The sequence below is a fragment of the Paracoccus xiamenensis genome, assembly GCF_011308835.1.
In the GTDB taxonomy this organism is placed as follows: domain Bacteria; phylum Pseudomonadota; class Alphaproteobacteria; order Rhodobacterales; family Rhodobacteraceae; genus Paracoccus; species Paracoccus xiamenensis.
This window is the reverse complement of the sequence record NZ_JAAOHY010000013.1, coordinates 1-52,449: the sequence shown is the minus strand read 5'-3', so window position 1 is coordinate 52,449 and position 52,449 is coordinate 1. Positions and strand designations below refer to the sequence as shown.

Here is a 52,449-nt window from a genome sequence, read left to right as displayed (position 1 = left end):
TCTCTCTAAACGATGAACAAATCCGCACCATCAAACAAAGATCGGTGCAACCGTGCGCCATAACGCACCTGTCGCGGGGTAGAGCAGCCCGGTAGCTCGTCAGGCTCATAACCTGAAGGTCGTAGGTTCAAATCCTACCCCCGCAACCAAATTTATGAAATATGTCAAATAGATAAGCCGGTGGTATCGAGATACCACTGGCCTTTCCGCCGTCTACATCAACGCCACATCAACACCAGACACCAAAAACTGCAACAGCACGCATAGAGCGGCAGCCACAGGCGTAAGCGTCCGGCCTGACCGCTCTGCCGCGGTCAGGTAGTGACGGTTAGTGTCCACCAGGGATAGTGGACACTATGGTGCTGGGATGACACGTCGGACGAGGCGGCTCTGGACGGATGAGGAGAAGCGGTCGATCTGCCTGCAGACGATCGCGCCGGGTGTTTCGGTTGCGCAGGTAGCGCGTCGTTACGCGGTGAATGCGAACCTGATCTTCAAATGGCTGCGCGATCCTCGCTATGCGTCGGACCCGGCGTCGGTTCAAGTGCCATCGGAGGAGTCGCGCTTTCTGCCGGTTGAGATCATTGATGCCAGGCCCGCCTCGGACACCCCTGTCGCGCAGAACCGGATCGACATCGAACTGTCGGGCGGCCACCGGATGCGGATCAGCGGGAGTTATGATCCCGATGCCTTGGCACGGCTGATCCGGGGCCTGTCGCCATGATCCCGGTTCCGGCCAATACGCGGGTCTGGCTGGCGGCGGGTGTGACCGATATGCGGAAGGGGTTCCCATCGCTGGCGGCGCAGGCCGAGGCCGTGCTGCAGCAGGATCCGTTCGCCGGACATCTGTTCGTGTTCCGTGGCCGTCGAGGCGATCTGGTGAAGGTGATCTGGTGGGACGGGCAAGGGGCCTGCATGTTCACCAAACGGCTGGAGCGGGGCCGGTTTGTCTGGCCCTCGGCGAAAGAGGGCAAAGTTGCGTTGACACCGGCGCAGCTTGCCATGCTGCTTGAAGGGATCGACTGGCGGACGCCGCAGCGCAGCTGGCAGCCGCTGATGGCGGGATAATCCGCCAATCCGGAACGAGCGGGATTCCCACAAAACCCTTTGCAGGGTAAGCTTTTCCCATGCTGGACGAGCCCGTGACCATCCCCGTCGATCCCGAGGAACTGCGCAGCTTCACGGCGCGGCTTCTGGACGAGGTGAAGGCACAGGCGGTGCTGATCGAGAAGCTGCGGCATCAGTTGGCCGGGCATCGGGCGCAGCGGTTTGGCAGTTCGTCCGAGACCATCGAACAGCTGCAACTGGCGCTGGAAACCAGCGAGATCGCCGCCGCCGCGATGGTGGCACGGATGAAGCTGCCGGATATCGAGGACAAGTCCAAGCCGAAGCGCAAGCCGATCCCGGACCATATCCCCCGGATGGAAGTGGAACTGACCCCGGGTTCTGATGCCTGCGCCGATTGCGGCGGGCATCTGCGCCGGATCGGCGAGGATGTGACCGAAGAACTGGAATACGTCCCCGGCCGCTTCATCGTCAATCGCATCATGCGACCACGCTTTGCCTGCGCTTGCTGCGAACGCTTCACGCAATCGCCGCTGCCCTCGCGCCCCATTGAACGCGGGCGCCCGGGACCCGGGCTGCTGGCCCATGTTCTGGTCAGCAAATATGTGGATCACCTGCCATTATACCGCCAAAGTCAGATCTTCGATCGGGAAGGCATTGATCTGGACCGGTCCACGCTGGCCGATTGGGTCGGCAAGACCACCGCCCTGCTGGAGCCTCTGGCCGATGCCATCGGTCGGTATGTGCTGGCTGGCGGCGCCATATTTGCTGACGATACCCCAGTCCGCATGCTCGCACCCGGCACCGGCAAGACCCGGACAGCGCGCATCTGGACCTATGCTCGTGACGAACGCCCATGGGGCAGCGATATGCCCCCTGCCGCATGGTATCGCTTCTCAGGCGACCGCAAGGGTCAGCATCCCAAAGACCATCTGGCCGGCTATCGGGGCTGGATGCATGCCGATGGCTATGCCGGCTTCGAGGAGCTTTATCGATCTGGCGCTGTCCGCGAGGTCGCCTGCATGGCGCATATCAGACGCAAGTTCGTCGACATCTATCGGTCGCAGGGCTCAGCCGTCGCCGAGGAGGCCATCGCCCGGATTGCCAAACTCTACGCCGTCGAGAAGGAGGCGCGAGGATCGCCGCCAGACCAAAGGGCCGCACTGCGCAAGGCCAATGCCGCCCCGGTCTTCGATGATCTCGAGGTCTGGCTGGCCATGCAAATGACCAGAATATCCGGAAAATCCCCGCTCGCCGCCGCGATCCGCTATGCCCTGACCCGCATGGCACGCCTGCGCCCCTATCTCGACAACGGCATGCTGGAACTGGACAACAATGTAGCCGAACGCGGCATGCGCGCCATCGCGAAGCGTGTTTCATTATGCACTCTCTCTTCAAGTATCTGTAAACATTGGAAGTGTGTCCGTGTCAGCCACGCGACACGGGCGCCCTTTTCGGGCTAATGCAGCTCTGACCGCCTCCGACGCCAGGTCGTCGGCACGGATCTGATACGGCGCACCGGATACGACCTGCACAGCCGGAAGGATGCCGGTCTTGATAAGGCGCCGTATCAGGTGGTTTGTAACGCCTGATGCCTTTGCTGCTTCAGTCATGGTGAGCCATTCGCCATCTTTTTCAGCGGATCGGTAGGCGTGGATCCCGCGAACGCGCCGGACGGATGCGACGCGGTGCGCTGTCCAGGTTTTGCCTTGTCCGGTGGGTAATCCCATCCGATTGAGCGACGCGGCGATATGCTCGTCAGACCAGCGACCAGCCATGCTGCGCATTATTGCCAAGGCATCTTCAGCCGTCGCGCAACCGTGTTCTCCGGTTCGGGGTTTGCGAACGCGCAATTCCGAGTGCTGGCCACCCCGCCAGTGGATCGTGAGGACGACGTCGCGCACCGCATCTTCGACATCGACAATGATATCGGCGATCAACGTGCGTAGCATTTGCTGACGGGCACGCATCGTCACGTTGGGCGCATTCCAGGCTGCAGAAAGGTTTTCCGCCATGTTGGCGAAAGCGGATGGATCAACTTCTATGGTCGATGCGCTGTCGGTCGGCTGGCGTGCTTCAATATCTCGCACGCGGCGCAACGCGATTTCCCAATTCTTCTCCAGCTGGGCGGCGATCAGACGGTTGTCGGGATCGCATGCTGCATAGCGACGCTCAGCGAGACCGGCCTCGTAACGGGCCTGCTGCAGTTCCAGATCAAGGATCTGGCGTTGATCACCCTGTCGTTTCCGATACATCCGCTCCGCCTCGAACGCGGCCTCGATCGCCAAAGGTTCTACCGCGCGCAACAGTTCACGCGCAACAGCCAGATCCACCCGGGGGCCACCGAAGGTCATGCACCGGGGTAGACCCATCATCAGATTGGGCTTGTCGCAGCGATAAACGGGTCGGCTTTGCGGATTGCCGGTATAGGCAACCGAGAGCCGCCGTCCGTACCGGGCACAGGTCATGACGCCTGCAAGCAGCGCCCGGCCGCCCCGGCCCGATTTCACACCGTCGGCGCGGCCGTAGTTGTTCAGCGCCAATTGGTTTTGGTTTCGCTCAAATTCGTCCCAGCCGATATATCCCTCGTGGTGGTCCTTAATAAACACGTCCCAGGTTCCGACCGGCTTGCTGTGACCATAGCTCCGACGGGCGCGCCCATCCACAATGGATGTTCGTTTCTCGCTTTTGCCATAGACATAAACGCCCGCGTAGAAGGGGTTTTTGAGCACAGATATCACGTTGTGATAGCGGATCGGCAGCCATTTGAAGTTGGTCATGCGCCCTTCGTCTGAGGGCCGCGGAAAGTGGATCTGGTCAGCCGTCATCGACAACAATACCTGGCGCGCGCTGCCAAGCTCACTGAAGCGGGTAAAGATGAGCCTGATCACCTCCTGCAACCGCAGATCAGGATCCAGCCCCAGACCCGCCTCACGGTGCCAGATGTAACCGAACGGGACTGACAGGCGCAGCTCGCCACGCCGCGCCTTTGCCTTGGCGGCATCCAGCATCCGCGTCCTGAGCACGCCGAGTTCGAACTCGCTGATGCTGCCTTTCATACCCAGAAGCAGGCGGTCATTCGGCTGGCAGGGATTGTAGATGCCGTCGTGGTCGATGACACGGGCCTCAACGAGCCCGCACAATTCTAGAAGATGGTGCCAGTCCCGGCCATTTCGCGCGAGCCGTGACGCATCCTGGCATAAAACAGCGCCCACCTTCCCCGCGCACAACCAGGCGACCAGACGATCGAAGCCGGGGCGCGCCACCGTTCCGCTCGCGGAGCGACCAAGATCGTCGTCGATAACCTCGACGTCGATGAAACCGTGCTGGCGTGCGATGTCGACGAGGTCATATTGCCGCCGCTGGCTCTCCAGGTTGGTCATGACCTGGGACTGTGTCGATTGGCCCACATAGACGACAGCCTTGCGCTTCAGGAGTTGCGCGGGGATCAGTTCAACGCTGTTCATCGTCAAGCTCCTCCACGATGAGGCCCGCAGCCTGCATCAGAATCTGAGCCAGCGTGATTGTGGCCTTCGCCCGCTCCGCCTCGGTCATCTCGTCCACCTTGCACGGCCCGAACATCAGGCTCATCTGTCTGCCCGAGGTCGGCACAGGCGCGTTGTGCTGCTTCATCGACTTCCTCCCTTGCGATTCCAGTTTTGCGCGGGGAGTGTGCGGGAGCAGCCGTTGGCGTGACTAGTCTCTTGAGTTCAGACAGAGCGGTGAGATCAACCTGTGGCTGGCCAATGCTCATGTCGGCGCAGGCGAGGGGATCCACCATCCAGCCGGGAATCGAGACGACAACGCCAGACGGGCCTTCCACCTTAAGAAATTGCCCGGTCGCGCGCTGCTCTACTCGCCGGATACAGACCTTCAGGCCGAAATAGGGATGCCAACGATAATGGACTTCCCGCTCTTCGTCGACATGGGCAGAATGAACGGGCAATGGCTCTAGGCCGAAAGAACTACCTCTTCGTGGGCTCCGAGGCAGGCGGAAAGGCTGCCGCCATCGCCTACACCCTGATCGAAACGGCCAAGCTGAACGCTGTCGACCCACACCCATGGCTCGCCGACACCCTCGCCCGCATCCCGGACTACAAGATCAACAAGGTCGATGAACTGCTGCCCTGGAAATGGCGCCAGTAGCGGTCAGGCCGGACGGTTACACCGGATCAGCCATTTGGCGGCCACATTCGCGACCAGATGCCGTCCCGGCGCAGCAATGCGTGTTGCAGGGCCGCTGCGATATGCAGGGCAAGGATGGCGATCAGAAGGAAGGCGCAGATGACATGAACGGCCTGCGCCGTTGCTGCAAGGATTTCCGATTTCGGCATCAGCGTGCCCATACCCAAGGCGTCCAGCCCCTCTATCGGAAAGTGGTCGGCACGCACCCGGATATAGCCGCTGACGGGCATCAGAACCAGAAGCGCATAGAGCGCCAGGTGGGTCAGCCCCGCTGCCTGGCTTTGCCAGACGGGCATGTCGTCGGGCAGCGGTGGCGGCTTGTGTCGCCAGCGATAGATCAGCCGCAGGACGATCAGCAGGAACAGGATCACGCCGGTATTCTTGTGAAAGATGAACAGCGTGTCCTGAAGCGGCCGGGGCAGGCCCTGCTGCACCATGATCAGCCCGGCGGGTATCATCAGCAGCACCAGCACGGCGGTGATCCAGTGCAGCCAACGCGCGGGGCTTCGGTATCCTTCGGTGATAAGGGACATTCGGTCCGCCCTCCCGCTTATCATGATACCCCGGTTTCCCCCCAAATCACACAGGGATCCGCACGGCTTGACGCATGGTGGATTTGGCATAACGTCAATCGGATGGGCGATATGGACAGCGATCTGCGGGCAGACGCGCGCGAACCGAGCCGGGGCGTCCGTGCCTCTCAGGTGCAGGCTGGTGTGAACCGGGCCGGAATGGCCGGGATGGCTGCGCTCTTCTGTGGCCTAGTGGTCCTGCAGCCGGATTGGCCTTGGGGCTGGATCGCGCCTCCGGCACTGTATCTGCTGCTGTGGCTGCTGGTCGGTCATCTGAGCCGTGGTCACTATCCCTATGATCGATTTGGCCCTGCCAATACGGTGACATCGATCCGGGCAGCGCTCGTCTGTGCCCTTCTGGGGCCATTGCTGTCCGGGGCGGCGGCAGGCTGGGCCGTCGTTCTGATCGGCACCGTCGCCTTGGCGCTTGATGGGGTCGACGGCCGGCTGGCACGGCAGAGCGGACTTGTGTCGAATTTCGGCGCCCGCTTCGATATGGAAATCGATTCCATCCTTGCGCTGCTTCTGGCAGTTCATGCCTTTATCGGTACGGCTGCCGGGGCCGAAGTCCTTGCGCTTGGCCTGATCCGTTACGTTTTCGTCGCGGCCTCGGTGCTGTGGCCATGGCTGGCTTATCCCCTGCCGCAGCGATGGCGGCGCAAGGCCATATGTGTGGTCCAACTGGCCACGCTGATCATCCTGCAGATACCGAGCGTGCCGGGCGATGCGGCCATCGTCCTGAGCCGCGCGGCCTTTCTGCCGGTGCTGTATTCCTTTGCCGTCGATGTGATCTGGCTGCGGGCGCGGCGGCAATGAACGCAGGTGCGCAACCACGCCCGGCGCTGTTTCAGATCCTGCTGGCGGCTGCTGCGATCTGGCTGGCGCTGGTCCTGCCGGAGAGCCCCGGCGGCCTGAACGCCGCGACACTGCTGGCCTTTCCGTTGGAACTGCTGGCCTTGCTGCTGCTGGCGATGGCAACGGGACGCGGGCCCGCGGGACGGACGGTGCGGCTGATCGCCACGCTGTTTATGACGCTGTTGATCCTGCTGAAACTGGCTGATCTGGCGATGCACGAGGTTCTCGGCCGCACCTTCAATCCCATCGCCGACCTGCCCTTGATCGACGCTTCGGTCCGGGTTGTCGCGGGATCGTTTGGCGTGGCGGCATCGACATTTGCCGTGCTTCTGGCGATGGCGCTGATACTGGGGATCAGTTTCGCGCTGTGGTGGAGTCTTGGCGTCTGGTCCCGGCTGGCCCCGCCCGGCCCGTGGCCCGCCGTCGCGGCACTGGCCGCCATTGCGCTTCTGCCTGCCCAGGCCGCTCCCACGTCGTTTGGCTGGGGACTGCCCGTCGCCACCGACACTACCCGTTTTGTCATCGAACGAACGGCGCTAGCGCGGCGGACGCTGGCCGATCTGCGGCAGTTCCGGCAGGCCGTCTTCAATGATCCCCTGACAGATACTCCGGGCCTGCTGAATGCCGTTGATCGCGACGTGCTGGTGATCTTTTTGGAAAGCTATGGCAGGACCAGCTTTGACACGCCCTTCTACGCCGAAACTCACCTTCCGACCATGCGCCGTGCCGAAGCCGATCTGGCCTATGCGGGGCTTGCCGTGCGGTCGGGCTTTCTGACGTCACCGACGCAAGGCGGGCAAAGCTGGCTGGCGCATGCGAGCTTTGCCAACGGGCTTTGGGCCAATGACCAGTCGCGCTATCTGGCGTCGCTCGCCAGCGGGCGGCAGACGCTGTTTCACCATGCGCAGCGCGCCGGATTTCGGACGGCGGCGGTCATGCCGGCAATCACCCGGCCTTGGCCGGAATCGCGGCGCATGGGCTTTGACCTTGTGCTTGCCGCAGGCGATCTGGGCTATCGTGGCAAGCGTTTCAACTGGGTCACGATGCCCGATCAGTTCACGCTGGCCGCAGGCGACCGGCTGTTGCGCGATGGCACCGATCCGCGCCGCCTGTTCGCGCAGATCGCCCTGATATCCTCGCACGCGCCATGGGTGCCGGTGCCCTCGGTGCTGGAATGGGATGAGTTGGGCGATGGCCGGGTCTTTGACGCCATGGCCGAGGCCGGAGATCCGCCGCGCGTCGTCTGGCGCGACCGTGACCGGGTGCGGCAGCAATATCGTCTGGCCATCGACTATGTGCTGCAGACCGTAGCGGCCTATGCGCTGCTGAATGCCGATGATCCGCCCTTTATGATCGTTCTGGGCGATCATCAGGCCGCCGCCAGCATCGCGCTGGATGAACGACGCGAGGTGCCGATCCATGTTATCGGCCCCGAGGGGATGGTCGGGCGCACCGCGAACTGGGGGCTGACGCAGGGGCTGATCCCGTCAGAGCGGATGGAGCCAATCCCGATGGAGGAGATGCGCGACATGATCCTGCGCACATTCTCGGACCCGGGCGTGGCCGGGCCTCCGGCATGACAACCCGTCGCATTTTGCAGATTAGCGTCGCGATAGGGCTGATGGTGCTGCTCTGGGTCAATCTGGACGTGCCCGAGGCATTGCGGATGCTGTCCCGCGCCCAACCCGGCTCGCTTGGCGCGGCGCTGTTGGCCCTAACGGTGCAGACGCTGCTTTCAGCGTGGCGCTGGCGCCTGACGGCCCGGCAACTGGGCCTGCGGATCGCGCCATCGCAATCGGTTCGGGAATATTATCTGGCGCAGATCGTCAACCAGTCGCTGCCGGGCGGAATGGCTGGCGATGTCGGGCGCGCAGAGAGGCAGGACTGCGCCGCACCAACGAAACCGTGATAATCGAGCGGTTGGCCGGTCAGACCGCAATCATCGCCATTCTGCCGGGCGCGGCTATCGCCGTGACATTGACGCCGGAAGGTCTTGCGCTACCGCCGCCGCTGCTGGCCCTGGTCACGGTCATCGGGCTGGCCGCTGTTGCGACAGCGGCGGCGATCCGGTGGCTTCCGCATCTGCCCGGAGCTGCCGGCCGGCGGCTTATGGCTTTGCGCGCACCGCTGATTCGGGCCATGGCCGCCCCCGTTCTGCCCGCGCAGATCGCGCTCAGCCTTGGGACAGCGACCGCAAATCTGCTGGCCTTCGATTTCTGCACCCGCGCGACCGGAACGCACCTTCCCGTGGGCGCTATCCCGGTGCTTGTGCCGCTGATCCTTGTGACCATGGTGCTGCCCATCTCGGTCAGCGGCTGGGGTCTGCGCGAAGGCGCGGCGGCGGCGTTTTTTCCGCTGGCCGGGGCAAGTGCCACCGCCGGTCTGGCCGCGAGCATCGCCTTTGGCCTGGTCTTCCTGATCAGCACCCTGCCCGGCCTTGCCCTGTTGCTGGCCGCAGGCCGCCCCAATGCGGATGCCGGGCCAAGGCGCGGCTGATACTGACAGTCGTGACGTCGGACCGTTTGGATATGTCGATTATGTGGGGTTTTGCCGCATGACCGGTTGCAGAAACATTTGTATGCTTGCCCCGGCGACATCAGCCACTACTCTGGCCTGAACAACAGGAGAGCCTCGATGACGCTGACGAGTTGGACCAGACGCCGGATGATGGCGACTGGCGGTGCCGGGCTGGCTGCGTTGCCGCTTGGCCTGCGTCCCCTGCGGGTCGCCGCGCAAACCACGGTCAATCTGCAACTGTCCTGGCTGCATTCGGTCCAGTTCGCCGGCAGCTACATCGCGCAAGAACGCGGCTTCTGGCGCGATGCCGGGCTGGAGGTATCGTTGATGCAGGGCGGCCCGAACGCCCCGGTCGAGCCGCCGGTGGTGTCGGGCAATGCGTTGGTCGGCATCTCGGCTGCCGATTACACCGCCGCCGCCGTCGCCGAGGGTGCGCCCTTCAAGATTATCGGGGTTGCGATGCAGAAAAACCCATTCGCCATCGCCTCGCTGCCTGCCAATCCGGTCGCGGTGCCCGCCGATCTGATGGGCAAGCGCATTGGTATGGCACTGGCAAATACCCCTGTTCTGCAGGCGCTGTGCAGCCTGAACGATGTCGATATCGACGCGATCGAGATCGTTCCCACGCAATACTCTGCCCAGCCGCTGATGGCAGCAGAGGTCGACTGCCTGCTCTGCTGGGAAACCGACCTGCCAGTCGCGATGGCCATTCAGGGCATCGAGGCCCGGACCATGCTTATGGCCGATCACGGATATGCGCTGCATTCCCAGACCTACATCGCCACCGAGGACAGCCTGGCCAACCGCCGCGCCGATCTGGTCGCGCTGATGGCGGGCGAGGTCAGGGGCTGGGACGCCTATCGCGCCGATACCGACGCGGCGGTCGCCCTGACGCTGGCGATGTTCCCGGATGCTGGTCTGGATCAGCCGACGCAGAAACTGCAGGCAGAACGGCAGGTGCCGCTGATGTTCTCGGACCTGACGGACCGGAACGGCTTTGGCTCCTGGACCGACGAAGCTGTCGCCGCCAATATCGAAACGCTGGCGCTTCTTGGGCGAGACGTGATGCCCGATCTGTGGGACCGTTCGATCCTAGACGAGGTCCATGGCCGCTGAGCAACCCTTCGGCGACCCGCCGCCGCAGATCACCTGCGCCGGTCTGTCCAAGTCCTTCGCGGGCGGAATGCAGGTGCTGGCCCCGCTTGATCTGACAATTGCCGCTGGCCGGACGACGGCTTTGGTCGGGCCGTCGGGCTGCGGCAAGTCCACTCTTCTGCGCCTGATCGCGGGGCTGGCGGAACCGAGCGCGGGCAGCATCGGTATCGGTGGGGTCTCACCGGCGCAGATGCGGCGCAGCGGCGCGATCTCGATGGCCTTTCAGGATCCTTCGCTGCTGCCCTGGCGGACGGTGCGCAGCAATATCGCACTGGCACAGAAGCTGGTGCGCCAGCCCGCCGATCCGGCTGCGGTGGATCATCTGATTGATCTGGTCGGCCTTACCGGCTTTGGCGATACCCGACCCGCCGCGCTGTCGGGGGGGATGCGCCAGCGTGCCGCCATCGCCCGCGCCCTGATCACCCGGCCCCGCCTGCTGCTGCTGGACGAGCCCTTCGGTGCGGTCGATGAACTGACCCGGCGGCAGCTCGCCCAAGAACTGCCCCGCCTATGGGAGCCGCAGGGCACCACCACCCTGCTGGTCACGCATTCCGTCGATGAGGCCGTGCTGTTGGCCGACCGGGTGCTTGTGCTGTCGCCGCGCCCGGCGCGGGTCGTCGCCGATATCGCGATCACGCTGCCCCGCCCGCGCGAGCCTCTGGTCATTCACCGGGCAGAGTTCCGGGAACTCGCCGCCGAAATATCGGCCGCGCTGGCCGAGGGGGCGGGTCAGCCCCCGTCACAGGCCGCGGAATGACGGGCATTGCCAGTCATACCGTCCGGCCCGGCCATGCGGGACTGACCGCGGCGCTTGGGTTGCTGATCCTGCTGCTGATCTGGGAAACCGGCGCGCGGGCGCTGTCCGACAGCTATATCCTTGCCGCGCCCTCCGAAGTGCTGGTATGGCTGCGCGACAACCGGGGGCTGATGGCCCGCGCCCTGACCCAGACCCTGACCAACGCGGCGATGGGCTTTGCCGCCGGTAATCTGGCGGCCATCGCGCTGGCCGGTGTCGCCTTGGTATGGCCCGGCGCGCAAAGGACGATCATGGGGCTTGCCCTGCTGGTTTTCTGCCTGCCTTTGGTCGCAACGGGGCCGATCCTGCGCGTGCTGCTGGGACCGGGCAACGGGCCGCAGATCTGGCTGGCGGCACTGGCGGTTTATTACACCACGCTTATTCCGTTGCTGGTCGGGCTGCGTGCCGCGCCATCGGTCTGGCTGGATCTGATCCGCAGCTATGGCCGTGGCAGGGGGGCCGAACTGATCTATGTCCGAGCCCGCGCCGCGCTACCCTATCTGTTCGCGGGGCTGCAGATCGCCACGCCGGCGGCGTTTCTGGGCGCAATGGTCGGCGAATTCACCGGGGCCGAGCGTGGCATGGGCGTGCTGACCACCCGCTTTATCCGCGCCATGGATGTGCCGGCGGTCTGGGCTTTGGCCAGCGTCGCCGCCGCCGTCTCGATCCTGGCTTATGCCGCCATCGGCTGGCTGGCCAAGGCCGTCCTGCGGGACAAGCCGCCGATTATCCTTGCGCTGCCCCCGGCGCGCTCTGCCCATGGGACGCGGGATGCCCTGCTGGTCTGCGTTCTGGCCCTGCTGCTGTGGTGGGGGCTGATGCAGGGGTTGGGGCTGAGCCGCTTTTTCGCCAAACGGCCGGGTGACGTGTTCGACGCGCTGTTTCTTGCCCCGGATGCCGCCGAGACGCGGATGGTGCTGCTGGATGCGCTGATCCAGACCATCATCTATGTGGTTCCCGGCTATCTGGCCGGGCTGGCGCTTGGCGCGGGGCTTGCGGTCCTGCTGATCCTTGCGCCCGCGCTTGCCGCCGTGGCGATGCCGGTCGCTGTGGCCTTACGCTCGGTGCCTATCGTGACCACTGCGCCGCTGATCGTGCTGGCCCTTGGGCGGGGAGCGCTTGGCACGACGACCCTTGTCGCGATCATGGTCTTCTTCCCCAGTTTCGTTGCCTGCCTTCACGGGCTGCGGCAAGCGCCAGGACAGATCATGGATGTCTTTGACAGCTATGCCGCCGGCCCGATCAGCCGGCTGATCCATGTCCGTATCCCGGCCATGCTGCCCGCCTTCTTCGCTGCCGCCCGGATGAGCGTTCCCGCCGCGATCCTTGCCGTGACAGTCATCGAATGGCTGGCGACAGGGCGGGGTATCGGCAGCTTGATGGCGCTGTCGGCCTCGCTGTCGGATTACGACATGCTTTGGGCCTCGGTCGTTGCGGTCGCGCTGCTTTCGGTGCTCTGCCATGCCGCCGTGGCCATGCTGGAGCGGCGCGTGCTGCGCGTTTTCGCGGCCGAACAGGCGGTGACATGACCCTGCTGCGCCCTGCCACCTTTGCCATTCCCGGCGATATCACTGCGCTGACGGGCGGCTATATTTACGAACGCCGCCTGCTGGAAGGATTGCGCGATCAGGGCCGCGATGTCCGTCATCTTGAACTGCCCGCCGCGTTTCCCGACCCCAGCCCCGCCGAAATGGCGACGGCGATCCGGCAGTTGCAGGCGGTGCCGCAGAATCGCGTCCTAATCCTTGACGGGCTTGTCTTCGGTGCGATTGATACCGCCGCACTGGCCAGTCTGCGCGCGCCGGTGCTGGCGATGGTGCATCACCCGCTGGCACTGGAGACAGGCCTTGATCCCGTGCGCCGCGACCACCTGTTCCGGACCGAGAGGGACAATCTGCAGCTGAGCCGCCATGTGCTTGTTCCCAGCCCGCATACCCGCGATATCCTGATCCGAGACTATGGCGTCGAGGCGAGCCAGATCAGCATCGCCCGCCCCGGCATAGACCAGCCGACGCTGCCCCCCGTACCTGTCACGCCGCCGCTGATTCTTTCGGTCGGCATCCTGCATCCGCGCAAGGGCCACGACATCCTGATCGACAGTCTGACTCGGATCGCCGATCTGGACTGGCAGGCGGTAATCGTCGGCAGTCCATGGGACCACGACCATGCAAGCGAACTTCACGCCATGGCAAAAGCCAGCGGGCTTGGCAACAGATTGCGGTTGCCGGGCAAAGTATCGGCGGATGTTCTGCAACGGCTGTTCGCGCAGGCCTCTATCTTTGCGCTGGCTACGCGATACGAAGGCTATGGCATCGTCTTCGACGAGGCGCTGAGCCATGGCCTGCCCATGGTCAGCTGCGCGACTGGCGCAGTGCCCGAAACCGTGCCCGCCGAAGCACGGCTGTTGGTGCCGCCCGATGACACCACCAGTTTCGCCGCCGCGCTGCGCGATCTGCTCGAACACCCGGAAAAGCGGGCCCGTCTTGCCAGCGCGTCAGCCGCGCTGGCCACCGCATTGCCGGGCTGGGCCAACACGGCCCAGGCTGCCGGGACGGTGCTGGACGGTCCCTGCTTTGACTGATCGGACCCAGGGCAATGGCGCCGCTTATTCCAGGGCCACATTCCCAATGCTTCCTTGTACATCTCCAGAATCGCCTCTTCCTCGGCGATGTCGTCCTTGTTCCGCTTCTTGAGCACCAGCAGCCGGAATGCTGCGCCGCGGATGAATGGGCGAAAAGCGCGCATAGCCGAAATTGCTGATCGCAAAGCCGCCAATTGCTGCGTATGCCATGCTGCGTCATCGCAAGACCGCCTTCCGCCCATCTCCCTTGGGCGAGAAGGTAGAGCCGACACTTGCCGCCATGCAGATGTCGAGCCGGGAGAGATCGTCGAGAGCGGTCGGGATGACCGGCTGCTAGTCCGCGCCATTCCGGACCGGCAGAATTGCCTCATCTTCGACCCATGCCCGCCAGCCGTCACGAGGCAGCAGGCGCAGCTAGGCGCCATCGGTCTGGAAGGCCAGATTCTGATGCCAGCCGGCCCAGCCGGGCCAGCCACCGGATACCCCGGAGGCTAGGATATAGCGGTCGCGGTCGGTGGGGCTTGCAGGTGCTGCGGTCTGGCTGCGGCTCTTGACTGAAAGCTGGACCAGCCCGTCGAGCAGGCGCAGGGCCTTGTTATGGGCGGCACGTTTCTGCGCCAGCGCCGCCATCAAGTATGGGAGTAGTTCCATAGGCCTTCCGGTGCTGCGGCACCACATAAGCCTGCTTTTCAAATCGTGATTCGCGCCGCATGACGCAGATCTTGCAGCAGCATTGATCTGGCTGACTGCGCCTCTTTGCCGGATAGTCTGAGAATATAGCTTGGATGCCAGCTGATCAGAACAGGACCGCCGTCCATTGCCTGCTCTGACTGGCCGCGACGATTTTGAAGTGGGCCGGGGTTGCCAGTCAGGGCATACGCGGCTGTTGCGCCAAGTGCGAGCGTCAGGCGTGGGGCGACAAACCGACGCTCCAAATCAAGCCACCATCGACAATGCTGAACCTCGCCGCGATTGGGATTCTGGTGCAGACGAAGCTTTCCGCGCGGCTTGAACTTGAAATGCTTGACTGCATTCGTAAGCCAAACAGCGCTAATCTCTGCCTCTTCCATTAACTCGCGCAGCAGCGTGCCTGCGGGTCCGACAAAAGGACGACCCTGCAGGTCTTCCTGATCGCCCGGTTGTTCGCCGACAATCATCAGCGCGGCATTTAAATCGCCTTCGCCCCAGACCGTTTGCGTCGCGGCCTGACATAGATCGCAGCGGGTGCAGGACATTGCCGCATCTCGCGCCTGATCCAGCGTTTCGGGCATATTGGCTACCGGCATGGCGGGCAGCTTGTCCAGAATGCGCGTTGCGCGCTGTGGCGGATCCGTCGGCATGGCGGCGCGCATGGCGGCGACGCGGGCATCGGCTTCGGCCAGCATCTGTGGGATCAGGCGCGTTTCAGGCAGGTTCTTCCAGTATTTGACCGGCATTTCCGATTTCATCGCAGAAATCTTGACCCGCGCCGGATTGAAGATATTGCGGAAGTAAGTCGCCCACAGCGCCTCGCTGGCGTCGTCAGGAAGATCGGGGCGCTGCTGCGGGGCGGGTCCGAAACCAAGCACGCCATCGCGGAAGGTGACGGTCATGTCCGGCGTTGCGATCAGCCAGTCCATATCTGCAAAACGTACCGCGAAGAAGCCTGCGGCACGTTCGGTGATGAAATGCTGCGGTTCGAACCAGGCGGCGAAGCTGCGACGCAATCCTTCGGTCGGCAATTCGCGAAAGCGAACAAAGGCGTGCATCTTGTGAATGTCGCGGCGGACTGATTTTTCCATCCGCCGTAGCCGTTGCGTAAGTGGATCGGCGGGGTTGGACAAGGCGCGGCGGTCGTACTGATGACGCAGCAGCAGTCGGTAAGCAAGTGCCGGGGCCTGCGGATCGGAATGGCACAGGACCGCGCCTGTCAGATCAATTAACGCCTTGCTTGCCGTCACCTCGTAAGCGCCGTCATTTGCCGGTAGCGGATCGAAACCGAAAAGCCCGGTCCCGGCCAGTTCTCGTGTCCACTCTACTTTTTCGGCGAGGATGCGGTGGCTTGCCAATCGCCGCGCGGCATCGCGCCAAGCCGCGTTCGTCGACCGACCGGGCAGATGGACGCGATACATCAGAAAAGCGACAATTGCCGAGGCGCAGCGGCAAATCGCGCCCGCAAATTATCGTTGTCCGTCAAACCACCCGGCGACCAGTCGGGGAGGGCGACGAAGGGCCGTGCTTTCTTCATCACCGCACCGATCCGCAACAGATCGGCATAGCGCACCGCGCCGGACCGGCGCGCGGCGATGATCCGGTCGACGGTCCGCGTGCCAAAGCCGGGAACGCGCAGCAGCATCACGCGCCCGGCGCGATTCACATCGACGGGAAAGCTGGCGCGATGCGCAAGCGCCCATGCCAGTTTCGGATCAATCGCCAGATCAAGGTTGCCATCTTTGCCGCCTGCTGTGATTTCATCCGCCTCGAACCCATAGAACCGCATCAGCCAATCGGCCTGATACAGCCGATGTTCACGCATCAAGGGCGGCCGGATCAGTGGTAGCGCAGCGGAACTGTCGGGGATCGGGCTGAAGGCGGAATAATAGACGCGCCGCAGACGATAGCCCGTATAAAGCCTTGACGCGGTTGCCAGAATGTCCCGGTCGGGACTCGAATCCGCGCCGACGATCATTTGCGTCGACTGACCCGCAGGCGCGAATTTTGCGGGGCGTTTGCCTCCATGGCTGCGGTCACGGCTGGCCTCTTGAGACAGGCGGACGCCTGCCATCGCGGCGCGGATCGTTTCCGGCTTCTTTTGCGGTGCAAGCTGGCGGGTGCTGCTGTCCTTTGGCAGTTCGATATTGATCGACAGGCGGTCGGCATATAGTCCGGCTTCATCGATCAGCTCCTTGCTGGCTTCGGGAATCGTTTTCAGGTGGATATAGCCCTTGAAGCCGTGATCCTGCCGCAGCATCCGGGCGATGCGCACCATGTCGGCCATGGTATCGTCCGGGCTGCGGATGATGCCAGAGCTGAGAAAAAGTCCCTCGATATAGTTGCGTCGATAGAATTCCAGCGTCAGCGTGACGACCTCTTCCGGCGAGAAGCGCGCGCGTTCGACCCTGCTGGAGACGCGGTTGATGCAATAGGCGCAATCGTAGACGCAGAAATTCGTCATCAGGATTTTCAGCAGGCTGATGCAGCGTCCATCCGGCGTATAGGCGTGACAGATGCCCGTCCCACCGGCGCTGCCGATACCACCACTGAGTGCGTCCCGGCGTGTGGTGCCGCTGGACGCGCATGAGGCATCGTATTTTGCCGCATCGGCAAGGATTGCCAGCTTATCCTGAAGGGTTCTGCGCATGGAACAAAAATAGAACAAACGGCGCGGTGCACAAGTTGATTTATTTTTATGGCCGAGCAGGGCAGCTGAAAGGCGCTAGATCCTGCGCATCTCGGCCTGCGCAACTATCGGCCCGGTCGCGACGCCGCCCGGCGCGCCGCCGGCTGGTTCGTCGGTGATCGCCAGCGTTGCGTTCGCGACAAGTATTCTCAGATCTTCCGGGATCGGCATCGCGGCCTGCCCCTGATGTGGCATGACGCCCAGCGAGATGGGTGCACGATCGCCCTGAATCAGCCAAAGCTCGAAATCGCGGCCTTGTGCAGGTGGTTGACCCGCGACGGAGATCCGCATCTCGCCATCGGTTTCATCATAAAGCGCGGTCAGTCGAACGGTGCTGTCGGCTGATACCATATCCGAAACCCAGAGGTTCCGTTCGGTTTCAGGACCTGGCTGCCCAAGCCACAGAAGGGCAAGCAGCGCAATGGAAGCACAGACAGAACCAAGAGAAAGCCATTGCCAGAACCTGACAGAGCCTGCAGGCGCTGTGCGTTCCGGGAATAAGCGCCTTTCCAAATTGTTCCAGACCTTGGCGGGCGGGCTGACCGGTCGGACCTCAGCCGCGATCGGGTCGAAATGCGTCTCCCACCGTGCGACCTCGGCCACCAAAGCCGGCTCATTCAGAATGCGGCGCTGAAACGCCTCACGCTCCGCAAGTGGCAATGTGCCGAGAACGTATTCGCCAGCCGTGGCGATGTCGCGGGGATCAGGTTCCGGGGCGTCATCGGTCATCTGGTCAGACACTCCCTCAGCTTGATCAGGCTGCGCCGAAGCCAGCTTCTGATGGTGTTCAGGGGCGCACCGAAGCGTTCGGCAAGTTCCAGATAGCTTTCGCCTTCAACATAGGCGAGGCGCACGGCCTCGGCGCGGGCAGGTTCAAGCTCGGTCAGACAGGCCTCGATCCGCCGTCCTTCTGACCGCATCAAGGCTTGATCCTCGGGGCCGGGACTGTCATCGGCCAGAAGCTCTGCCACATCAAGATCACCGCCGCCCGGCTTTCGCCGCCGCAAGGTGTCGATGGCAAGGTTGCGCATCATGGCATTCATCCATGCCAGCGGACTTGCCACCTGCGGGGCATATCGATCGGCGTTGTGCCAGATTTTTACGAACACCTCCTGCAAGACATCTTCCGCCTCTGCCCGATCCTTCAGGATACGCAGGCCGATCCCGAAAAGTTGCGGCGAGGCGCGGCGGTAAAGCTGCTGGAACGCCGCCCGGTCCCGCAACGCGACCCGTCCGAGGAGATCAGCAAGCTTTTCCGTTTCCGAGGTCATCAGCAGGTCCGGTTTCGTCAGGGTGAGGATGCAACGTGAGCAAGATCACTGCAAGCGGGAGTCGATTTTCACGAAAGCGTGAGCGGCGCAACAAAGCCCGCTGCCGTTTCGTCCCTTCGTAACCAGACACAGGAGGATGGAATGAATGTCTTGAATTTTGCTGTGACTATCGCGTTTGCTCTGGCAGCCACGGCCACCGTCGCGCAGGATATGCCGGCGACTGTCGCGGATATCGTGATGGCGTCCGAGGACCACACAACCCTGGAACAGGCCGTTGTCGCTGCCGAAATGGGCGAGGCTCTGATGGGCGAAGGCCCGTTCACTGTCTTCGCGCCCACCGATGCGGCCTTCGCGGCCCTGCCAGAGGGCGCGCTGGAAGAAGCGTTGATGCCCGAAAACCGGGACAAGCTGGTCCAGATCCTCGGCTGCCATGTGGTTGAGACGCGGGCGCTGGCTGCCGATGTGGTGCAGATGATTGCGGATGATGGCGGCAGCCATCCGGTGACGACCATGGGCAATTGCAGTTTGAACCTGACGCTGGACGGCGACATGGTGAAGATCAACGACGCCGTGACCGTCACAGCCGCCGATCTGGAGGCTGGCAATGGCGTCGTTCACGTCATCGACGGTGTCCTGCTGCCGGCGATGTAAACGCGCTGCCGAAACAAGCTGATCCGGGCGACAGCCATGCTACGCCCGGATTTTACGTGACTTGCCGAGGGGGTAAAGTTGGAGCGGCTGAAACGTCTGCGCATTGCGATCATTGGCACCGGCATCTCGGGTCTGGGGGCGGCGTGGTTGCTTTATCCGCATCACGACATCACCCTGTTCGAGAAAGAACCGCGGCCGGGCGGCCATGCCCGCACCGTGCGGGCAGAGGGTGTTGATGTCGATACCGGATTCATCGTCTGCAACCGCCGCACCTATCCCTTGTTCATTCCGCTGATGGAAAAGCTTGGCGTTCTGCTGGAGCCGAGCGACATGTCGTTCTCGGCCAGTTTCGAAGGTGGGCGATACGAATACGGCACGTTCTCGACCCGCGCGATGTTCGCGCAGCCAATGTGCCTGATGGATGCCGGGCATTGGCGCCTGATCCGCGATATCCTGCGCTTCTTCCGCCAGGCGCCTGCCCATTCTGCGCATGAGGGCAGCATCGGGGATCTGATAAGCGCGTTGCGTTTGGGAACCGAGTTCCGCGACCGCTTCCTGCTGCCGATCTCGGGTGCGATCTGGTCGACGCCAACCGCCGATATGTTGCGGTTCCCGGCAAGCGCCTTTGTTCGGTTTTTCGACAATCACGGGCTTTTGTCGGTGCGCGGTCAACCGCAATGGCTGACGGTGAAGGGTGGATCCCAGACCTATGTCAACAGGATCCTTGAACAGGTATCGAGCGATGTACGCCTGTCCTGCCCGGTCTATTCGGTTCGGAGAGGGACCGATTTCATCCTGATCGCCAGCCCGCGCGGGGAGGAGCGCTTCGACAGGGTTGTTTTTGCCACCCATGCGCCGCAGGCTTTGGCGATGCTGCGGAATGCCGACAAGGATGAGACCGCGATACTTGGTGCGCTGCGAACGCAGGCGAACCGGATGGTGTTGCATTCCGATCCACGGCTGATGCCGCGACGCCGCGCGGTCTGGGCGTCGTGGAACTATGTCACGCAGGGGACGACGCCGACCACGGATCAGCCGATCAGCCTTTCCTATTGGATGAACCGGTTGCAGAACCTCGAAACGCCGCGCCCGCTGATCGTGACCCTGAACCCCGAGTTCGAGCCGATGCATGTCCATGACGAGGCCAGCTTTGCCCATCCGCAGTTCGACGCGGCTGCCATCGCCGCCCAAGCCCGCCTCGGAGAAATTCAGGGCCGTGGCGGTATTCACTATGCCGGTGCATGGACTCGTTATGGTTTTCACGAGGACGGGTTGCTCTCAGCGCTGCGCGTGGCGCAATCGATGGGTGTCGAATGGCCGCTTGGCCCCGATCCATGGGCCGCGCCGAAGCCGGTGGCCGCGTGATGGCCGATCTGTGGGATGGCGCGTTGATCGACGCCGCGATCTGGCACGCGCGGGCGGGTGATGTGACGCGGCAGTTCCGTTATCGCTCGCTTTACGCGGCGCTGCCGGTTGACTCGCTGGAGGCCGGTCGCCTGCCGTTGCGACCTGACCGACCGGGGCTCTGGCGGTTGCGACGGCTCGATCACGGTGCTCGCGATGGCAGCCCGCTGACCGACTTCATCCAGTCGCAGTTGGCGCCGGTCGATCTGGCACATTGCCGGACCGCCTTGGTCACGATGCCGCGCGGTTTGCTTCACGGGTTCAACCCGGTCAGCTTCTGGCTGGCGCGGGATGATCTCGGCTTGCGGGCGGTGCTGGCCGAGGTGACGAACACCTTCGGCGAAAGCCATCTGTATCTTTGCCGTCATGCGAATAATCGCGTGATCGAACCGGGCGATCGGCTGTCCGGCGAAAAGCTGTTTCACGTCTCGCCCTTCCTGCCGCGCGAGGGACATTATGTCTTTCGCTTCGATGCCGCGCCGGGCCGCTTCGGGGCCTGGGTGGACTGGTTCGGCAAGGATGGCAAACTGTGGCTTCAGACCTCTATGACTGGCAAGGCGCGCGCGCTAACCGCCAAGGCCCTGCGCCGCGCCGCGTTGCGCCATGCATTTCAGCCGCTGCGCGTCACCGCGCTGATCCACTGGCAGGCAGCAAAGCTGTTGTCGCGCGGTGTGCGCTATCGCACCAAACCATCACAGCTTGAGAGACGCCGATCAGAGGCGACGACGGAGAGATCGGATGTTTGAAGATCGCATCAGGCCCGAATTCCTTCGCAGCCTAGACGGTATTCGCTTTGGCCGGTTGCGCCTGACAACCCCCGACGGCGCGACCCGCGTTTTCGCAGGCGATCAGCCCGGACCGGATGCCGCACTGACCATCTTGGACTGGCGCATGGTGCCGGCGCTTGCGGCAAAGGGCGATATCGGCCTGACCGAGGCCTATCGCGACGGCTGGTGCGATACGCCCGATCTGACGGCGCTGCTGACCCTGGGGCTGATGAACGAGGATGCGCTTGACCGCTATATCTATGGCAAGCCCCTGCAGGCTTTGGCGATGCGGCTGCTGTATCTGCTGAACCGCAATACGCGGGCGGGCTCGCGCCGCAATATCTCGGCTCATTACGATCTGGGCAATGACTTCTACGCGCTGTGGCTGGACGAAACGATGACCTATTCCTCGGCTATCTTTGCCGAGGGTGACAATCTGGCGGCGGCGCAGCGCCGAAAATACGACCGCATCATCGAAGGGCTGTCAGGCGGATCGGGTCGTCTGCTTGAGATAGGCTGCGGCTGGGGCGGCTTTGCCGAACGTGCACTGCAGCGTGGCGATTTCGCGCCCAAGGGGCTGACGCTTTCAAGCGAACAGGCAGCATATGCCCGCGCGCGTCTGGGGCAGGGGGCCGAGATCGCGCTTCAGGACTATCGCGAGGAGAAAGACCGCTTTGACCATATTGTGTCCATCGAGATGTTCGAGGCCGTGGGCGAGAGGTTCTGGCCCGTCTATTTCGGCAAGCTGGCCGAGGCGCTGACGCGGCAGGGGCGCGCGATGATCCAGACGATTACCGTCGCCGACCGCTATTTCGACCGCTATCGCAAGGGCGGCGACATGATCCGCAGCTTCATCTTTCCCGGCGGCATGTTGCCTTCACCCACGCAGTTCCGGGCTGGGGCGGAACGCGCCGGGCTGCAGATCGACGACAGCTTCGGCTTTGGTCGCGACTATGCCCGCACGCTGGCGCATTGGCTGGATCGGTTCGATGCGAAACGCCCTGAGGTCCGGTCTATGGGCTTTGACGAGGCTTTCATCCGCGTCTGGCGCTTTTATCTGGCCGCCTGCATTGCGTCCTTCGCCGTTGGCCGGACAGATGTGATGCAATACCGGCTGGCTCATGGCTGACGCCGCGCCGGGCCGCGGCGATCTGGCGGCTTATAGCCTGCTGGCCTTCCCTTTGGCCTTTGGCGGATTGCCGCTTTACATCCATGCGCCCGACTTTTTCGCGACCGAAAGGGGCGTTCCGCTGGCCACGCTTGGGCTGGCGCTGTTCTGGCTGCGACTTTTCGATGCGATGGTGGACCCGGTGGCGGGCTGGGCTGGCGACCGCTGGCCCGATAGAAGGGGCGGGCTGATCATCACAGGCGCGGTTCTGCTGGCCTGCGGGGCCGCAGCACTGTTCGCGCCGCCCGCGCTGCCGGTGCTGATCTGGTTCGCGCTGGCCCTGGCTCTGGCAAGTCTTGGGCACAGCCTGATCTCGGTCAACCTGATGACGCTTGGCGGCCTGTGGCGGCGCGAACCGGACCAGAAATCGCGGATCAGCGCCGCGCGAGAAGGGTTCGGATTGGTCGGCCTTATCCTTGCGGTGGTGCTGCCCTCGGCATTGCAGCAGCTGATCGGGCGTCAGGCGGCGTTGCTGGCCTTGGCCGCGGTGCTGGCGGTTGCGTTGCTGATAGCGCTGCCGATCTTTCGCGGATGGCTGGCCTCGGTTCGATTGCAGATCGCCGTTCCGCCCGATGCGCGGCCGGACTGGCACGCCCTGATGCCCTTCTATGCCGTGGCTGCGCTGGTGCTGCTGTCGGCGGCCTTCCCCGCCGCCCTGATCCTGATGCTGGTGCGCGACCAGTTGGGGGTCGAGGGTTTGGCGGGTGTCTTTCTGCTGACCTATTTCGCCGCCGCCTTGCCCGGCGCGGCCGTGGCAGGCTGGCTGGCCGGTTGTATAGGAGGGGTGCCGGTCTGGACGGCGGCGCTGATCCTGTCGATGGCGGGCTTCGCATTTGCAATGATGCTGGGGCCGGGCGATGTCGCCGCCTTTTTCGTCATCTGTCTTGCCACCGGCTTCTGTTTCGGCGCCGATCTGGTCCTGCCGCCCGCCATCCTTTCCGACCGGATCGAGGCCACCTCGACGCAAGCCGCCGCGACCCGCGCGTATGCCGCGCTTGGCTTTTTGACGAAACTCGCGCTGGCGCTGGCGGGCGCGGTTGCGCTGCCGCTCTTGCAACTGGCGGGCTTTCGTCCGGCACAGGTGAACGACACGCATGCCTTGCAGGCGCTGCTGCTTCTTTACGCCGCGCTGCCGCTGGTTCTGCGTGGGGTCGCAGTCACGGCTTTGATCTTCCTGCACAGAAAGGGCGAGATATGAGCGAACGGATCTGGATCATGGGCGCCTCGGACGGGATCGGCGCGGCGCTTGCTCGCCTGTGGGCGGCGCGCGGTGCAAGTCTGATCCTGTCGGCGAGATCCGAGGACAGACTGGCCGATCTAGCGCAGGAACTGGGCGGGGCAGAGGTCCTGCCTTGCGACGTGACCGACCGCGACAGCCTAGATACGGTCGCGAAAGCGATCATCGATGGCGGCAAGGTGGACCGGGCGATCACGCTGGCCGCGCTTTATGACCCCGGGAAGGTGATGGAACTGGACCCCGATGAGGCGGCACGGATCGTCAACGTGAACCTGACCGGCAGTTTCAACTTCGCCCGTGCTGCAGTGCCGCTGCTGCGTCAGGGCGGGCAGCTTGCCCTGACCGGATCAGTTGCGGGCTATTTTGGTCTTCCGCAGGGCCAGATCTATTCTGCAACCAAAGCGGGTGTTATCAATCTGGCGGAAAGCCTGCGGGCCGAACTTGCCAATGATGTTGATGTCCGCCTGATCAGTCCGGGCTTTGTCGATACGCGGCTGACTCAAAAGAACGATTTCGACATGCCCGCGCTGATGCAACCCGCCGCCGCCGCTGAAGCCATTCTGAACGGCCTCGATAAAGGCGGATTCGAGGTGCATTTCCCGCGACGCGTGACTCTGCCGCTGAAATTTCTGCGTGCTCTGCCCTATGGGCTGGCAATGCGCCTGACGAAGAGGCTTGTAAGATGATGATCAGATACCTGCCGCATCTGACGCTGCTTTTTGCGGTGCTTTTCGCGCTGTCGCCGCTGGCCAGCGACGGTTTTAACGGCTTCACACCCGACCAGTTTCCGGTGGTACAGCACCGCTGGCCAGTGCAGCCCGCCGGATGGGCCTTTTCGATCTGGGGGCTGATCTATCTGTGGCTGATCGCAGGCAGCGTCTGGGGGTTGCTGAAGGCGCCGTATGATCCCGAATGGCAGAGAATGCGTCGCCCGCTTTTGGTCAGCCTGATCGTGGGCACATTCTGGATCGCCGCCGCAAATGCCTCGCCTATTCTGGCGACCGCGATGATCGTCGTCATGGTGGTCGCGGCAATCATAGCCTTTTTGCGTGCGGGCCACGGGCAGCCGTTCTGGCAGGTCGGTCCGGTCGGCCTTTATGCGGGTTGGCTGACCGCAGCGACGGGCGTCGCGATTGCCGTTCTGCTCAGCGGTTATGGCATCATGTCGGCGGGTCCGGCCGCGATGCTGCTGATTGTTGTCGTACTGGCGCTCGCGCTGTGGATGCAGTCGCGAAGGCCGTCCGGCGTCACCTATCCCATCGCGGTTGCCTGGGCGCTGATCGGCATAGTCGCCGCCAATTGGGGCTCCGGACACAGCCATGTGGCGTTTTTGGCGGGGCTGGGCATCGTGGCGCTGGCTGCGCAGTATCTCTTGCTCGGGCGGCTGGCGCGGCCCGGCTGAACCGGCTGGGGTGCGGGGCCTACCATTCGACGCGCTCGCCCTTCCAGTCCCAGAAACTGCCGTTGTCTTCGGGCGTCAGGCGGTCGATCACGGCCAACAGGGCTTCGGCGGATTGCCGGGGCGAGATTGTCGGATGGCGCGCGGCATAGTCGCGGGTCAGCGTTGTCTTGACCGTGCCGGGGTGCAGAGCGACGACGATATGCTTGCTTTCCTTGCGCGCGATTTCTATCGACGCCGTGCGGATGATCTGGTTCTGCGCCGCCTTTGCCGCCCGATAACTGATCCAGCCGCCAAGACTGTTGTCGCCAATGGAACCGACTCGTGCCGATAGCGAAGCAAAAACCGCGCGCGTATCCTCGCGCAACAACGGACTGAAGTAGCGCAGCAACAGCGCCACCCCGGTCGCGTTCAGCGCGAATTGTGCGGCCATGACCTCGGCGTCGATGCTGCGTATGGTCTTTTCCGGTTGCTGTCCGTCGGCCACCAATGCGCCCGTGGCGTTGAAGATGAGGTCAAAGCGCTGATCAGCCATCGCATCGGCGGTCCGCGCCACGCTGGCTTGATCAGTCAGGTCCAGCCCGTCGCGGCGCGACAGGCCGGTCACTTCGGCACCGCGACGCCGCAAGTCGTGGGCAACGGCTGCACCGATCCCGCCACTCTCGCCGATGACAAGCGCCTTCATGTGAGCCAGCGTGTTACCATAACCCCGGACCAAGCCGAGATCCCGGTCAGGAACCCTCCCCAGATCGTATCGGTCACGACCTGTTGCATCGACCAGTCGCGCAGCGTCGCGTAGTTGGTAAACTCATAAGTGCCATAACACATCAGCCCGATCAGCGCCCCTCCGATCAGCGCCTTGCCCGGCCTTCCTTCGGCCAGGGCAGGAGCCGAGACGAAATACAGCACTCCGACAATATATGCCGCGTAGAATGCGGCCGCGGGCATCATACGGAACGGATCGGCAAGAAGATCACCGACGTGACGTTCGAAAATCGGCCGGATGATCTGCGTGATACCGACGATGTCGATGACCAGAAAGATGATCAGGGTCGAGGCATAGAGGATGGCAAGGTGCACCGGGCATTCTCCATATTGGGGCTTCCTCAGATATGACGCGCCACGCGCTCTCAAAGTTGCAGGAAAGCCAGGTGAACAGCAGGCTGAAGACGATCATGAATGCGCGGGTCGATACTGCCGGCAACTTTGGGCGACCGGAATGAGTTATTTGGACTGCATGACAGAAATAGCCTGTGGGCCAAAAAGATATGCAAAGCCTTGCCTTCGAACCGGGTCGAAACTGCTGGCGTGTTGCGACGGCCGATCGGCTGTCTGTCATTGTCGATGGGCAGGACTATTTCCGAATCCTCCGCGAGGTGCTGCTGAAAGCAGAGCGGATGGTCATTCTCGTCGGTTGGGATTTTGACTTCGAGATCGAGATGCTGCCCGGTCAATCTGATGACAACGGCGATGCGCCTGACGGATTTCCGAACGCCATCGGACCGTTCCTCGATGCGTTGGCGGCGCGACGCGAGGGACTGGATATCTATCTGCTGAAATGGAGCGGGGGTGCGCTGATTGCGCCCGGGCGCATCCTTCCGGCATTCAAGATCAAGCTGCTTTCGCCGAAGCAGCTCCACCTGGCCTTTGACGGCCACCATCCCATCGGCGCCTGCCATCATCAGAAAATCGTTGTTGTCGATGACGCGCTGGCATTCTGTGGCGGTATCGACGTTACCGAAGGTCGCTGGGACAATCGGGAGCATGCATCACTTGATCCGCTGCGTCGCTTGAAGAACGGCGAGATCGCTCAGCCATGGCATGACACAACGACGCTGATGTCAGGAGACGCCGCGGCCGCCTTCAGCGAGTTGTGCCGGAACCGATGGGAACGCGCGACAGGCGAGCCGATTGGCGAGGAGTTCGCGAGAGCACAGGATATCTGGCCATCCGAAACCGCACCAGATTTCGAGAATATGGAGGTCGCAATTGCCCGCACAGCGCCCCCCGAAGCCGATCGCCCGGCGGTGACTGAAATCGAGACGCTCTACCTCGACAGCATAAGGGCCGCCCGCGACTGCATCTACCTCGAGTCGCAATATTTCGCCGCCGACAGTATCACCGATGCCGTCCGGGCACGCCTGCGAGAGCCAGACGGACCCGAGATCGTCGTCATCAATCCACACGCAGCGCAGGGGAAAGTCGAGGATGAGGCGATGCATGTCACCCGCAGCCGCATGATCCGCGACCTGGCGCAGAATGATCCTTACAATCGCTTTCTGATCCTGTCGCCGGTCAATGACGCGGGTGAGGATATCTATGTCCATTCCAAGACCAGCATCATCGACGATGTGTTCCTGCGCATTGGCTCAAGCAATATCGACCGCCGCTCGATGGGGTTCGATACCGAAAGCGATGTGGCGCTGATCGCGGAAAAGGACACGGATCGGCGGCGTATCATCGCGATCCGCAATGACCTTTTGGCAGAACATCTTGGGGTCGAGGCAGATCAGGTCGCTGAGGCGATCGACAGGACAGGCAGTATCATCGCGGCTATCGACGCGCTGAACGACAGCGAAAGGCGCGGGTTGCGCCCGATTACGCCACGCAAGGAAACCCTGCTGGGCAAGTTCCTGTCCGACACCCGGCTGTTCGATCCTCGCTATCGTCAAAGCGCGCAAGCCCGCATCGGCATTACATCACGGCATGTGATGTACGGCTCTGCCACCGTGGTTGCCGGCGTGCTGCTGTGGCGGCGCAATCGCAGGGCGCGAAGTCGTGGCAAGCGATAGCCACCTTCAGTGGTAATGGGTTGCAATCCCGCGCGGTTGGCTGGACCAAGGCCGGGAAGCGAAGCTAACGACGGAACGGACGCTCGATGACAGGCAGGTTCAACAGGGGATGGGTGCAGCGACTGCGCGTGCAACTGCGCAAGATGTGGGTGCGGGTTGTCCTTTACAGTCTTGCCGGGGTGCTGCTGGCGCTGCTCGCGCCACTTATCGGGCCGATCCTGCCCTATGTCCCGAAAATCGATCTCGCCTCAGGTTCGGTTGACGCGCTGCTCAATATCATCGCGTCCTCTATGCTGGCGGTCACAACCTTTTCGATGTCGATTCTGGTCGGGGCCTATGGCTCGGCCACCTCAAACGCGACGCCCCGTGCGACCAGGCTGCTGGAGGAGGATCGCACCGCGCAGACGGCGGTTTCGATCTTTATCGGCTCCTTCCTGTTCAGTATTGTCGGGATCATCGGCTTGTCGGCTGGGCTTTACAGCGACAATGCGCGCGTGCTGCTGTTCGTGGCGACACTTGGCGATATCGCATTGATCGCCTGGGCTTTGGTGCGTTGGGTCAACCACCTGAACGATTTTGGCAGGATGAGCGACATCATCGCCCGGATCGAAACAGCGGCGAAACCCGCCGCGCGCCTGTATCGCGATTATCCTGCGCTTGGCGCCGTACCGCGGTCCGATATTCTGTCTGAGGATGCACCGATGGTTATGGCTGACCAGTCCGGTTATGTTCAGTATATCGATATCGAGAAACTGCAAACTCTTGCCGACCATCTGAAGATGAAGGTCGAAATCCGCCGTATGCCCGGCAAATATGTCCACCGCGGAGAGCCATTGCTGCGCCTTAGCGGTCCCGTGGAGGATGAGGCTCTCGCGACATTCCGCGAGGCTTTCTCGCTTGGCGAAGCGCGCAGCTTCGATCAGGATCTTGGCTATGGGTTGATCGTTCTTGGCGAGGTTGCGAGCAAGGCGCTGTCACCCGGCATCAACGACCCCGGCACGGCCATCGAAGTCTTGCGCGCCGGAACGCGTGTGCTTGAAGTTCTGCACGAGGACCCTGATCCAGAGGCCGAAGTAACCTACGGTTCGGTCTATGCGCCGCCGCTGGACATGGCGAACCTTTATTCGGTCTTCTTCTCTCCCATCGCCCGTGACGGGGCCGCTGTGATCGAGGTGCAGGAGGCACTGCAGGATTGCCTGCGCGCCGTTGCGGATTTTGGTGGTGGCGCGGCCGCGCGGGAAGAAGCGAGGCGAGCCCGAAAACGTGCGGAAGCTGTGCTTGAAGCGGATTGGGAGCAGCAGGTTCTGTCCGGCGCGTGACGCAGGTCGCAGCGCCCCAAGGCTAAAGGTCCGCCTGTCATAAGGTTGTTCGTGGTATTCTCGAATGTCCTACATCGGCACCCTTCAGCATGATCATAAAGAAATGAAATTGCTCGTGATTTACTTTATACGGCCGTGCATCAGAGCGATTCTGACGGTGCCAATGCGATGCAACTCACCACCGAAGGCCATATCATGACCAAACCGAACCAGCCCGCCACAGACACCCTGCTGACCGACATCGCCCAGCGCCATTTCCACAGGCTGAAGACGCTGGAGACCCTCAACCGCGACGCGCTGGATTTCCACGATGTCGCAGTCTGGGCGATCCGCAGCGCGCTAGTAGAGGCCCATGCCGCTGGCTTTGCCGCCGCCACGAAATGAACCTGAGTATCGACATGACCCGCAAGCCCGCCCGAACCAATGACGCCGCCGTTGCTGCCTTCATCGCGAAGAAAGCCGAAATCGACGCGATGCTGGCCCGGTTGCAGTCCTTCAGCGACGACCACTTCGGTGCCGACTCGGACCGGCTGAACTGGGGCGACCTCGGCAGCCTCGAGTATCAGGCCCATCTACTGAAGCAGATCATCGATTTTGCCTTTGGCGAGGGCGAACACGCTGCCTGACAGGCTGGCCCGTGCCAACCGCTGAGCCACGCCCCACGCGGGGCCCGGCTCCGTAGAAGCCGACCGCAGCCTGGGGCGGCGATACACGGAGTTAACGATGACCAAACTTACCGACACCCAGACCCTGATCCTGACCCGCGCCAGCGCCCGGCCGGGCAATCTCGCCCTGCCGCTGCCCGAGGGGCTGCGTGGCGCCGCCGCGAAGATGGCTATTGGGCGGATGATCAAGCTCGGCTTCATCGAGGAGGTCGAGGCCAATCTCCGGCGCAATGAGCCGCTCTGGCGTGAAACCGGCGATGGGTATGGCACCACGCTGATCGCCACCGAGGCCGGGCTGGACGCCATCGGCATCGATCCGGTCGTGGCCAAGACCATGGCGGCGCTGCGGGATGCCAAGCCGGAGGTCATCGCCGCTGCCCAGCGCCCCGGCACCAAACAGGCGCAGCTGATCGCCATGCTGCAAGAGCAGGAAGGCGCGACCATCGCTGAGATTGCCGAGGCGACGGGATGGCAGGCGCACTCGATTCGCGGTGCCATTTCCCGTTCGCTGAAGAAGAAACTTGGGCTGAACGTGACCTCCGAAAAACTCGCCGAAAGGGGCAGGGTCTATAAGCTGAGCTCGTCCTGACGAGGTATCGATTCATCCGACTTCCAGCAACTGATGCGCCGGAGTTCGGAGCGCCTCGTCTCAGTCACCGGGCTCGGTCAGCTTGTTGTCGGCGATCCGATAAGCCCAGCGTTCGGCCTGGTCGAGATGGCCCAGCCGGATCAACGGCACCTCGGCAAGCCCCAGTTCCGTCGCCGCCAGCACCCGGCCATGATCGGCGATCAGCTCGCCATCATCTCCGACCATGCAGCGCACGGTCCAGCCGAAGCAGGCCATGCTGGCGGCAATGCGGGCCACCTGATCCGACCCGTGCATCTTGGCGTTCCGGGCATAGGGGCGCAGGCGCTCGATCGGCCAGAACTCGATCTGGCGCGGCGCAAAGGTGAGGTCCATGGGGCAGGCTGGTCCTGTGGTTTTGGGTGGCTTCGGGCGGGCTGGATCCCGACTGGATTCCGGTGGCTTCCGCTGCGCTGGATCCCGGCCCTGGCTTCCGCGAAGTGGATTCTGGAATCCACCTTGGAATCCAGAAGGAATCCACCCTGCGGAGGCGCTTAAAGCCTTGTTTTATTGATTGAAACGGCGCTTGGGTGGCTCAGGTGGATTCCACCTGGATTCCCCGGTGAAATCGCCTGGCGCTGGCAAACTTCCGCGCTGCGCCCCCCCGAATACGATAGGGGCCGGGGAGGAACCAGAGGAGGGGGCGGGCGTCGCCCTTACGGCAAGTGTATCAACTTACCTTCTGCCGTAGCCATGTCGCTAGCCCTGCGTCCAAGACCATTCGGGCTAGTTCGTCGGGGCCGACGAGTGTGACCCGGCCGTGGTCAGGTGCTGGTCCCACATCGCCTGTGTGCCAGACAAAGAACATGCGATGCACGCCGTCCATTTCGGCCATGCGCCCCACATAGTCAGCGAGCTGAGCCGGTGTTGCCTGCGACTTGACTTGTACAAACGCTCGCTCCTGCGTTGAAGGCAACAACAACTCGATGTCGACGGTGTTCTGGACGCCTCCGGTTGCGCCCGTGCGCTTCCAGCCGCTGGACGAGAAAACAAGGTCGACCAGCAGTTCGAAATCCTGCCAGGTCAGAAGACCCATCAACCCGGAAATCGCGGCAATCATATGCATTTCTGCCTGCACCGCAGCTTCGACCTGGGGCGTCACCTCGTCCCCAAGTTTTCGGAGCAGATAATCTTCGGCATCAACCGCGCAAATCGTCCCACGAAATCCTTGCACCTTAAGAAGGCGGCCCGACAGCCGCTCATGGAACAGATCGTCGCCGCCCACGGTCTGACCGTGCCAGCCGTCCACGGTTCTGCGAAGTTTCGTCCTATCCGCGAGCAGTTCCACAGGACCGCGGGGGCGGCACCAGTACATGCGCCCAGCATGGAAGGTGATGAACAACGAGGTTTCCGGAGCGGTGTAGAAGGTGCGAGCCTGGTTCATGTCGCTGGTCAGGACCGCATCGTTACCGCCTCTATGCGCACGCCACGCTTCTCGAGCGCCGCCCCAGTCCCCGACCACGCAAAGATCGTGCGGCAGCTCGCGATACCCAAAACGGAGGACGCCCTCGCCGATAGCCTGAGCCGCCCATTCCCCTCCACGACCCAGCTTGATGTAATGCGTGCTGGTTGCCTCAAGCCTCGCCATCAGTCCGTGGCCTTTCTTGAAGTATTTCCCTCGTCTTCATCGGCCATTCTGAATTCTCGTCCTGCAGTCATGGTCTGCGACCTCACGCCAGTGCGATGAAACGGGAAGCACTCGTTACTCTGAAAGCGGAAGGGCGTTAAGGTCCGCCCGGATCTGTCGCCATCCCGGCATGTTCCGATCTAGAACGTTCAAGAACACGTCGTCGTGTCTCGGCGACACGAAATGAGCCATCTCATGCAGGATGACGTAGTCGACGGCGGCCAGAGGTTTCTTCGCCAAGTCGAGGTTCAGCCACATCAGCCCCTTTTCGGGATTGCAGCTACCCCATTTCGTCTTCATCAACCTGATGCCCCACCGCGGTATCGGTACGCTTAGCCGATCCGACCACTTGGCGATGCGGGGAGCGGCCTTTTCCCGCAGCTGCGATCGGTACCACGTCGCCATCCAGCGTACCATCTGGTCGTGCGTTGAGCCTGCTGGCACCAACATCGTCAGGCGATCTGAAGCGTCTGGCCGAATCGCACAGCGGTTCTTGCCGTTCGGCTGGACCATAAGCCGAAACGGTTTGCCGAATACAAAATGGGTCTCGCCGGAGACGTACCGGCGTTCGGGTTGTCTCGCCTGACCTTCGAACTCGCGCTGCTTCTTCTTGATCCAGCCCAGCCGGGTCACAACGGCCACTCGGACCGCATCTTCGCTGATGGCGGGAGGGGCTGCGACGCGTACGCGACCTTCAGGAGGATAGACCCCGATATGCAGGTTCTTGATCGGCTTGCGGACCAGTTCTACCGACAGGCCAGCGATCTCGATCAGTTCAGTATTCATCATGCGACCGGATGATCTCGATGATGCTGTCCACAGCGTCCTCTGTGTCGAGGAACTCCAGCAGCTTTCGCCGCAGCATCCGCTCCTTCATCTTGTTTCCGCGCCACCCCGTCTGCGCCGTGCTGCGGATCGCCTCATCAACCGACATGGTCGCGGCTTCATCCTGACCGAGATTGTCGTATAGTGCCTTGCGCCCCGGCGTGGTGATGGTCGCTGGGTATTCGCTTCCGTGCCCTGCCTTCACGGCCCTGACCAGTTCCGCGATCTTCTCGAGATACTCCGCATAGGCGATGGCGTCGTCCTTCCGCTTCTTGACGAGGTCGGTCAGCAGTTCGGACATTCGCTCGTAGAATTTCGGGTTCACCGGCGTTTCGTCGATGATCAGCCTGCGCACATTGTTCTCGATGGCTTCGGCGACGTTCTCCCGCTTCTTCTTCAGGGAACTGGGCAGCTCCCCCTCGACTGCAGCCCCCTTGCTCGCCACCAGATCGATCAGGCTGATATCGTCCAGATGCGAGATCACCTCGGACCCATCTGCCTTGATGTAGGTGTCGATCAGGTGCCGCATCGCGGGCTCGAACTGCTTCATGTCCACGGCATCGCCGCTGTGCAGGCGCACGGCATCACGCAGCGTAATCGCCCGTTCCACCTCGTTGCGGTACTGCGCCAACTGCAGGTCATTGACCCCCGAGGCTGCGGGATCATCCGCCACCGACGCAAAGGCACGGGCATAAGACCCAGCCAGCTTGTAGAGCGCCTGACGCCGCCGCGCCTTTTCCTCAGCCTGCGGATCGGTCTCCCCCCCTCCGGGGCTCGAGAAATAGGCAAGCATCTGGTCATCGCCCTTGGGTTGTTCCACGGGGTCCAGCAGCCCGAACCACGCATCGCGCGCGGTCATCAGATCTTCGCCCGCCTTTTCGGCCCGCGAGGAAATCAGCCCCTCGACATCGGTCGCATCGAAGGCGTCGAAGGCGCCTGAGGTGTAGTCCTCGACGGCTGTCTCGATGTTCTTGAACAGGTCCTTGTAGTCGACGACATAGCCATAATCCTTGTCATCCCCGTCCAGGCGGTTCACCCGGCAGATCGCCTGGAACAGCCCGTGGTCGCGCATCTGCTTGTCGATGTAGATGTAGGTCGCCGTTGGCGCGTCGAAGCCGGTCAGCAGGCGGCTGACGACGATCAGCAGCTTCATCTGCGCCGGTTCCTTGCGGAACTTCCGCAGGGCCTCGGCCTCATAGGCCTCTTCATCCGTGCCCAGATCGGTCATCAACCGGTCATAGACGCGATAGACGTACTGCTTTTCCGTCTCGCCCATCCCGGCCTCTTCGCCGGTCAGTTCCGAGGCGTTCCGTTTGTACGACGTGACGATGGCGCATTTCCCGGCAAGGTCCGAGCCGGAATTGCGGAAGATCTCGAACAGCCTACACGCCTCGGGGATCGAGCCAGCAACCAGCATGGCGTTGCCACGGCCTGCCTTCAGGCGCGGCTTCAGTTCCATGTCCATGATGATGTCGTTGGCGATTTGTTCCAGGCGGTCCTTCGAAGACAGCACGCGCTGCAACGTGCCCCAGCGCTGTTTCAGGGTCGCCTTGGCCACCGGTGTCAGGCCCTTGGTCTTGGCCTCGAACCATTCGTCGATCTTCTTGGGAGAGGCCACGCGCTGGTCGATATCGCGCGCCTCGTATCGCAGATCCAGCACGACGCCATCCTCGACCGCCTCGTTAAAACGGTAGGGCGTGCCGATATAGGGCCCGAACACCTCGAGCGACGTCTGTTTGTCCGACCGCAGAAGCGGCGTGCCGGTGAAACCGAAGAACACCGCACCCGGCAGGATCATCCGCATGGCACGGGCCAGCTTGCCCGACTGGGTCCGGTGCGCCTCGTCGATGAAGACGAAGAACTCGCCCACCGGTGCGCCGATCTGGCCGCGCTGGATATCGGCGATCATGGCACCCAACTCGTCCTCCTCCCGCCGCCCGAACTTGTGGACCAGCGAGGACACCACGCGGTCCTTGGGGTCGGCCAGTGCCGCCAGCAGGTCGGCGCCGGATTTCGCGCGGCGCACCTTGTCGCCGGTGTTGCCGAACACCGCCTCAATCTGGTCGTCCAGTTCCTTGCGATCCGTCACCACCAGGATGCGCGCATCGGGGCGGGCCTCGCGGATCCAGCGGGCCAGCATCACCATGATCAGGCTTTTACCCGAGCCTTGGGTCTGCCAGATGATCCCACCGTTTTTCGCCGCCACCGCCTCTTGCGCGGCCTTCACCGCGAAATATTGGTTCGGGCGGGCAACCTTTTTGATCCCGGCATCAAACAGGATGAAATCGTTGATCAATTCCAGAAACCGCGCTGGCGTCAGCATCTGCGACACGTCGCGGTCGAGGGGCAGGGGGATCTCGCTCTCCTCCTTCCAGGCCAGCCAATACGGCTGCGGGGTCTGGATCGCGGCATAGCGCAGGCCCTGCATGTCGTTGCCTGCAAGGGTGATCTGCACCGTCGTGAAGAAATGCCGGATGAATTCGGGCCGCTGGTTGTCCAGCGTCTGGCGGATACCCTCGCCCAGATCGACGGTGGATTTCTTCAACTCCACCACGCCCATGGCGATGCCGTTCACATACATCACCAGATCGGGGCGCTTGTTGTAGGCCTTGGGGTTCTTGGCGGTGACCGCCACCTCTTCGGCGACGCCCAGATCATTGGCGGCAGGGTTATCCCAATCAACAAAGCGCACGGTGACCGGGGCCTCGCCGGGGCCGGGGGTGACCTGCACGCCATAGCGCAGCATGTCATAGGTGGCGCGGTTCGCCTCATAGAGCTTCAGCCCGTCCATCCGGGCGGCGCGTTGCAACTCTGCGATGGCCTTGGTCGCGACATCGGGGTCATACCCTCGGGCCAGCAGCCAGGGGCGCAGGAGCGAGGGCTCGATATTGGCGTTGCCTTCGCGCTTCTGCCAGTCGCCAAGGTAGCGCCATCCAAGGTCGCCGACCGTGCCGGAGGTATCGCCGCACATCTGCGCGATCATGCGGTTTTGTGTGGCGCGTTCCGGATCGCCGATGGCCATGGAAATACCCCCTGAAATACTCGCCCCTGAGTCAGACCAGTCTGACCCGCCCTGTCAAAAGATTCTGCATCATCCCCTCCTTCACCGCCCGAGCCTTGGCGAGGCGGGATTCGAGAGTCTGGATTTCGGCGTCTAGGTCGGAGAGGACAGCGGTGATGGCTCGCTGTTCGCTGTGATCCATCGGCATCTTGAAGCTGAAGCCCAGAATCTGACTTGGCGCCAAGTTGTTGATAGCAGAGCCAGATAGGATCACGTTGAGTTGGTTGCGGTATTCGTCCGACTGAAACAAGAATGGCACATACCCATCGGCGGCGGCACCCGCCGCAGGGCGGAAGCATCCCATGAACGCCCCGAAAGTGTAAGTCGAGCCGTCGCCATCCCAGAACACGCCGGCCTTGCCGACCAACGCCCGGCTACCGTTTGCCATGCAAACAAGGACATCGCCGCGCTTCAAGCACTGAACCGGCTTAACCCGTTCTTTCCGAACGTGCTGAACATCGAAATATACAATCTCGCCATTCTGCACGTTGTTTGCTCGAAGAAGCATGATCGAGTCAGGCGTTTCCGTTTCGAAAAGGTCGGCGCTTCCGTCATAGCTGACACCTCGGAGGCAAACCCCAAGACTCCCGAGCCGCTTCACTTCCCACTCCCCCGAGAACCCCGGGAGGCGGCGGCGGGCGGTGAGGAGGTCTTGCATCGCGCCCTGCTTGATCAGGCGCTTCTTGGCGATCACCCGCTCCAACCCCGCCACCACCCCATCCGCATCCGATAAGGCGGCGGCGATGGCCTGTTGTTCGTCTGGGTCGACTGGCAGCGGAAGCTTGACGTTGGAAAGGATGCGTCCGTTCGTCAGGGCACGCGTCGTGTATGTTGCCGAGGAAACGATTTGCCCCCGAACGAACCGAGAATCGAAGCAGTACTGAGCGAACTCCGAGGTCAACCGGTCACTAACAGGACGACCGCGCAGGACGAATCCACTGAATACAGCGTCTTCGATGTCTTCAAGCAGGACCGTGGAAATCCCCACTTCCTCTGGGGTTTCAGAGGTCCGGGTGAACAGAATGTCACCCTTGCGGGCGGAGAACGCCTGTTTCTCGGCATTCGTGACGTCCACCAAGCCGTGAACATCCGTGCGCCGCAGCCCAGCATGCCGGAAGACATCCATGTAGTTCACGATGGGTGTGCCGTAGCCAAAGAATGCCCTGCCCTTGTTCAAGCCGTTCTTGAATTTCAATAGGTCACCGACCGGCGTCAGTGTCCAACCCGGGGGCAGCCTCATCTGGTCGACGTCACTCATCCCGCCACCCCCATCGCCGCCAGATGCCCGGCCACCCGCGCCTCCAGCCCCGCCAGATCCTCCATGATCTGCGGCAGGGTCTGGCCATAGCGTTCGGTCAGCACCCGCACGCGGGCGGTCAGCGTTTCCGTCCGCGCCTCGACCTCGGCCCCGATGGCGGCGCTGATGTCGGCCAGCCACTTGTCCTGCACCACAAGGGTCTGGATCTCGCCCATGGTCAGGGTGGGGTATCCCTTCAGCACCGCCTCGGTCAGTTTCGCCTCGGCCTCTTTCGCCGCCTTCTTCGCCGCGGCCTCGGCTGCGATCAGTTTGGAAGCCTGTTTCAGCAGGGACCGCTCGTCAGGCTCGGCCTCGCCCGACCTTTCGCGGGCTTTCACCGATGCGGCGGTCAGTTTGCCGGTCTCGGTCATCGCAAATTCCAGCAGCCCGCCCTCGGCCCCGTGTTCCTCGGCCAGTTCCTCGATCTCGCGGCCCAGTTCCTCGGCCTTGGCGGTGGCGTCGTCCAGCGCCTGCTTCAGGTCCGGGAAAAAGCGCGCGGTAATCAGGCGCGGGGGGATCACATCGGCGACAAGGCGCAGCTTGTTCACTGTCAGATCCCCCTCTTCCAGCCATTTCACCTTCTTGTCGTCGCCGGTTTCCTTGCGCGCCTCGCGCAATTCGCGCGCCGCCAGCCAGCCGCCGCCCGCGATGATGAAAACATCGTCCTGCATGGTGGCCGCCCAATAGGACATCAGGCGCTGATAGGCCTCATATTTGTCGACCAGCGGCGCGGGGTCAAAGCGGGTCAGCATGTCCTCGGCAATGGTATGGATCAGGTCGCGCGGGTGGTCGTCCTGCCGGATGCCGGTCAGCAGCGGGGTATTTTCCGCGATCCAGCCGTCCAGAATGCCGGTGATCTGCGCGCGGAAAGCCACGAAATCCGCATGGTTGCGGATCGTGGCGCGCACCTGATCGGGGGCGACAAGCGGATCGGCATAACCCTTGCGCGGGTTCGGCCCGAACAGCGTGGCGCGCAGAGTGGGCATGACCGCCCAGAATTCGCCCAGCGCGTCGATGTCGCGTTCAGGCACGCCACCATGCAGGTGGGCGGTGATGTCCTGCAGATCCTCTGGGTCGGAGCCGTCGATATAGCGGGGGATGTTCAGGTTGAAGTCGTTGCGCGTGATCTCGTCGAAGGGCACGAGGCGGGAATAGCCGGGGATCGTCTGGGCCTTGGTGAAGGCGTCGATGATCTTGTGGATGTCGCGCTCGCGCAGGCGGTTCTTGTTGCCGTCCTTGATGAAGCCCCGGGAGGCGTCGATCATGAAGACGGGGCGGTCGGCGCGGGCCTCGGATTTGTCGAGCACGATGATCGAGGCGGGGATGCCGGTGCCATAGAACAGGTTTGCGGGCAGGCCGATGATACCCTTGACGTAGCCGCGCTTGAGGATTTTTTCACGCAGCCGTGCTTCGGCATTGCCGCGGAACAGGACGCCGTGGGGCAGGATGACCGCGCCCGACCCGGTGGCCTTCATCGAGGCGAGGATGTGCAGCAGGAAGGCGAAATCGCCGTTCTTGGCGGGCGGCTCGCCATCGTCAAAGCGGCCGTATTTCGTATCCTCGGTCAGGCCCGACGCCCACGCCTTGGCCGAAAAGGGAGGGTTGGCGACGACAAAATCGAAGGTTTGGAGGTGCTGTGCGTCGGTCAGAAAATGCGGTTCGGCAATGACGTCGCCCTGCGCGATCTCGGCGGTTTCGCGATTATGCATGATCATGTTCATGCGGGCGAGGCCGCGGGTGGCGATGTCCATCTCCTGCCCGAAAATGGTGATCGGCACACGGGCGGTCTCGGCGGCTTTCAGCAGCAGCGAACCCGAGCCGCAGGTCGGGTCGTAGACCGTCTGCCGCGGGCTGGTGGCGCGGCTGACGCCCGCCACGGAGGCGACGACCCGCGACACCTCGGCCGGGGTATAGAACTGCCCCTTGGACTTGCCTGCCTCGGTCGCGAAATTCCGCATCAGGTATTCGTAGGCGTCCCCGAGGATATCGTCGCCATCGGCGCGGTTCTTCGAGAAGTTCAATTCTTCACGGCTGAAGATGTTGATAAGCGCGGTCAGTGTGTTGATCATCTTCTGGCCGCGACCGAATTTTTCGGGGTCGTTGAAGAAGGCCCTGTCGATCACTCCGCTGAGCTCGTTTTCTTCGGCGATGCGAGCGATGATTGTATCTATCCCTTCGCCGATGTTCTTTGACCCGCGCAGGGCTTTCATGTCGGCGAACGAGGCACCGGGCGGCACCTCGATCAGCGCGTCGGGCTGGCCAGCGCGGTCAGACACGTATTTCACGAAGAGCAGGGTGAGGATGTAATCCTTGTAGAGCGACGCATCCATGCCACCCCGGAGCTGGTCGCAGCTCTCCCAAAGGGATCGGTAGATGTCGCTTTTCTTGATAGCCATTGGCCACTGCCCTCGATTTTATTCTGGTTTGCAGATTGATACGGGTTTGTCTTCGGAAATGACAGCCGGAGCGGCGTCATGACAGCATCATCTGTGCGCTGATATGATGAGGGATTGAAGAGCGAAGAATTCATCGAGTAGATCATGTCGACGGTTGCGTCACTCGCTGATGCGTTTCCCACGGCCTCCTCCTCGGCATCACCTCCGTCACCTCGACCTCCCGCAACATCCCGCCCGCGATCAGCCCGTCGCGGATCCAGCCCAGCGCCTGCCACCAGTCGTCATAGGCGCGGTGCGCGGCTTCGATCTGGCGGGGATGGGGCGAGAAGGTGACCGGGCAGGCCAGGATATCGACCGTGCACCACTTGCCGCGTGACAGCACGCGCGTCGTGCCGACGACCGTGGTTGCGGCGCGCTCCCCATGCTGGTTGCGCTTGACCTCGACCGGGACGCAGCGCGGGATGGCGCCCGGCATCCAGTCCGGCGTCAGCCCGGCGCGGGCCAGTTCGGCGACGCGGATCGCCATGCGCCTCCCGCCAATACTGTCGGGCATGCCGGCGACACAGGCGGCGATCACCTCTGCATCCTCGTGGGTGTAGCTGCCGATCTTGTGCTGTCCGCCATCGATCCGGCAGCCCAGCGCCGCGCGCTGCAGCAGGACATGTTCCAACCCATAGCCGTAGCCTTCGCCGGTCTGGTCCTCCGGCACAGGCAGGTCCAGCTGCGCCTTCTCGATCCGGAACGCCCATTCCAGTGCCGCCTGCACGCCCAGCGCGCGTTTCACCCGTCCGCCGCCCGTGCGGCCGATCCGTCCCTGAATACTCATGGCTGCAATCCTTCAAACAGGAGCATCTGCGCCGGGCGCTGGGCGTCCTCCGCCGGTCGCCAGATCCACGGGCCCGAGGCCATGGGCAGCCGCGAGAGCGCGCCACGCATGTGCCGCTGCCAGCGGATGAACTCCGTTGCCGAGCAGGCGCAGAGCGCGTGCCCGATGGGCCAGCCCATCAGCCATCCGACGAAGAGCGGGTTCAGCCGCCGCCGCGACCGGGCCTTCAGGATCCGCCGACATGCGACGCGCCCATGCGAGGCAGTCATGAAAGCCCAGAGCGGGCGCGAGATCGGGGCGTGCGGCGAGGATGGAAGCCCAGGCGGCATGATCGGCGGGGCCGGGCGGGTGAAGCCCTGCTCCGCCCGATAATGCAGGATATCCATCCGGCTCTTGCCATCCGCCCGGGTGATGCTGGCCGCGCTGGATCCCTTCCAGTTCTGCGCGGCCGGGGTCGGCCATTGCGCAGCCTGCGCGGGCAGGGGCGGGGTCCCGCCCGAGCCATAGCTCTGCCCCGGTCCGCCCTTCGCGCCATCCCTGGCCTTCGGCGTCGACCAGCTGGCGATGCCCAGCGCCAGCGCCTCGGCCTTGCGGGTGAAGTCGCTGTTGCCCGCCGGGTTGTAGCTGCCGGTGCCGGGATGCAGGCTCATCGGTGTGGGCCAGGATGAAGATCCGCAGCCGCTGGTGCGGCGCACCGACTTCTGCCGCGCTGAAGAGACCCGCCGCAGGCGTGTAACCCATGCCCCAAAGCTCTCGGAGGACGGTTTCCAGCCCGAGGGTGACGTGTCCGGCGACATTTTCGAGAAAGACCCATTCCGGTCGGCATTCGGCGATGACACGGGCGACCTCGGGCCAGAGATGGCGGGGATCGGCCGCACCGCCACGCTTTCCGGCGGCGCTGAAGGGCTGGCAGGGATATCCGGCCAGCACGATGTCGAAGGCACCAAGGAAGGGGCTGGCATCGAAGCTGCGCAGATCGTCCCAGATCGGCGCCGGGGCGAAATACCGCGCAGATTGCGCGGCGATGAGGACGGCACGGGGCCAGTCCTCCCATTCGACGAAGGCGCGGGTATGATATCCGGGCTCGGCGAGCATGAGGCCCATATCCAGACCTCCGCCGCCTGCGCAGAGGCTGAGGCCGTGCCGGGGACGTGACACCAGACCATTCACAGCACCCCTCGTTCGCGCAGGCGCTGGGTCGTCACCAGCCCTCTCTCAAGCATGGCATTGCGCACTGTGTTGGAGATGGCGTTCGAGGGCAGGTAGCCGTCCCCGTTCACCATCCCGGCATAAAACCCCGCGATTTCGTCGAGACTTGCCCGAGGGGCGTCGGCGGGCTTGGATTTGCGCTTCCGGCGTTGGTCGTCGGTGCTGCGGCTGGCCTTCCTGCCCAGATCCGCCGATGGCGACCTCGCCGCCCGCTCCATGAACCGGTCCAGCGCCCTCGGCCCGTCCGGCGGTTCGGGATGGGTTTCCCGGCTGTCCCGGGCCACCGCGACGATGCGATCCCCGGTCAGCCCGAGATCGGTGATCCAGCGCCGGACATGTTCACGGGCGGGCCAGCCCTGCCACCAGCACGGAAGGGCGGCCTCAAGGTCCAGGCCCAGCGCGTCGAGCAGCTCGCCGAAAAATTCTTCAAATCGATCCTCGCGCGCCCGCGCGTCCTCCTCCTCCTTTACTGGTTCCCTTAAAGGTTCCCTTACAGGGTTAGTCTCCGGATTCCGGAGATGGCTTTCGGCAAAATCCGGAGATGGCTTTGCCGAAAATCCGGAGATGGACCCATGTCCGGTATCCGGAGTTGGATCGCCGTTCGGTTCGTCCTCGGGCCCCTCGTCGCCATCTCCGGTTTCCGGAGACGGGTCTTGCGGAAAGCCCGGCTCGAAGCCCAGGATATAGCGGGTGGCCTGGCGCTTGTGGGTGCGCGGATCATGCGTGCGGACCCGGTGGATCAGGCGCCGTTCCTCGAGCTTGATCAGGTGTTCGTTCAGCGCCGAAACCGACATCTCGGCGTCTTCGGCCAATCGAACCTGCGTCGGAAAGCAGCCGAAATCAGGATTGTGACGGTCGCAGAGATGCCAGAGCACGATCTTGGTGGCGGGCTTCAGCCCGCGCTGCTGGATGGCCCAGTTGGTTGCGGCGTGGCTCATGGCGCGACCCTCCGGGCCGGGGCCGCAATGCGGCTGGAAAACCCGTGATCGGCCAGCGCTGTCAGCGCGTCGTCCAGCGACCGGACCAGCGCCCAGCCGAAACCTTGCGTCCGCACGGCATCGCGAAAGGCTTCCTGCGTCGGGCGCAACTGGCCCTTCGGGGATTTGAGTTCCAGAAACAGCACGCGGCCGTCGCAGAGGATCATAAGGTCAGCGAATCCGGCATGGACGCCCATGCCCACGAGGATCGCCTGGCGTTTCGCGCCGCGCGGTCCGGGCTCAGAAACCTCATTGACGCAGTGATGGACGATGGCGGTGCGGGGCAGGATCTGGCGCAAGGCGCGCACGACGGCGCGCTGCAGATCGGCTTCGGGGGTGCAACGGCGCTTCATCGCTGCACCCCGCGATCTTCGTGATCGCCATCGTTGCGCCTGGCGCGGACGGGCCGTCGGGCATCGACGATCAGCCGCAGCAGTCGAGCCTCTTCGCGTTCTTCGGCCGTTTCGCCATGCCTAGCCAACACCTCGCAGGCGATGCCGACCAGCCGGTCGCTGTGATGGGCGGCATCGGCGATGACCGCCCTTGCCTCGGCCACACGGTCGGCGGGCCAGTCGGGCGCATGGATCAGGTCCGACATCAGCGGCGGCCTCCGGCGCGGCGGCGGCGCGGGGCGGCCTGTTCCTGCTCTTCCAGCCAGTCCTCGACCGCCGCGCGGCGGTAATAGACCTTTCGCCCGGCACGCACGCAGGGCGGTCCCACGCGCTGCGCCTCCCAGCGGCGCAGGGTGTCGACCGAGAGGCCGAGTTCGGTGGCGAGGTCGAGGCGGCTGATCCAGCCGCTCATCAGAGTGCGGGGTTTTGCGGTCGGTTCCGGCATCGATCCGAGATGCGGCATCGGGGTCTCCATCCTTGCTGTGGAGCCGATTGAGCGCAGAACCCGAGGGGTGGCGGCGAGGCGGAGGGTGGCACAAAGATCGCCACAGGCGCGCCACCCCATGTTTTGCCGGCTTTGGGGCGTGTTGGGAGATAGAAGGGGCAGGGTGGCGGAGAGCGGTGATCACGGTCGGATTGACGCCAAAGCGACACACAGGTGCGAACAGCGGGAAATGTCGGCATTGACCGGCATTGGCGGGTAAAGAGGGGGTGGCAACCGGCACGGCACCGCGCCACCCATTGATATCACTCGAGATTTGCAAAATCGGGGCGGCGAGACCCGAGAAAACTCCCGCTCTTGATGGCGAATCCGGTGATGCGGCAGGGCAGGCGATGATGCGGCGCACCGCCACCGGCGCGCCCAGCGCCCGAAATTCCCAGCAAATCATGGGGTGGCGCGAAGATGGCGACGTTTATGCCACTCTCCGCCTCGCCGCCGCCCGCGTTCCCATGCTTGGCTTGATAGAGCCGCGGAACCACGCCTCATGTCGGATGCAATAAGGACCAAAAGACCATGCCCGAACGCATCAAGCTGACCGAGAAGATCCTGCGCGAGGCCGAGCCGGTGCCGGGGCGGGATTACCAGATCTTCGACAGCGAAATGCGCGGCTTTGCCGTCTGCATCTATCGCGGCGGCGGGCGGGCCTTCACGCTGGATTACCGCCATGCCGGGCGCCAGCGCCGGATGACCTTTGGGCGCTGGCCCGATTGGTCGGTCTCGGCGGCGCGGGAGCGGGCCCGGGAACTGCGGCGCGAGATCGATGCCGGGGCCGACCCGCTGGCCCTGCGCGAGGAGAAGCGCGCGGCGCCCCGCGTCGACGATCTGATCGAACGCTATTGCGCCGAGCATCTGCCGAAACTCTCGGAACGAAGTCAGGCCGACCAGCGCTCGGTCATGGCGAAACTGGTCGCCCCGGTCTGGGGACGCAAACTGGTCTCCGAGATCACCCAGAGCGACGTGGACAGGCTGCTGACCCAGATCGCCGAGGGCCGGGCCCGGCCGCATAAGGCGAAGCCGAACAACCGGGCAAGGAAGCTGCAGGGGCCGAAGCCGACACCGGTCCGCGCCAACCGTGTCGGAGAGATCCTGCGAAAGATGTTCACGCTGGCGGTGCAATGGGGCTGGCGCGAGGACAATCCGGCGCAGCGCTTTCATCGCCGCATGGAAACACCGCGCGAGCGCTTCCTGTCCAAGGAAGAAATCGCCAAACTGGCAGCCGCGCTGGACGCCGCCGAAGACCGGCGCGCGGCCGACATCATCCGGCTCTGCATGCTGACCGGGGCTCGCCTCGGCGAGGTGCGGCAATCCCGCTTCGAGCAGTTCAATCTCGAACAGATGAGCTGGTCGAAACCGCCCGCGATGACCAAACAGCGCCGCGCGCACCGTGTGCCGATTTCCGACGAGACCGCCGCCATTGTCCGACAGCGGCTGATGCTGGTGCCGAAGGGGGTGCCATGGCTGTTCCCCGGCGACACGCCCGGCCAGCCGGTTCAGGAAGTGCGCCGGTTCTGGGCGCGGGTGCATAAGGAATGCGGGCTGGAGGACGTCCGCATTCACGATCTGCGCCACACCTTCGCCTCGCTTCTGGTCAGCGGCGGCGCCTCGCTGGAGATGATCGGCAAGTTGCTCGGCCACAGTCAGATGCAGACCACGCTGCGCTATGCCCATCTGATGGATTCGCCGCTCCGCGCCGGGGTCGATGCCGTGGCCAGTGCATTCCGGCCGAGGCCCCGGCTGGTGCATGATGCCGATGAGGCATCAGACCGCCGGTCCGCATGACGGGCCCGGCGCCGACCTCGCCCATCACGCTTCTTCGCGCCGAAGGGCTTTCCAGACCGGCGTGATCCGCCGCCGGATGGTGCGGCTGTCGGGAACCCTGTCGCCGTTCGACCGGTCCGCGAACCAGTCCTGCATCTCGGCGATCAGCTCGGCTTGTGTCACCGGCAGGCCTTGATCGTGAATCCGCGTGATCAGGGCGATGTTCATCCCGTCCCAGTCATAGGGCGTTGTTGCACCCGATCCGGATGCGACCCTGCGCACCATGTCATTCTCGTCTTCGAAGGCGTGCACTTCTTCGGCCAGGATCAGCATATCGGCAATAGTGACTGAGACCCCGCCCGCCGGATCGGTGATCAGGAGCCAGTCCTCCCGGTCGATGCGTTGAATGCGGCGCATGACACCTTCCGTGGGACCGGTGCCGCATCGGCGGAAAAGGGGCAATAGCTCCATTGGCGACAAAACCACCTTGCCCGCCACGGTCTCGCTATCGCAATGCACCACCGCGATACCCGTCACGATCCGGAATCGCCCCGCATCCGCCCAGCCCGCGATGTCGGCGATATTGCAGCCCCAGCGGGCAGTGACTTCATGCAGGGTGTAATGCGTGCGCGGCGGCAGGGCCATGGTCTTATCCTCTCCGTTACTGCAGAGGATCTCCGTCGCTCAAACCCGGTGCATCCCGCGTCCGAAGGTGCGGGGGGAGTGGAATTGGCGGCATTGAGGGCAGGGCGCTTCCTTGCGCCCGATCTCCTGTCCCTGAGCTATATTCCGATGAGGTTGCTATGCTTGCGGTTGAGCTTGATTCTCCTCTTGCGCGTGGTTGTGCACTGTCCGACCGGCGGGAACAAGTCAAGAACATGCGTTGCCGTGCAGACACGTGGAAGCTGCCGCGACGTCGTTGGGAGGTGGCATTGGCTGTGGCGTCGGATGCCTCGACCGGGTTAGAAGCGGGGCAGTCACAGGCGGAGGAAATCATGGCCGAGCGCAACAATATTTCCGATCTGCTGGCCTTCATCAGCCGGGAGGACGACTGGCGGGACCGGCTGCAGGAGGTCGTTGCCGAGCATCTGATGCCGGCGCTGGAGGAATTCGAGATCGGCCATGACGGGCTGGTCGATCTTCTGGGCGAGCAATGGTCGGGCGTACTCTGGGGTTGCGGCTTCGAGGACTTCCTGTCCTGCCGCTATGAGGACGGCAATATCGTCGATCTCTACCTGAAGCGCCGGGGCTGGAAGGAAACGGCGCTGAACCGGGACTATTTCGCGGCGCTGCGCGACACGCCGGTCAGCCTCTACGAGGTCAGCGATGTCCAACCCGGCACATCGATGGCGCTACGCGATCTGCTGACAGATGCCGATCCGGTCACCGTGCGCGAAAAATCCGCCAGCCGCACGCTGAAGCAATGGGATCGGATTGCGGTGCGGGTGGTGGCCGAGCGCGATCACCATGTCATCTCGGGCGCGCTGCTGCCCTTCCGGGCCGAGTCGACGGAGTTCCTGTACGAGGGGCTGCGCGATGCCCTGAAGCTGAAGAAGCGCGATGCGTTGCGGCTGAGCCGTGAACAGCTGCTGGGCTGCGCGCCGATCTTCACCGCCGCCTGGCTGTTCACCGAACTCGACCGCGCGCTCAGCCCGGCGGAGATCCAGCTCAGCAATTCCGATGGTGACGATGTGCAGTTCCATGATCTGCGCTTTCCGCTGGCCAGCGGCGTGACGCAGAAGGCGGTCGCGGAGCGGCTGGATCGGGTGAAGGGCTTTGAACCGGAGGGAGCGAAGTTCTGGAACTGGCTATCGGCGCGCAAGGGCCGAGCCAGAAAATCCGGTGGCGGGTTAATGCTGGACACGCAAATGGACGGCGCCACGGTGCTGGGCACGCTGGAGCTGAAGGGCAAGGCGCTGCTGGTGAATGTGAATTCGGCCACGCGTGCGGCCATGATCGAGGCGCTGGTAGCGGAAGCCTGCGGAGATCTGCTGAAGCGCCCGCTGACCTCGATCCGGACGGTGGAGCAGATGGGCAATGAACATCGCGGCCTCGAGCCGCAGGCAGGTGCCGACGAGATCCCGCCCGAAGTCGCCCAGCAACTGATGCAGGAGCATCTGGACCGCCATTACCGCGAGACCCTGGACGCGCGGATCCCCGCCCTCGGCGGCAAAACCCCTCGCGCGGCGGTCCGCACGGCGGCGGGGCGGAAGAAGGTGGTCGAATGGCTGAAATACCTGGAGAACGGCAGTGCCCGCCACGACGACGGCCCGATTGCGGAATACGATTTTGGCTGGATGTGGAAGGAACTGGGGCTGCAGGATCTGCGGAAGTGACCATTGAGGGGGACGCTGTGCGAGAAATGGTCTGCACTTGATGGGCGTTCACGCCGAACCGGCCGTTCGTGATCTGAGCGGCGAACGACTGGATAGAGCCAAAGCGGACATTCGTGCCGGCTGCAGCGTATGCAGGTGCAGCGTGAGCGGTCGGCCCATACCAGTCATTGATCGACACTTGCGCTTGCCGCAGTGCAGCCCGTCGAAGCCGCCATTCGCTGCAGGCGCAAAATCTGGGGGAGTCCGAACTCACACATCGCGGACGAAGCGGGCGTTCGCTGCGGCTACACGACTGATGGCTTTCAGTAGCGAGCCTAACGCCAATCTGGGTATGGAACGCGATGATTAACTTCGGTTAGGAATTTCATATAGCCGTGAACAGAATCTCTAAACTCAGTTACGGTGCCCAGCTCACGATCCTTGTAGGCGTGAAGCGCATTTCGACGGCTTTGCACAAGTTGAAACATTTCTGGATGTGCTGCTTCGAAGAGATTTTTTTGAACAACAAATTTACGTAGGACATCGAGAGTAAGCCCGTCAGGCTCCTTGTGGGTCATCTTCTTGAAGTCGTAAGCGCTCGCCTTCTTGAGCGCTTCAATGTCCTTCTGAAAATCCAAATAGTAGACTGAAATGAAGAACTTCAGCGTCCCTTCGAGTAGCGCCCCCAGATTAGCCCATGCCAAGATCAATTCCCCGTCGGTCATTGGGTCCCGATCGATCCACAAATGAAGCGTTCTTGAGAGTGAAACCTGTCGATCTAAGCGTGATTTTGATAGCAAGTTCGCCGCATCATCGGGTGCCCAGCCATGAGCGGAAGCCCAAAAATCGGTCATCTTGGCATTCAGAGATATAATATCTTCGACTACTCCAGCATTAATTTTCGATACCGCTTCGGCACCATAATTTCTCATCTTACGATGACCTCCCTTACCGCCCCGCAGCGCCTGTAAATCACGTTTCACCCCTCAATACAGCCATTCAATCGCCGCGCAGCATTCGTCACTTTGGGCTCGAAGCCGCCATGCGGCGGCGCGGCGACCAGGACCACAACCTTGGTCGAGGTGTCTGTCGCTTCCGGCCGAGGCTGTGTAAATACTCCAAATTCGACAATCTGCGGAGAACACTTTTCTCTTAACTCCGCCTAAGGCAGCAAGCATTAGAAGAAAATCTCGCTCCCATGCCTGTGTGAGAACGTCGTTCCGGGGTCATCCGCACATGGTCGAGTTTTCACACAGCCTCGGCCCAAAGCGGACGTTGCCAGAAAACTACGTTGCTGCGACGCGGCTAGAGGTAGCCGACCTTCGCGGATGCCTTTCGGGAGGACGAAGGGGTTTCGAAGTAAGCATTGTGACGATTAACTCTCTGAGGCGGCGCGGTCTTACTTGGGAAACGATTTCTTCACTTCATTCAGGAAGGTCCGTACAGCTTTCCGATATCGAAAGAGCATGGGCGTTCCGATTTGAAGTCGATCACCAGGTTTCGGTGGTGGGCTCACAAACCCGGCGACTATATTGATAGACCGTTCACTCCATCGGCCGCCCGAGTGACAAAGCACGTTCCGAACGGCAATCATCTCCAGACATGCATCTCGGGACCATTTGTATTCGGGCTTCACGTATTTATAAAGCTTCTCTACCTTGCTTTGCGGGTAATCTCCGGCACCCACTGATAACTTCAATAACGCCTCATTCATCATTTCATCAAATATGACTACGAGATCCTGCAATAGCATCTTGACAGTGTTCTGAGCGTTTGACTTGAAGTGAGCTGTAGGATCCCTTCGAAAGGTAATCACGGAATTCCCAAATTCCTCTTTTAGGAGTGGCGACGAAAACGAACAAACGGGATCGACCCAAGTGCCACAAGCATGCACAGTTGCGTTCAAGCTACCCTTCATCGAAAAACGATCATTCCGTGCCTGTTCGAGGGCATACAGAATGGTGTATAGTGTTGAAGTCCAAGAGTTAACTCTTTCCCAATCCAAAGACTTTCTCCTGCGATTGCTTAATCAATTCAAAATTACCACCATGTGGCTCTTAGCAACTGGTTGTAACGCGAAAGGCAAACCCGTGACAGGTCACTTAGTGCAAGGGTAATTGACAGAGATTGGTGGCGCCGCAGCACCCGCTTTCGGGTCGAGGGACAGTATCCCCGAGGTCGGCCCATTGGAGACATTCACCGGGTCGGCTATCGCCGCAGTGCGGCTCCGAAGGATCGCCTTTAACTGATTGTCTCTAAGCCGCCTCAGCCTTGAGAACATGATCTCCGATCTGCTGGTATGTCTCAAGTGGGCGCAAACGCAGTTGCTTCTCGTCCGCCTGCTCTTCTAATTCTTTCAAGGCCTCATCCAGACGATTTTGCTGCTTGTCTGACACTTGGGGATCATCTTTCGCAGGCCGTTGCAGGATCATTTCGTAGTTCCGAGCGGCCATGCTGCCCTTGTCGCGAACCTGAACTGTATTCAAATCCCAAAGGCGCAATTTTACCAATTCAAATGACCGTGGGAGAGACGCGGCTTTGAGCGTTCCAAAATTGGCGACCAATCGCGAGCCTGAGAAATCGATTACCGGTTCTTGATTGTTCCTTTTCGCGCGCCGCTGTCTATTTTCGCGAAGGTCGGCACTAAAGAAATCTGCGAAGCCGACCCTTTTGCTCTTAACATAGTCGCAAACGAGGAAAGGAAGCCGGTCACCGGAGCCTTCTGTCTCGGCGGCAACTTCCACGAGTTCCCTTGCACGGGAGTTCTGTGCCATACCGGATTGGTAGAGCGATGAAAGCGCAGCCATCCAGCTTTGAGCAATCCCTTCAAGACTGTTGCCCTCGGCCTCCCGCGTGTCGCCGAACGCAATTCCTGACACCGCGGGGTCTGGTTCGCCAATCGCCCGGCCTGCGCGCTTGACCAAGTCCTCTTGAAGGTACTCACCCGCGATCTGGATCGCGCTTATCGCTCCGCGTGCATTGGCACCGTAGAAGCAGGTCAGGCGGTCCAGTTGGTTGGCCCATTCGAGGTGGAAGCCCTGGTCATTGAAGGCAGCCACGCCCACGACGAACCTCTCGTATGAACCAGAAATCGGCTCAAAGAACACAGGTGCCCAATGCGCTCGAACTCCGTCGCGCAACTGGGGAAACATGTTCGTATCTAGCGAAATTTCCATCATACCATCTGCGGCACACCTAGTGCCTTGCTTGCGTCAAGCGGCACTCTAGCCGTTCTTTTCTCAAGAAACTGTTTCACCGCGTCTACGTGTTGTAGCGGCAACAGATCCGCAATGCGACTGTTTTCCGAGGTCTTGGTCGCATCGAACCCGGCGATTTTCGTACCGAATTTTCGAACTTCCGATGCCCGCTTCTTCTTCTGATCGAAGGGCAGACACCCCGTCAGCCACTCACTCAAGCGGTTGCGATACTCGCTGTCTGGATCGAGCTGACCAACTTGCCAATCAGGGCCTGTGAAGCAGTGGCCGTGGTCGATAAGCCAAAATTCGCTGTTACCGCCGAACAGCAGGTTTCCGGCGTGCCGGTCTACGTTTGCGATCCAAGTATCGTATGCATACAGATGCCCCAGATCACCCCACTGTGTGATCTCAGCCAGCAGCGCCTGTCTCCCGGCGGCGTCCGACCCCTGCCATCGGTAAGTGACATTAGGGACCTTCACATCTACGCTAACGAAAACTAGGCGCGAGCCGTCTGCTGTGTTCGGCGCTTTGCTCACACTAAGAACCCCTGGGCGAGCGAGTCCCAAGTATCCGTCCGGAATCGGCAGCCCCACTTCACGTGCAAGGCAATGAGCAACTAATTCATTGCAGAGTTGCACAATGTTTAGGTCTTTAATCACCGCTTGTTTAACTTCGCCGTCTGACGTTAGCACCTGCCCGCGAAAGGTATCGTTGACATTATTCTCTTTGAAGCCCGTGGCGCCGACCAGAACAGTTGCGAGTTGAATTTCGGACATTAAATTTCCTAAGGAACCGCGAATACACCCGGCACCATTGATACACACGCAAAACGAGCGTGTGCAAGCACTGAGGGGCAAGCAATCCAGTCAAGAGAACGGGTGCCCGAGCCAATGTCTTGCGCCGCCTCAATTGACGGCTTCCAGAACCTTATCCTGCGGATGGCTAGCAACCGACTGTCCGTACTTTCGGTTCGTGGTGTTGCTTATTGCAGGTGCAGCGAAAGACGGCTCTCCGTCCTTCTGAGTGACCTGTGCAACAGCAAAGGGAAGGAGGCTGCAGGTGCAGCGAATGGCCGGAAGGTCCGCTTCTTACCAGTTCGTGTGCTGCGCAACGAAGGTCTCCACCTGACCCGCAGCTGCCGGCACTCCCCGCGTGTTTCGTGCTGGTCTCCGATCATGAACTGCAACGCAGGAAAACGGCCTACATCAACGCCACATCAACCTGCGACTGCGGGATTCGCACCTGTTTTGCGTGCGAATCCGCGCCAATGCTGCTTGGTGCCGGGAAGGAAATTCGGTCAAATCAAAGGCTTGCGCCGTAAACAACTGATATTGCTAACTTATTGAAATTTCGGGGCTATGGGCTCATAACCTGAAGGTCGTAGGTTCAAATCCTACCCCCGCAACCAAAATTCCGAAAATATCAGCGCGTTACGCCAATCTCGGCCGTGTGGTATTATAATACCGAACTCACGACTCAACACCTACTCAACAAAAACAGGCTGCGTGGGAAAGTCGTAGAGAAACCGAGAGGTGGTTCGGGGTGACCTGCTCCCCTGAAGTGTCCTCGATTTACGGTTAGCCTGTTCTCCAATTGAGGAGACAGACGATGAAGAGAAGCCGTTTCAGCGAAGAGCAGATCATTGGCATTCTGAAGGAGCATCA

General features: G+C 62.4%; 48 protein-coding genes, 1 tRNA gene and 6 pseudogenes. 26 read left to right on the top strand and 29 right to left on the bottom strand.

What is annotated here, in order from left to right; genetic code table 11:
* Positions 1–72: 72 nt before the first annotated feature.
* The 4 genes from G7044_RS17540 to tnpC all read left to right on the top strand — a co-directional run bounded on the left by G7044_RS17540 (position 73) and on the right by tnpC (position 2,528).
* Positions 73–149: transfer RNA gene (locus G7044_RS17540), tRNA-Met, on the top strand.
* 218 nt (positions 150–367) lie between these two features.
* Positions 368–724, top strand: a complete 357-nt coding sequence (gene tnpA / locus G7044_RS17535) for an IS66-like element accessory protein TnpA (RefSeq protein ID WP_166331255.1) — start codon at positions 368–370, stop codon at positions 722–724.
* Complete coding sequence (tnpB, locus tag G7044_RS17530; RefSeq protein ID WP_166331253.1) at positions 721–1,068, top strand: IS66 family insertion sequence element accessory protein TnpB; 348 nt, start codon at positions 721–723, stop codon at positions 1,066–1,068. Before tnpA ends, tnpB begins: the two co-directional genes overlap by 4 nt.
* A gap of 59 nt (positions 1,069–1,127) precedes the next feature.
* Positions 1,128–2,528 carry an IS66 family transposase gene (tnpC, locus tag G7044_RS17525; protein WP_235931385.1) on the top strand — a complete coding sequence of 467 codons (1,401 nt, stop codon included), beginning with the start codon at positions 1,128–1,130 and terminating at the stop codon, positions 2,526–2,528.
* Here tnpC and G7044_RS17520 read toward each other — a convergent pair.
* Positions 2,460–4,532 carry a recombinase family protein gene (locus G7044_RS17520; protein WP_166331251.1) on the bottom strand — a complete coding sequence of 691 codons (2,073 nt, stop codon included), beginning with the start codon at positions 4,530–4,532 and terminating at the stop codon, positions 2,460–2,462. The two genes, tnpC and G7044_RS17520, sit on opposite strands and share 69 nt — an antisense overlap.
* Positions 4,519–4,698, bottom strand: a complete 180-nt coding sequence (locus G7044_RS17515; RefSeq protein ID WP_166331249.1) for a hypothetical protein — start codon at positions 4,696–4,698, stop codon at positions 4,519–4,521. The genes G7044_RS17520 and G7044_RS17515 overlap by 14 nt, the downstream gene beginning before the upstream one ends.
* A gap of 306 nt (positions 4,699–5,004) precedes the next feature.
* On the opposite strand from G7044_RS17515, the pseudogene G7044_RS17510 reads away from it, so the two are divergent.
* A pseudogene (locus G7044_RS17510) lies at positions 5,005–5,211 on the top strand (transposase domain-containing protein); the annotation flags it as partial.
* A 26-nt stretch (positions 5,212–5,237) separates the two neighbouring features.
* Here the strand turns inward: G7044_RS17510 and G7044_RS17505 are convergent.
* Positions 5,238–5,783: a cytochrome b gene (locus tag G7044_RS17505; RefSeq protein WP_166331247.1), complete on the bottom strand. Its 546-nt coding sequence runs from the start codon at positions 5,781–5,783 to the stop codon at positions 5,238–5,240.
* Positions 5,784–5,894: 111 nt separating this feature from the next.
* Here G7044_RS17505 and G7044_RS17500 point away from each other — a divergent pair, with 111 nt between their 5' ends.
* From G7044_RS17500 to G7044_RS17465, 7 genes and pseudogenes are all read left to right on the top strand, one after another.
* On the top strand, positions 5,895–6,638 hold the full coding sequence (locus G7044_RS17500) for a CDP-alcohol phosphatidyltransferase family protein (protein ID WP_235931384.1): 744 nt from the start codon (positions 5,895–5,897) through the stop codon (positions 6,636–6,638).
* Entirely contained in the window at positions 6,635–8,257 is a 1,623-nt protein-coding gene (locus tag G7044_RS17495) for a sulfatase-like hydrolase/transferase (protein ID WP_166331245.1), read from the top strand. Before G7044_RS17500 ends, G7044_RS17495 begins: the two co-directional genes overlap by 4 nt.
* Positions 8,254–9,173 (top strand): annotated as a pseudogene (locus tag G7044_RS18270) (lysylphosphatidylglycerol synthase transmembrane domain-containing protein). Before G7044_RS17495 ends, G7044_RS18270 begins: the two are co-directional and overlap by 4 nt.
* Positions 9,174–9,311: 138 nt before the next feature.
* Entirely contained in the window at positions 9,312–10,310 is a 999-nt protein-coding gene (locus tag G7044_RS17480; protein ID WP_166331239.1) for an ABC transporter substrate-binding protein, read from the top strand.
* Between the two features lie 106 nt (positions 10,311–10,416).
* A pseudogene (locus tag G7044_RS17475) lies at positions 10,417–11,106 on the top strand (ABC transporter ATP-binding protein); the annotation flags it as partial.
* A complete protein-coding gene (locus tag G7044_RS17470) occupies positions 11,103–12,674 on the top strand; it encodes an ABC transporter permease (RefSeq protein WP_166331235.1) in 1,572 nt (523 codons plus the stop codon). The pseudogene G7044_RS17475 and the gene G7044_RS17470, both read left to right, overlap by 4 nt.
* Positions 12,671–13,726: a glycosyltransferase family 4 protein gene (locus G7044_RS17465; protein WP_166331234.1), complete on the top strand. Its 1,056-nt coding sequence runs from the start codon at positions 12,671–12,673 to the stop codon at positions 13,724–13,726. The genes G7044_RS17470 and G7044_RS17465 overlap by 4 nt, the downstream gene beginning before the upstream one ends.
* A gap of 38 nt (positions 13,727–13,764) precedes the next feature.
* On the opposite strand, the pseudogene G7044_RS18120 reads toward G7044_RS17465, so the two are convergent.
* The 6 genes and pseudogenes from G7044_RS18120 to G7044_RS17435 all read right to left on the bottom strand — a co-directional run.
* Positions 13,765–13,839: pseudogene (locus G7044_RS18120) on the bottom strand (GapR family DNA-binding domain-containing protein); the annotation flags it as partial.
* 301 nt (positions 13,840–14,140) lie between these two features.
* Positions 14,141–14,377, bottom strand: coding sequence for a DUF2793 domain-containing protein (locus tag G7044_RS17455; protein ID WP_166331232.1), 237 nt, complete (start codon positions 14,375–14,377; stop codon positions 14,141–14,143).
* 38 nt (positions 14,378–14,415) lie between these two features.
* A complete protein-coding gene (locus G7044_RS17450; RefSeq protein ID WP_207630359.1) occupies positions 14,416–15,837 on the bottom strand; it encodes a UdgX family uracil-DNA binding protein in 1,422 nt (473 codons plus the stop codon).
* Positions 15,837–17,066 (bottom strand): putative DNA modification/repair radical SAM protein, encoded by a 1,230-nt coding sequence (locus G7044_RS17445; RefSeq protein WP_114350779.1) that lies wholly within the window; start codon positions 17,064–17,066, stop codon positions 15,837–15,839. Before G7044_RS17445 ends, G7044_RS17450 begins: the two co-directional genes overlap by 1 nt.
* A gap of 75 nt (positions 17,067–17,141) precedes the next feature.
* A complete protein-coding gene (locus tag G7044_RS17440; RefSeq protein ID WP_166331230.1) occupies positions 17,142–17,834 on the bottom strand; it encodes an anti-sigma factor in 693 nt (230 codons plus the stop codon).
* Entirely contained in the window at positions 17,831–18,376 is a 546-nt protein-coding gene (locus G7044_RS17435; protein WP_166331228.1) for a sigma-70 family RNA polymerase sigma factor, read from the bottom strand. The genes G7044_RS17440 and G7044_RS17435 overlap by 4 nt, the downstream gene beginning before the upstream one ends.
* Before the next feature lie 141 nt (positions 18,377–18,517).
* Between G7044_RS17435 and G7044_RS17430 the strand changes: the two genes are divergently transcribed.
* The 7 genes from G7044_RS17430 to G7044_RS17400 all read left to right on the top strand — a co-directional run bounded on the left by G7044_RS17430 (position 18,518) and on the right by G7044_RS17400 (position 25,005).
* The gene (locus tag G7044_RS17430; protein ID WP_166331226.1) at positions 18,518–19,027 is read left to right on the top strand and encodes a fasciclin domain-containing protein; all 510 of its coding nucleotides are present in this window, start codon (positions 18,518–18,520) and stop codon (positions 19,025–19,027) included.
* Between the two features lie 78 nt (positions 19,028–19,105).
* A complete protein-coding gene (locus G7044_RS17425) occupies positions 19,106–20,392 on the top strand; it encodes an NAD(P)/FAD-dependent oxidoreductase (RefSeq protein ID WP_207630357.1) in 1,287 nt (428 codons plus the stop codon).
* On the top strand, positions 20,341–21,177 hold the full coding sequence (locus G7044_RS17420; RefSeq protein WP_235931383.1) for a DUF1365 domain-containing protein: 837 nt from the start codon (positions 20,341–20,343) through the stop codon (positions 21,175–21,177). Before G7044_RS17425 ends, G7044_RS17420 begins: the two co-directional genes overlap by 52 nt.
* A complete protein-coding gene (locus tag G7044_RS17415) occupies positions 21,170–22,327 on the top strand; it encodes an SAM-dependent methyltransferase (RefSeq protein ID WP_166331224.1) in 1,158 nt (385 codons plus the stop codon). The genes G7044_RS17420 and G7044_RS17415 overlap by 8 nt, the downstream gene beginning before the upstream one ends.
* Entirely contained in the window at positions 22,320–23,564 is a 1,245-nt protein-coding gene (locus G7044_RS17410) for an MFS transporter (RefSeq protein WP_166331222.1), read from the top strand. The genes G7044_RS17415 and G7044_RS17410 overlap by 8 nt, the downstream gene beginning before the upstream one ends.
* Positions 23,561–24,289 (top strand): SDR family NAD(P)-dependent oxidoreductase, encoded by a 729-nt coding sequence (locus G7044_RS17405; RefSeq protein WP_166331220.1) that lies wholly within the window; start codon positions 23,561–23,563, stop codon positions 24,287–24,289. Before G7044_RS17410 ends, G7044_RS17405 begins: the two co-directional genes overlap by 4 nt.
* On the top strand, positions 24,286–25,005 hold the full coding sequence (locus G7044_RS17400; protein ID WP_166331218.1) for a tryptophan-rich sensory protein: 720 nt from the start codon (positions 24,286–24,288) through the stop codon (positions 25,003–25,005). Before G7044_RS17405 ends, G7044_RS17400 begins: the two co-directional genes overlap by 4 nt.
* A gap of 19 nt (positions 25,006–25,024) precedes the next feature.
* Here G7044_RS17400 and G7044_RS17395 read toward each other — a convergent pair whose 3' ends face one another.
* Genes G7044_RS17395 through G7044_RS18115 form a run of 3 tightly spaced genes read right to left on the bottom strand, consistent with a single transcriptional unit; the run spans position 25,025 to position 26,768 of the window.
* A complete protein-coding gene (locus G7044_RS17395; RefSeq protein WP_166331216.1) occupies positions 25,025–25,687 on the bottom strand; it encodes an SDR family NAD(P)-dependent oxidoreductase in 663 nt (220 codons plus the stop codon).
* Complete coding sequence (locus G7044_RS17390) at positions 25,684–26,082, bottom strand: DUF2177 family protein (protein WP_166331214.1); 399 nt, start codon at positions 26,080–26,082, stop codon at positions 25,684–25,686. The genes G7044_RS17395 and G7044_RS17390 overlap by 4 nt, the downstream gene beginning before the upstream one ends.
* A gap of 50 nt (positions 26,083–26,132) precedes the next feature.
* Complete coding sequence (locus tag G7044_RS18115) at positions 26,133–26,768, bottom strand: hypothetical protein (protein WP_235931389.1); 636 nt, start codon at positions 26,766–26,768, stop codon at positions 26,133–26,135.
* Here G7044_RS18115 and G7044_RS17385 point away from each other — a divergent pair.
* The 5 genes from G7044_RS17385 to G7044_RS17365 all read left to right on the top strand — a co-directional run bounded on the left by G7044_RS17385 (position 26,667) and on the right by G7044_RS17365 (position 30,367).
* Positions 26,667–27,794 carry a phospholipase D-like domain-containing protein gene (locus G7044_RS17385; protein ID WP_328803872.1) on the top strand — a complete coding sequence of 376 codons (1,128 nt, stop codon included), beginning with the start codon at positions 26,667–26,669 and terminating at the stop codon, positions 27,792–27,794. The genes G7044_RS18115 and G7044_RS17385 overlap by 102 nt on opposite strands.
* Positions 27,795–27,907: 113 nt before the next feature.
* Positions 27,908–29,113 (top strand): DUF2254 domain-containing protein, encoded by a 1,206-nt coding sequence (locus G7044_RS17380; RefSeq protein WP_166331210.1) that lies wholly within the window; start codon positions 27,908–27,910, stop codon positions 29,111–29,113.
* Between the two features lie 195 nt (positions 29,114–29,308).
* Positions 29,309–29,497, top strand: coding sequence for a DUF6900 domain-containing protein (locus tag G7044_RS17375; RefSeq protein ID WP_166331209.1), 189 nt, complete (start codon positions 29,309–29,311; stop codon positions 29,495–29,497).
* Positions 29,498–29,511: 14 nt separating this feature from the next.
* Complete coding sequence (locus tag G7044_RS17370; RefSeq protein WP_166331207.1) at positions 29,512–29,739, top strand: hypothetical protein; 228 nt, start codon at positions 29,512–29,514, stop codon at positions 29,737–29,739.
* A 97-nt stretch (positions 29,740–29,836) separates the two neighbouring features.
* On the top strand, positions 29,837–30,367 hold the full coding sequence (locus G7044_RS17365; protein WP_166331205.1) for a DUF3489 domain-containing protein: 531 nt from the start codon (positions 29,837–29,839) through the stop codon (positions 30,365–30,367).
* Positions 30,368–30,430: 63 nt separating this feature from the next.
* Here the strand turns inward: G7044_RS17365 and G7044_RS17360 are convergent.
* The 13 genes and pseudogenes from G7044_RS17360 to G7044_RS17305 form a co-directional block, all read right to left on the bottom strand.
* Positions 30,431–30,739: pseudogene (locus G7044_RS17360) on the bottom strand (ParB/Srx family N-terminal domain-containing protein); the annotation flags it as partial.
* 334 nt (positions 30,740–31,073) lie between these two features.
* The gene (locus G7044_RS17355; protein ID WP_166331203.1) at positions 31,074–31,991 is read right to left on the bottom strand and encodes a restriction endonuclease; all 918 of its coding nucleotides are present in this window, start codon (positions 31,989–31,991) and stop codon (positions 31,074–31,076) included.
* Between the two features lie 114 nt (positions 31,992–32,105).
* The gene (locus G7044_RS17350) at positions 32,106–32,819 is read right to left on the bottom strand and encodes a M48 family metallopeptidase (protein WP_166331201.1); all 714 of its coding nucleotides are present in this window, start codon (positions 32,817–32,819) and stop codon (positions 32,106–32,108) included.
* Positions 32,806–35,877 carry a type I restriction endonuclease subunit R gene (locus G7044_RS17345; RefSeq protein WP_166331199.1) on the bottom strand — a complete coding sequence of 1,024 codons (3,072 nt, stop codon included), beginning with the start codon at positions 35,875–35,877 and terminating at the stop codon, positions 32,806–32,808. Before G7044_RS17345 ends, G7044_RS17350 begins: the two co-directional genes overlap by 14 nt.
* Before the next feature lie 31 nt (positions 35,878–35,908).
* A complete protein-coding gene (locus G7044_RS17340; RefSeq protein ID WP_166331197.1) occupies positions 35,909–37,174 on the bottom strand; it encodes a restriction endonuclease subunit S domain-containing protein in 1,266 nt (421 codons plus the stop codon).
* On the bottom strand, positions 37,171–39,609 hold the full coding sequence (locus G7044_RS17335) for a type I restriction-modification system subunit M (RefSeq protein WP_166331195.1): 2,439 nt from the start codon (positions 39,607–39,609) through the stop codon (positions 37,171–37,173). The genes G7044_RS17340 and G7044_RS17335 overlap by 4 nt, the downstream gene beginning before the upstream one ends.
* Before the next feature lie 142 nt (positions 39,610–39,751).
* Positions 39,752–40,435, bottom strand: coding sequence for a hypothetical protein (locus tag G7044_RS17330; RefSeq protein ID WP_166331193.1), 684 nt, complete (start codon positions 40,433–40,435; stop codon positions 39,752–39,754).
* Positions 40,432–41,085 carry a DNA methyltransferase gene (locus G7044_RS18110; protein ID WP_235931382.1) on the bottom strand — a complete coding sequence of 218 codons (654 nt, stop codon included), beginning with the start codon at positions 41,083–41,085 and terminating at the stop codon, positions 40,432–40,434. The genes G7044_RS17330 and G7044_RS18110 overlap by 4 nt, the downstream gene beginning before the upstream one ends.
* 52 nt (positions 41,086–41,137) lie before the next feature.
* Positions 41,138–41,530: pseudogene (locus G7044_RS18105) on the bottom strand (DNA cytosine methyltransferase); the annotation flags it as partial.
* A gap of 71 nt (positions 41,531–41,601) precedes the next feature.
* The gene (locus G7044_RS17320) at positions 41,602–42,582 is read right to left on the bottom strand and encodes a helix-turn-helix domain-containing protein (RefSeq protein WP_166331189.1); all 981 of its coding nucleotides are present in this window, start codon (positions 42,580–42,582) and stop codon (positions 41,602–41,604) included.
* Complete coding sequence (locus tag G7044_RS17315; RefSeq protein WP_166331187.1) at positions 42,579–42,974, bottom strand: VRR-NUC domain-containing protein; 396 nt, start codon at positions 42,972–42,974, stop codon at positions 42,579–42,581. The genes G7044_RS17320 and G7044_RS17315 overlap by 4 nt, the downstream gene beginning before the upstream one ends.
* On the bottom strand, positions 42,971–43,219 hold the full coding sequence (locus G7044_RS17310) for a hypothetical protein (protein ID WP_166331185.1): 249 nt from the start codon (positions 43,217–43,219) through the stop codon (positions 42,971–42,973). The genes G7044_RS17315 and G7044_RS17310 overlap by 4 nt, the downstream gene beginning before the upstream one ends.
* Positions 43,219–43,476 (bottom strand): helix-turn-helix transcriptional regulator, encoded by a 258-nt coding sequence (locus G7044_RS17305; RefSeq protein WP_166331183.1) that lies wholly within the window; start codon positions 43,474–43,476, stop codon positions 43,219–43,221. The genes G7044_RS17310 and G7044_RS17305 overlap by 1 nt, the downstream gene beginning before the upstream one ends.
* 552 nt (positions 43,477–44,028) lie before the next feature.
* Here G7044_RS17305 and G7044_RS17300 point away from each other — a divergent pair.
* Entirely contained in the window at positions 44,029–45,294 is a 1,266-nt protein-coding gene (locus G7044_RS17300; protein ID WP_166331181.1) for a tyrosine-type recombinase/integrase, read from the top strand.
* A gap of 24 nt (positions 45,295–45,318) precedes the next feature.
* On the opposite strand, the gene G7044_RS17295 is transcribed toward G7044_RS17300, so the two are convergent.
* Positions 45,319–45,918 (bottom strand): hypothetical protein, encoded by a 600-nt coding sequence (locus G7044_RS17295; protein ID WP_166331179.1) that lies wholly within the window; start codon positions 45,916–45,918, stop codon positions 45,319–45,321.
* A 233-nt stretch (positions 45,919–46,151) separates the two neighbouring features.
* Here G7044_RS17295 and G7044_RS17290 point away from each other — a divergent pair, with 233 nt between their 5' ends.
* Positions 46,152–47,609 carry a hypothetical protein gene (locus tag G7044_RS17290; protein WP_235931381.1) on the top strand — a complete coding sequence of 486 codons (1,458 nt, stop codon included), beginning with the start codon at positions 46,152–46,154 and terminating at the stop codon, positions 47,607–47,609.
* Positions 47,610–47,923: 314 nt separating this feature from the next.
* Here the strand turns inward: G7044_RS17290 and G7044_RS17285 are convergent, their stop codons facing one another.
* The 3 genes from G7044_RS17285 to G7044_RS17275 form a co-directional block, all read right to left on the bottom strand.
* Entirely contained in the window at positions 47,924–48,571 is a 648-nt protein-coding gene (locus G7044_RS17285; RefSeq protein WP_207630355.1) for a hypothetical protein, read from the bottom strand.
* 1,272 nt (positions 48,572–49,843) lie between these two features.
* Positions 49,844–50,767 (bottom strand): hypothetical protein, encoded by a 924-nt coding sequence (locus G7044_RS17280; protein ID WP_166331177.1) that lies wholly within the window; start codon positions 50,765–50,767, stop codon positions 49,844–49,846.
* Entirely contained in the window at positions 50,764–51,561 is a 798-nt protein-coding gene (locus G7044_RS17275; protein WP_166331175.1) for a HipA family kinase, read from the bottom strand. The genes G7044_RS17280 and G7044_RS17275 overlap by 4 nt, the downstream gene beginning before the upstream one ends.
* Positions 51,562–52,449: the final 888 nt, after the last annotated feature.

What these genes read in the sequence shown, in the direction of transcription:
- G7044_RS17290 (WP_235931381.1), top strand. Translation starts at nt 46,152, where the DNA reads ATGCGTTGCCGTGCAGACACGTGGAAGCTGCCGCGACGTCGTTGGGAG.
- G7044_RS17400 (WP_166331218.1), top strand. Translation starts at nt 24,286, where the DNA reads ATGATGATCAGATACCTGCCGCATCTGACGCTGCTTTTTGCGGTGCTT.
- G7044_RS17335 (WP_166331195.1), bottom strand. Translation starts at nt 39,609, where the DNA reads ATGGCTATCAAGAAAAGCGACATCTACCGATCCCTTTGGGAGAGCTGC.
- G7044_RS17305 (WP_166331183.1), bottom strand. Translation starts at nt 43,476, where the DNA reads ATGCCGCATCTCGGATCGATGCCGGAACCGACCGCAAAACCCCGCACT.
- G7044_RS17315 (WP_166331187.1), bottom strand. Translation starts at nt 42,974, where the DNA reads ATGAAGCGCCGTTGCACCCCCGAAGCCGATCTGCAGCGCGCCGTCGTG.
- G7044_RS17365 (WP_166331205.1), top strand. Translation starts at nt 29,837, where the DNA reads ATGACCAAACTTACCGACACCCAGACCCTGATCCTGACCCGCGCCAGC.
- G7044_RS17520 (WP_166331251.1), bottom strand. Translation starts at nt 4,532, where the DNA reads ATGAACAGCGTTGAACTGATCCCCGCGCAACTCCTGAAGCGCAAGGCT.
- G7044_RS17455 (WP_166331232.1), bottom strand. Translation starts at nt 14,377, where the DNA reads ATGGAACTACTCCCATACTTGATGGCGGCGCTGGCGCAGAAACGTGCC.
- G7044_RS17420 (WP_235931383.1), top strand. Translation starts at nt 20,341, where the DNA reads ATGGCCGCTTGGCCCCGATCCATGGGCCGCGCCGAAGCCGGTGGCCGC.
- G7044_RS17450 (WP_207630359.1), bottom strand. Translation starts at nt 15,837, where the DNA reads ATGTATCGCGTCCATCTGCCCGGTCGGTCGACGAACGCGGCTTGGCGC.
- G7044_RS17300 (WP_166331181.1), top strand. Translation starts at nt 44,029, where the DNA reads ATGCCCGAACGCATCAAGCTGACCGAGAAGATCCTGCGCGAGGCCGAG.
- G7044_RS17480 (WP_166331239.1), top strand. Translation starts at nt 9,312, where the DNA reads ATGACGCTGACGAGTTGGACCAGACGCCGGATGATGGCGACTGGCGGT.
- G7044_RS17280 (WP_166331177.1), bottom strand. Translation starts at nt 50,767, where the DNA reads ATGATGGAAATTTCGCTAGATACGAACATGTTTCCCCAGTTGCGCGAC.
- G7044_RS17340 (WP_166331197.1), bottom strand. Translation starts at nt 37,174, where the DNA reads ATGAGTGACGTCGACCAGATGAGGCTGCCCCCGGGTTGGACACTGACG.
- G7044_RS17500 (WP_235931384.1), top strand. Translation starts at nt 5,895, where the DNA reads ATGGACAGCGATCTGCGGGCAGACGCGCGCGAACCGAGCCGGGGCGTC.
- G7044_RS17495 (WP_166331245.1), top strand. Translation starts at nt 6,635, where the DNA reads ATGAACGCAGGTGCGCAACCACGCCCGGCGCTGTTTCAGATCCTGCTG.
- G7044_RS17415 (WP_166331224.1), top strand. Translation starts at nt 21,170, where the DNA reads ATGTTTGAAGATCGCATCAGGCCCGAATTCCTTCGCAGCCTAGACGGT.
- G7044_RS17275 (WP_166331175.1), bottom strand. Translation starts at nt 51,561, where the DNA reads ATGTCCGAAATTCAACTCGCAACTGTTCTGGTCGGCGCCACGGGCTTC.
- G7044_RS17295 (WP_166331179.1), bottom strand. Translation starts at nt 45,918, where the DNA reads ATGGCCCTGCCGCCGCGCACGCATTACACCCTGCATGAAGTCACTGCC.
- G7044_RS17440 (WP_166331230.1), bottom strand. Translation starts at nt 17,834, where the DNA reads ATGACCGATGACGCCCCGGAACCTGATCCCCGCGACATCGCCACGGCT.
- G7044_RS17505 (WP_166331247.1), bottom strand. Translation starts at nt 5,783, where the DNA reads ATGTCCCTTATCACCGAAGGATACCGAAGCCCCGCGCGTTGGCTGCAC.
- G7044_RS17330 (WP_166331193.1), bottom strand. Translation starts at nt 40,435, where the DNA reads ATGAGTATTCAGGGACGGATCGGCCGCACGGGCGGCGGACGGGTGAAA.
- G7044_RS17470 (WP_166331235.1), top strand. Translation starts at nt 11,103, where the DNA reads ATGACGGGCATTGCCAGTCATACCGTCCGGCCCGGCCATGCGGGACTG.
- tnpC (WP_235931385.1), top strand. Translation starts at nt 1,128, where the DNA reads ATGCTGGACGAGCCCGTGACCATCCCCGTCGATCCCGAGGAACTGCGC.
- G7044_RS17445 (WP_114350779.1), bottom strand. Translation starts at nt 17,066, where the DNA reads ATGCGCAGAACCCTTCAGGATAAGCTGGCAATCCTTGCCGATGCGGCA.
- G7044_RS17430 (WP_166331226.1), top strand. Translation starts at nt 18,518, where the DNA reads ATGAATGTCTTGAATTTTGCTGTGACTATCGCGTTTGCTCTGGCAGCC.
- G7044_RS17310 (WP_166331185.1), bottom strand. Translation starts at nt 43,219, where the DNA reads ATGTCGGACCTGATCCATGCGCCCGACTGGCCCGCCGACCGTGTGGCC.
- G7044_RS17405 (WP_166331220.1), top strand. Translation starts at nt 23,561, where the DNA reads ATGAGCGAACGGATCTGGATCATGGGCGCCTCGGACGGGATCGGCGCG.
- tnpB (WP_166331253.1), top strand. Translation starts at nt 721, where the DNA reads ATGATCCCGGTTCCGGCCAATACGCGGGTCTGGCTGGCGGCGGGTGTG.
- G7044_RS17435 (WP_166331228.1), bottom strand. Translation starts at nt 18,376, where the DNA reads ATGACCTCGGAAACGGAAAAGCTTGCTGATCTCCTCGGACGGGTCGCG.
- G7044_RS17370 (WP_166331207.1), top strand. Translation starts at nt 29,512, where the DNA reads ATGACCCGCAAGCCCGCCCGAACCAATGACGCCGCCGTTGCTGCCTTC.
- G7044_RS18110 (WP_235931382.1), bottom strand. Translation starts at nt 41,085, where the DNA reads ATGAGCCTGCATCCCGGCACCGGCAGCTACAACCCGGCGGGCAACAGC.
- G7044_RS17375 (WP_166331209.1), top strand. Translation starts at nt 29,309, where the DNA reads ATGACCAAACCGAACCAGCCCGCCACAGACACCCTGCTGACCGACATC.
- G7044_RS17355 (WP_166331203.1), bottom strand. Translation starts at nt 31,991, where the DNA reads ATGGCGAGGCTTGAGGCAACCAGCACGCATTACATCAAGCTGGGTCGT.
- tnpA (WP_166331255.1), top strand. Translation starts at nt 368, where the DNA reads ATGACACGTCGGACGAGGCGGCTCTGGACGGATGAGGAGAAGCGGTCG.
- G7044_RS18115 (WP_235931389.1), bottom strand. Translation starts at nt 26,768, where the DNA reads ATGCTCCCGATTGTCCCAGCGACCTTCGGTAACGTCGATACCGCCACA.
- G7044_RS17515 (WP_166331249.1), bottom strand. Translation starts at nt 4,698, where the DNA reads ATGAAGCAGCACAACGCGCCTGTGCCGACCTCGGGCAGACAGATGAGC.
- G7044_RS17345 (WP_166331199.1), bottom strand. Translation starts at nt 35,877, where the DNA reads ATGGCCATCGGCGATCCGGAACGCGCCACACAAAACCGCATGATCGCG.
- G7044_RS17350 (WP_166331201.1), bottom strand. Translation starts at nt 32,819, where the DNA reads ATGATGAATACTGAACTGATCGAGATCGCTGGCCTGTCGGTAGAACTG.
- G7044_RS17465 (WP_166331234.1), top strand. Translation starts at nt 12,671, where the DNA reads ATGACCCTGCTGCGCCCTGCCACCTTTGCCATTCCCGGCGATATCACT.
- G7044_RS17320 (WP_166331189.1), bottom strand. Translation starts at nt 42,582, where the DNA reads ATGAGCCACGCCGCAACCAACTGGGCCATCCAGCAGCGCGGGCTGAAG.
- G7044_RS17410 (WP_166331222.1), top strand. Translation starts at nt 22,320, where the DNA reads ATGGCTGACGCCGCGCCGGGCCGCGGCGATCTGGCGGCTTATAGCCTG.
- G7044_RS17395 (WP_166331216.1), bottom strand. Translation starts at nt 25,687, where the DNA reads ATGAAGGCGCTTGTCATCGGCGAGAGTGGCGGGATCGGTGCAGCCGTT.